General features: G+C 38.8%; 42 protein-coding genes, 2 tRNA genes, 2 rRNA genes and 1 pseudogene. 2 read left to right on the forward strand and 45 right to left on the reverse strand.

The annotated features are described in order from the left end of the window. From FN031_RS08615 to FN031_RS08790, 36 genes and pseudogenes are all read right to left on the reverse strand, one after another. Positions 1-2,854 (reverse strand): 23S ribosomal RNA (locus FN031_RS08615); the annotation flags it as partial. 125 nt (positions 2,855-2,979) lie between these two features. After that, positions 2,980-3,052: transfer RNA gene (locus FN031_RS08620), tRNA-Ala, on the reverse strand. Between the two features lie 50 nt (positions 3,053-3,102). Then, positions 3,103-4,648, reverse strand: a 16S ribosomal RNA gene (locus FN031_RS08625). Between the two features lie 222 nt (positions 4,649-4,870). Further along, a tRNA-Glu gene (locus tag FN031_RS08635) sits at positions 4,871-4,942 on the reverse strand. 198 nt (positions 4,943-5,140) lie between these two features. Then, complete coding sequence (nusG, locus tag FN031_RS08640) at positions 5,141-5,677, reverse strand: transcription termination/antitermination protein NusG (RefSeq protein ID WP_075566067.1); 537 nt, start codon at positions 5,675-5,677, stop codon at positions 5,141-5,143. 29 nt (positions 5,678-5,706) lie between these two features. After that, the gene (secE, locus tag FN031_RS08645; protein WP_075566065.1) at positions 5,707-5,883 is read right to left on the reverse strand and encodes a preprotein translocase subunit SecE; all 177 of its coding nucleotides are present in this window, start codon (positions 5,881-5,883) and stop codon (positions 5,707-5,709) included. Positions 5,884-5,892: 9 nt separating this feature from the next. Further along, positions 5,893-6,045 (reverse strand): 50S ribosomal protein L33, encoded by a 153-nt coding sequence (gene rpmG, locus FN031_RS08650; RefSeq protein WP_075566063.1) that lies wholly within the window; start codon positions 6,043-6,045, stop codon positions 5,893-5,895. Positions 6,046-6,188: 143 nt separating this feature from the next. After that, on the reverse strand, positions 6,189-6,881 hold the full coding sequence (locus tag FN031_RS08655; RefSeq protein ID WP_142559377.1) for a phosphoglycerate mutase: 693 nt from the start codon (positions 6,879-6,881) through the stop codon (positions 6,189-6,191). A 169-nt stretch (positions 6,882-7,050) separates the two neighbouring features. After that, positions 7,051-7,419: a hypothetical protein gene (locus FN031_RS08660; RefSeq protein ID WP_075566053.1), complete on the reverse strand. Its 369-nt coding sequence runs from the start codon at positions 7,417-7,419 to the stop codon at positions 7,051-7,053. Positions 7,420-7,532: 113 nt separating this feature from the next. Further along, a complete protein-coding gene (ileS, locus tag FN031_RS08665) occupies positions 7,533-10,325 on the reverse strand; it encodes an isoleucine--tRNA ligase (RefSeq protein ID WP_142559379.1) in 2,793 nt (930 codons plus the stop codon). Between the two features lie 252 nt (positions 10,326-10,577). Further along, entirely contained in the window at positions 10,578-11,354 is a 777-nt protein-coding gene (locus FN031_RS08670) for a DivIVA domain-containing protein (RefSeq protein WP_075566049.1), read from the reverse strand. 16 nt (positions 11,355-11,370) lie between these two features. After that, positions 11,371-11,625, reverse strand: a complete 255-nt coding sequence (locus tag FN031_RS08675) for a DivIVA domain-containing protein (protein ID WP_142559381.1) — start codon at positions 11,623-11,625, stop codon at positions 11,371-11,373. Positions 11,626-11,633: 8 nt separating this feature from the next. Continuing rightward, positions 11,634-12,419 carry a YlmH family RNA-binding protein gene (locus FN031_RS08680; RefSeq protein WP_142559383.1) on the reverse strand — a complete coding sequence of 262 codons (786 nt, stop codon included), beginning with the start codon at positions 12,417-12,419 and terminating at the stop codon, positions 11,634-11,636. Beyond that, positions 12,416-12,676, reverse strand: coding sequence for a YggT family protein (locus tag FN031_RS08685; RefSeq protein WP_142559385.1), 261 nt, complete (start codon positions 12,674-12,676; stop codon positions 12,416-12,418). Before FN031_RS08685 ends, FN031_RS08680 begins: the two co-directional genes overlap by 4 nt. Further along, positions 12,676-13,218 (reverse strand): cell division protein SepF, encoded by a 543-nt coding sequence (locus FN031_RS08690; protein ID WP_075566040.1) that lies wholly within the window; start codon positions 13,216-13,218, stop codon positions 12,676-12,678. Before FN031_RS08690 ends, FN031_RS08685 begins: the two co-directional genes overlap by 1 nt. A gap of 9 nt (positions 13,219-13,227) precedes the next feature. Further along, on the reverse strand, positions 13,228-13,899 hold the full coding sequence (locus FN031_RS08695; RefSeq protein ID WP_142559387.1) for a YggS family pyridoxal phosphate-dependent enzyme: 672 nt from the start codon (positions 13,897-13,899) through the stop codon (positions 13,228-13,230). A 5-nt stretch (positions 13,900-13,904) separates the two neighbouring features. Beyond that, entirely contained in the window at positions 13,905-15,158 is a 1,254-nt protein-coding gene (gene ftsZ / locus FN031_RS08700; RefSeq protein ID WP_142559389.1) for a cell division protein FtsZ, read from the reverse strand. A 17-nt stretch (positions 15,159-15,175) separates the two neighbouring features. Beyond that, entirely contained in the window at positions 15,176-15,355 is a 180-nt protein-coding gene (locus tag FN031_RS09220) for a hypothetical protein (RefSeq protein WP_398575115.1), read from the reverse strand. Beyond that, positions 15,346-16,537, reverse strand: a pseudogene (gene ftsA / locus FN031_RS08705) (cell division protein FtsA); the annotation flags it as partial. The gene FN031_RS09220 and the pseudogene ftsA, both read right to left, overlap by 10 nt. A 391-nt stretch (positions 16,538-16,928) precedes the next feature. Then, entirely contained in the window at positions 16,929-17,984 is a 1,056-nt protein-coding gene (locus FN031_RS08710; RefSeq protein WP_142559393.1) for a sugar transferase, read from the reverse strand. A 15-nt stretch (positions 17,985-17,999) separates the two neighbouring features. Then, on the reverse strand, positions 18,000-19,097 hold the full coding sequence (glf, locus tag FN031_RS08715; RefSeq protein WP_142559395.1) for a UDP-galactopyranose mutase: 1,098 nt from the start codon (positions 19,095-19,097) through the stop codon (positions 18,000-18,002). A gap of 129 nt (positions 19,098-19,226) precedes the next feature. Further along, positions 19,227-20,375, reverse strand: a complete 1,149-nt coding sequence (locus FN031_RS08720) for a polysaccharide polymerase (protein WP_142559398.1) — start codon at positions 20,373-20,375, stop codon at positions 19,227-19,229. A 218-nt stretch (positions 20,376-20,593) separates the two neighbouring features. Continuing rightward, positions 20,594-22,009 carry a flippase gene (locus tag FN031_RS08725; protein WP_142559399.1) on the reverse strand — a complete coding sequence of 472 codons (1,416 nt, stop codon included), beginning with the start codon at positions 22,007-22,009 and terminating at the stop codon, positions 20,594-20,596. 6 nt (positions 22,010-22,015) lie between these two features. Then, positions 22,016-22,981: a glycosyltransferase family 2 protein gene (locus tag FN031_RS08730; protein WP_142559402.1), complete on the reverse strand. Its 966-nt coding sequence runs from the start codon at positions 22,979-22,981 to the stop codon at positions 22,016-22,018. 5 nt (positions 22,982-22,986) lie between these two features. Continuing rightward, positions 22,987-24,075: a non-hydrolyzing UDP-N-acetylglucosamine 2-epimerase gene (wecB, locus tag FN031_RS08735; RefSeq protein ID WP_142559404.1), complete on the reverse strand. Its 1,089-nt coding sequence runs from the start codon at positions 24,073-24,075 to the stop codon at positions 22,987-22,989. Then, positions 24,072-25,157 (reverse strand): glycosyltransferase family 4 protein, encoded by a 1,086-nt coding sequence (locus tag FN031_RS08740; protein ID WP_142559406.1) that lies wholly within the window; start codon positions 25,155-25,157, stop codon positions 24,072-24,074. Before FN031_RS08740 ends, wecB begins: the two co-directional genes overlap by 4 nt. Further along, positions 25,132-25,854: a WecB/TagA/CpsF family glycosyltransferase gene (locus tag FN031_RS08745; protein WP_142559445.1), complete on the reverse strand. Its 723-nt coding sequence runs from the start codon at positions 25,852-25,854 to the stop codon at positions 25,132-25,134. The genes FN031_RS08740 and FN031_RS08745 overlap by 26 nt, the downstream gene beginning before the upstream one ends. Before the next feature lie 19 nt (positions 25,855-25,873). Beyond that, positions 25,874-26,659, reverse strand: coding sequence for a LicD family protein (locus FN031_RS08750; protein ID WP_142559447.1), 786 nt, complete (start codon positions 26,657-26,659; stop codon positions 25,874-25,876). 4 nt (positions 26,660-26,663) lie between these two features. Further along, positions 26,664-28,034: a sugar transferase gene (locus tag FN031_RS08755; protein WP_142559410.1), complete on the reverse strand. Its 1,371-nt coding sequence runs from the start codon at positions 28,032-28,034 to the stop codon at positions 26,664-26,666. 15 nt (positions 28,035-28,049) lie between these two features. Next, positions 28,050-28,751 (reverse strand): tyrosine-protein kinase, encoded by a 702-nt coding sequence (locus FN031_RS08760; protein ID WP_142559412.1) that lies wholly within the window; start codon positions 28,749-28,751, stop codon positions 28,050-28,052. 10 nt (positions 28,752-28,761) lie between these two features. Continuing rightward, on the reverse strand, positions 28,762-29,454 hold the full coding sequence (locus FN031_RS08765; RefSeq protein ID WP_142559414.1) for a CspC family polysaccharide chain length determinant protein: 693 nt from the start codon (positions 29,452-29,454) through the stop codon (positions 28,762-28,764). Between the two features lie 8 nt (positions 29,455-29,462). Further along, positions 29,463-30,194, reverse strand: coding sequence for a capsular polysaccharide biosynthesis protein Cps4B (gene cps4B / locus FN031_RS08770; RefSeq protein WP_142559415.1), 732 nt, complete (start codon positions 30,192-30,194; stop codon positions 29,463-29,465). Position 30,195: 1 nt separating this feature from the next. Beyond that, positions 30,196-31,641, reverse strand: a complete 1,446-nt coding sequence (gene cpsA, locus FN031_RS08775) for an LCP family glycopolymer transferase CpsA (RefSeq protein ID WP_142559417.1) — start codon at positions 31,639-31,641, stop codon at positions 30,196-30,198. A gap of 152 nt (positions 31,642-31,793) precedes the next feature. Beyond that, positions 31,794-33,752 carry a peptide ABC transporter substrate-binding protein gene (locus FN031_RS08780; RefSeq protein ID WP_142559419.1) on the reverse strand — a complete coding sequence of 653 codons (1,959 nt, stop codon included), beginning with the start codon at positions 33,750-33,752 and terminating at the stop codon, positions 31,794-31,796. Between the two features lie 172 nt (positions 33,753-33,924). Beyond that, a complete protein-coding gene (locus FN031_RS08785) occupies positions 33,925-35,892 on the reverse strand; it encodes a peptide ABC transporter substrate-binding protein (RefSeq protein ID WP_142559421.1) in 1,968 nt (655 codons plus the stop codon). Positions 35,893-36,056: 164 nt separating this feature from the next. Beyond that, positions 36,057-37,667: a glycoside hydrolase family 13 protein gene (locus FN031_RS08790; RefSeq protein ID WP_142559423.1), complete on the reverse strand. Its 1,611-nt coding sequence runs from the start codon at positions 37,665-37,667 to the stop codon at positions 36,057-36,059. Between the two features lie 149 nt (positions 37,668-37,816). Between FN031_RS08790 and FN031_RS08795 the strand changes: the two genes are divergently transcribed. Both FN031_RS08795 and FN031_RS08800 read left to right on the forward strand, forming a co-directional pair. Next, complete coding sequence (locus FN031_RS08795) at positions 37,817-39,301, forward strand: DUF1846 domain-containing protein (RefSeq protein ID WP_142559425.1); 1,485 nt, start codon at positions 37,817-37,819, stop codon at positions 39,299-39,301. 347 nt (positions 39,302-39,648) lie between these two features. Beyond that, a complete protein-coding gene (locus FN031_RS08800) occupies positions 39,649-41,121 on the forward strand; it encodes a M protein trans-acting positive regulator PRD domain-containing protein (protein WP_142559427.1) in 1,473 nt (490 codons plus the stop codon). Between the two features lie 75 nt (positions 41,122-41,196). Here the strand turns inward: FN031_RS08800 and FN031_RS08805 are convergent, their stop codons facing one another. The 9 genes from FN031_RS08805 to FN031_RS08850 form a co-directional block, all read right to left on the reverse strand. Beyond that, positions 41,197-41,724 carry a hypothetical protein gene (locus tag FN031_RS08805; protein ID WP_142559429.1) on the reverse strand — a complete coding sequence of 176 codons (528 nt, stop codon included), beginning with the start codon at positions 41,722-41,724 and terminating at the stop codon, positions 41,197-41,199. 104 nt (positions 41,725-41,828) lie between these two features. Beyond that, a complete protein-coding gene (gene glmS, locus FN031_RS08810) occupies positions 41,829-43,637 on the reverse strand; it encodes a glutamine--fructose-6-phosphate transaminase (isomerizing) (protein ID WP_142559431.1) in 1,809 nt (602 codons plus the stop codon). 248 nt (positions 43,638-43,885) lie between these two features. Continuing rightward, entirely contained in the window at positions 43,886-44,176 is a 291-nt protein-coding gene (locus FN031_RS08815) for a DUF5960 family protein (RefSeq protein WP_142559433.1), read from the reverse strand. Further along, positions 44,169-44,531 carry a hypothetical protein gene (locus FN031_RS08820; protein ID WP_142559435.1) on the reverse strand — a complete coding sequence of 121 codons (363 nt, stop codon included), beginning with the start codon at positions 44,529-44,531 and terminating at the stop codon, positions 44,169-44,171. Before FN031_RS08820 ends, FN031_RS08815 begins: the two co-directional genes overlap by 8 nt. Then, positions 44,528-45,943, reverse strand: a complete 1,416-nt coding sequence (locus FN031_RS08825; protein WP_142559437.1) for a Y-family DNA polymerase — start codon at positions 45,941-45,943, stop codon at positions 44,528-44,530. The genes FN031_RS08820 and FN031_RS08825 overlap by 4 nt, the downstream gene beginning before the upstream one ends. Positions 45,944-45,946: 3 nt before the next feature. Beyond that, a complete protein-coding gene (locus tag FN031_RS08830; protein WP_142559439.1) occupies positions 45,947-46,633 on the reverse strand; it encodes a helix-turn-helix domain-containing protein in 687 nt (228 codons plus the stop codon). Between the two features lie 211 nt (positions 46,634-46,844). Further along, on the reverse strand, positions 46,845-47,351 hold the full coding sequence (locus tag FN031_RS08835; protein ID WP_260604712.1) for a DUF6287 domain-containing protein: 507 nt from the start codon (positions 47,349-47,351) through the stop codon (positions 46,845-46,847). 620 nt (positions 47,352-47,971) lie between these two features. After that, a complete protein-coding gene (locus tag FN031_RS08845) occupies positions 47,972-49,021 on the reverse strand; it encodes a DUF389 domain-containing protein (RefSeq protein ID WP_142559443.1) in 1,050 nt (349 codons plus the stop codon). Continuing rightward, positions 49,018-49,341: a potassium channel family protein gene (locus FN031_RS08850; RefSeq protein WP_001253404.1), complete on the reverse strand. Its 324-nt coding sequence runs from the start codon at positions 49,339-49,341 to the stop codon at positions 49,018-49,020. Before FN031_RS08850 ends, FN031_RS08845 begins: the two co-directional genes overlap by 4 nt. Between the last annotated feature and the right edge of the window lie 171 nt (positions 49,342-49,512).

Below are 49,512 nucleotides of genomic sequence, written 5' to 3' on the forward strand. Positions count from 1 at the left end.
CCACACTTCCACTTCTAACCTATCTACCTGATCATCTCTCAGGGCTCTTACTGATATAAAATCATGGGAAATCTCATCTTGAGGTGGGTTTCACACTTAGATGCTTTCAGCGTTTATCCCTTCCCTACATAGCTACCCAGCGATGCCTTTGGCAAGACAACTGGTACACCAGCGGTAAGTCCACTCTGGTCCTCTCGTACTAGGAGCAGATCCTCTCAAATTTCCTACGCCCGCGACGGATAGGGACCGAACTGTCTCACGACGTTCTGAACCCAGCTCGCGTGCCGCTTTAATGGGCGAACAGCCCAACCCTTGGGACCGACTACAGCCCCAGGATGCGACGAGCCGACATCGAGGTGCCAAACCTCCCCGTCGATGTGAACTCTTGGGGGAGATAAGCCTGTTATCCCCAGGGTAGCTTTTATCCGTTGAGCGATGGCCCTTCCATACGGAACCACCGGATCACTAAGCCCGACTTTCGTCCCTGCTCGAGTTGTAGCTCTCGCAGTCAAGCTCCCTTATACCTTTACACTCTGCGAATGATTTCCAACCATTCTGAGGGAACCTTTGGGCGCCTCCGTTACCTTTTAGGAGGCGACCGCCCCAGTCAAACTGCCCGTCAGACACTGTCTCCGATAGGGATCACCTATCCGGGTTAGAGTGGCCATAACACAAGGGTAGTATCCCAACATCGTCTCCTTCGAAACTGGCGTCCCGATCTCATAGACTCCTACCTATCCTGTACATGTGGTACAGACACTCAATATCAAACTGCAGTAAAGCTCCATGGGGTCTTTCCGTCCTGTCGCGGGTAACCTGCATCTTCACAGGTACTAAAATTTCACCGAGTCTCTCGTTGAGACAGTGCCCAAATCATTACGCCTTTCGTGCGGGTCGGAACTTACCCGACAAGGAATTTCGCTACCTTAGGACCGTTATAGTTACGGCCGCCGTTTACTGGGGCTTCAATTCATACCTTCGCTTGCGCTAAGCACTCCTCTTAACCTTCCAGCACCGGGCAGGCGTCACCCCCTATACATCATCTTACGATTTAGCAGAGAGCTGTGTTTTTGATAAACAGTTGCTTGGGCCTATTCACTGCGGCTGACGTAAAGTCAGCACCCCTTCTCCCGAAGTTACGGGGTCATTTTGCCGAGTTCCTTAACGAGAGTTCTCTCGCTCACCTGAGGCTACTCGCCTCGACTACCTGTGTCGGTTTGCGGTACGGGTAGAGTATGTTTAACGCTAGAAGCTTTTCTTGGCAGTGTGACGTCACTAACTTCGCTACTAAACTTCGCTCCCCATCACAGCTCAATGTTATAGAATAAAGCATTTAACTCAATTCACACCTCACTGCTTAGACAGACTCTTCCAATCGTCTGCTTTAGTTAGCCTACTGCGTCCCTCCATCACTACATACTCTAGTACAGGAATATCAACCTGTTGTCCATCGGATACACCTTTCGGTCTCTCCTTAGGTCCCGACTAACCCAGGGCGGACGAGCCTTCCCCTGGAAACCTTAGTCTTACGGTGGACAGGATTCTCACCTGTCTTTCGCTACTCATACCGGCATTCTCACTTCTATGCGTTCCAGCACTCCTCACGGTATACCTTCTTCACACATAGAACGCTCTCCTACCATACCTATAAAGGTATCCACAGCTTCGGTAAATTGTTTTAGCCCCGGTACATTTTCGGCGCAGGGTCACTCGACTAGTGAGCTATTACGCACTCTTTGAATGAATAGCTGCTTCTAAGCTAACATCCTAGTTGTCTGTGCAACCCCACATCCTTTTCCACTTAACAATTATTTTGGGACCTTAGCTGGTGGTCTGGGCTGTTTCCCTTTCGACTACGGATCTTAGCACTCGCAGTCTGACTGCCGACCATAATTCATTGGCATTCGGAGTTTATCTGAGATTGGTAATCCGGGATGGACCCCTCACCCAAACAGTGCTCTACCTCCAAGAATCTCTATGTCGACGCTAGCCCTAAAGCTATTTCGGAGAGAACCAGCTATCTCCAAGTTCGTTTGGAATTTCTCCGCTACCCACAAGTCATCCAAGCACTTTTCAACGTGCCCTGGTTCGGTCCTCCAGTGCGTCTTACCGCACCTTCAACCTGCTCATGGGTAGGTCACATGGTTTCGGGTCTACGACATAATACTAAAGCGCCCTATTCAGACTCGGTTTCCCTACGGCTCCGTCTCTTCAACTTAACCTCGCATCATATCGTAACTCGCCGGTTCATTCTACAAAAGGCACGCTCTCACCCATTAACGGGCTCGAACTTGTTGTAGGCACACGGTTTCAGGTTCTATTTCACTCCCCTCCCGGGGTGCTTTTCACCTTTCCCTCACGGTACTGGTTCACTATCGGTCACTAGGGAGTATTTAGGGTTGGGAGATGGTCCTCCCAGATTCCGACGAGATTTCACGTGTCTCGCCGTACTCAGGATACTGCTAGGTACAAAGACTATTTTAAATACGAGGCTATCACTCTCTTTGGCTGATCTTCCCAAATCATTCTTCTATAGTCTTTGAGTCCACTTTGCAGTCCTACAACCCCGAAGAGTAAACTCTTCGGTTTGCCCTCCTGCCGTTTCGCTCGCCGCTACTAAGGCAATCGCTTTTGCTTTCTCTTCCTGCAGCTACTTAGATGTTTCAGTTCACTGCGTCTTCCTCCTCATATCCTTAACAGATATGGGTAACAGGNATTACCTGTTGGGTTCCCCCATTCGGAAATCCCTGGATCATCGCTTACTTACAGCTACCCAAGGCATATCGTCGTTTGTCACGTCCTTCTTCGGCTCCTAGTGCCAAGGCATCCACCGTGCGCCCTTATTAACTTAACCTTATTTTTTGACCTTTCAGTCATAAACTCTTTATTAATACTACAGCGTTTTCGGTTTATTTTCTTGTTACTATTTGATATAGATATTCAATTTTCAATGTGCATGACTTGGTGATCTCTCACCAATGGAGCCTAGCGGGATCGAACCGCTGACCTCCTGCGTGCAAAGCAGGCGCTCTCCCAGCTGAGCTAAGGCCCCACAAGACCTCTCAAGACTAAACAAGACCAATGTGCATTCCTTATCCTTAGAAAGGAGGTGATCCAGCCGCACCTTCCGATACGGCTACCTTGTTACGACTTCACCCCAATCATCTATCCCACCTTAGGCGGCTGGCTCCAAATGGTTACCTCACCGACTTCGGGTGTTACAAACTCTCGTGGTGTGACGGGCGGTGTGTACAAGGCCCGGGAACGTATTCACCGCGGCGTGCTGATCCGCGATTACTAGCGATTCCGACTTCATGTAGGCGAGTTGCAGCCTACAATCCGAACTGAGATTGGCTTTAAGAGATTAGCTTGCCGTCACCGGCTTGCGACTCGTTGTACCAACCATTGTAGCACGTGTGTAGCCCAGGTCATAAGGGGCATGATGATTTGACGTCATCCCCACCTTCCTCCGGTTTATTACCGGCAGTCTCGCTAGAGTGCCCAACTGAATGATGGCAACTAACAATAGGGGTTGCGCTCGTTGCGGGACTTAACCCAACATCTCACGACACGAGCTGACGACAACCATGCACCACCTGTCACCTCTGTCCCGAAGGAAAACTCTATCTCTAGAGCGGTCAGAGGGATGTCAAGACCTGGTAAGGTTCTTCGCGTTGCTTCGAATTAAACCACATGCTCCACCGCTTGTGCGGGCCCCCGTCAATTCCTTTGAGTTTCAACCTTGCGGTCGTACTCCCCAGGCGGAGTGCTTAATGCGTTAGCTACGGCACTAAACCCCGGAAAGGGTCTAACACCTAGCACTCATCGTTTACGGCGTGGACTACCAGGGTATCTAATCCTGTTTGCTCCCCACGCTTTCGAGCCTCAGCGTCAGTTACAAGCCAGAGAGCCGCTTTCGCCACCGGTGTTCCTCCATATATCTACGCATTTCACCGCTACACATGGAATTCCACTCTCCCCTCTTGCACTCAAGTTAAACAGTTTCCAAAGCGTACTATGGTTAAGCCACAGCCTTTAACTTCAGACTTATCTAACCGCCTGCGCTCGCTTTACGCCCAATAAATCCGGACAACGCTCGGGACCTACGTATTACCGCGGCTGCTGGCACGTAGTTAGCCGTCCCTTTCTGGTAAGATACCGTCACAGTGTGAACTTTCCACTCTCACACTCGTTCTTCTCTTACAACAGAGCTTTACGATCCGAAAACCTTCTTCACTCACGCGGCGTTGCTCGGTCAGACTTCCGTCCATTGCCGAAGATTCCCTACTGCTGCCTCCCGTAGGAGTCTGGGCCGTGTCTCAGTCCCAGTGTGGCCGATCACCCTCTCAGGTCGGCTATGTATCGTCGCCTTGGTGAGCCGTTACCTCACCAACTAGCTAATACAACGCAGGTCCATCTGGTAGTGGTGCAATTGCACCTTTTAATTGACTATCATGCAATAATCAATATTATGCGGTATTAGCTATCGTTTCCAATAGTTATCCCCCGCTACCAGGCAGGTTACCTACGCGTTACTCACCCGTTCGCAACTCATCCAGAGAAGCAAGCTCCTCCTTCAGCGTTCTACTTGCATGTATTAGGCACGCCGCCAGCGTTCGTCCTGAGCCAGGATCAAACTCTCATTAAAAGTTTGAGTTCTCACTCATTTCTGTCACTGACAGATTTATTGTTTTTTTCATTGTTCAGTACTACAACATCAGTTGTAGTGCCCTGCACATTGGTTCGTCTTGTTCAGTTTTCAAAGGTCTTTGTCTCTCGTTCTTATCGAGCGACAACTATATTAGTATATCACAGCNTCCTTGTCAATAGCTTTTTCAAACTTTTTTCAACTTCTACTGCAACATACTCATAGTCCGTACGGGATTCGAACCCGTGTTACCGCCGTGAAAAGGCGGTGTCTTAACCCCTTGACCAACGGACCTAGAGCTTTTCAACTCTTTCTATTATACCTACTTTTTCTGCCTTGTCAACAGATTTAACTAAATTTTTTAAATTTTTTATGTTAGGGTTAGTTCTTTAGTTAAAACAATCTAGTTCCATTGTATTACATATTTCAGACAGCTTTTATGATGTGGCTGATTGAAATATGAACTAATTATTCTGCATACTAATAATGAAATTACAAGACTGCAATTTGATTTAAATTTACTTCAGCAATTGTATCATTACCAAACATTGAAATAATCATTTTCACTTTGTTGTTATCAATTTCAGTGATTTTACCAGTGTAATCTGTAAATGCACCATCAATAATGCGCACTGTTTGACCAACTTCAACATCGATATCAAATTCTTGGACCGTTTGTCCCATTGAAATTAGAATATCACGAATTTCTTGTTCCAAAAGCGGAGTTGGTTTAGATCTATTTCCGTGTGAGCCTACAAATCCAGTAACATTTGGAGTGTTACGAACAACAAACCATGCTTCATCTGTCATTACCATCTCAACAAGAACATATCCTGGAAAGCGGTTCTCTTCAACTTCTTTTTTCTTTCCATTCTTTTCAATTTGAACTGTTTGAGTTGGGATTTCAACGCGCAAAATATTTTCTAGCATATTATAGGTTTGCGCACGTTGTAAAAGATTTTCTTTTACTTTATTTTCATATCCAGAATAAGTTTGTAGAACAAACCATCCTTTGTCAAAAGAATCCATTATATTTCCTTTCTTAACTATGTTTCAATTTAGAAAATATTGATGAAGCGAATCAAGCCATTAACAATCAATTGGTCAAAAATATAAATTATGATTACAAAAAAGGCTGTATATTCAATAATTGATTTAAAATCTAACCAACTTTCTTTGCGGGTTGGCCAAGTTGTTTCTTTAAGAAGTGTAAAAATATCCTTAATAAAACTCATTCTATTCTCCTATCTCGTTTCTTTATGTATAGTGTACTTGCCACAATGTTTACAAAATTTATTTACTTCTAAGCGTGTTGGTTTTGGAGTTCCACTAATTTTGATTGAATAATTCCTTGAACCACAAACCTCACAGGCTAGACTTGCTTTTTTTAGTGCCATAGTGCCTCCATCCTAACTATTATAACAAGAAAGATGGCCTTTGACAAGTTAAATAGCATCATACATTGTTTTTTAACCTTTTGAGAATATTATATATAAAAAAACCTAGAAAATATCCTAGGCTTGAATCTGCTTAACTTAGCTTATTTACCAAGATAGTATTCAGCAACTACATTTAATTTTTCGTCAAACTCAAATACCAATGGTGGGAAGTTAGGAATTTCCACATCCATGATTTCGTCATCTGACAAACCTTTGATGTGTTTTACAAGAGCACGAATAGAGTTACCGTGTGCTCCTACGAATACATTCTTACCGTCTTTAAGTGCTGGAGCGATTTTATCTTCCCAGAATGGAAGGGCACGTTCCAAAGTCACTTTCAAGTTTTCAGCATCTGGAATCACTGAGTCATCAAGTGAAGCGTAACGACGGTCAGTGTGTGCTGAATGCTCATCATCGCGATCCATTGCTGGAGGCAATACATCGTATGAACGACGCCAGATGTGAACTTGCTCATCACCAAATTGTTCAGCAGCTTCAGCTTTGTTTTTACCAGTCAAACCACCGTAGTGACGTTCGTTCAAGCGCCATGATTTTTCAACTGGAACCCACAATTGGTCAGATGCTTCAAGAGCCAAGTTAGTTGTTTTGATCGCACGTTTCAATACTGAAGTGTAAGCTTGGTCAAATTCAATACCTGCTTCTTTGATCAATTTACCAGCGTCGATCGCTTGTTGTGTACCTTTTTCAGACAAATCAACATCAGCCCAACCAGTGAAAAGGTTAGCTTTGTTCCATTCAGACTCACCGTGGCGAGCAAAAACCAATTTTACCATTAGATGGATCTCCTTTTTATTCTCCGAGGTTTCCCCCGTTTATCTATTTTATTCTACTAGATTTTTTATGAAAAATCCAGTCTGGACAGTGAAAGAGTGTAATTTTTCACAAAATTGTTTTCAAGTATTAAAAAAAGAAGGAACCATTCAGTCCTTCTTTTATGTAAATCTATTCTTGTATTTGAAATTGTTTTAAACTTGATAGGTAAAGTGCAGCACCAATAATAATGACAATACCGCCAATCCATCCTAAAAATGGAATCAATGACACCACTGCTCCTACGATAAACAAAATAGATGGTGCAAGCGTAATACGTTTGTCATCTTTATAATAGATGAGAGTTAGAATACCTAAAATCAGTATTGCAATTTTTACCAAAGCAAAGGCGATAAACATCATTCCGACAATGACAGCAGCTGCATCTTCATCTTCAGATATACCAGCAATCATCACAATCACAAAAGGTAAAATTGCCAAAATAATACCCGTGATCAAGCCAATAATCCCATCGATTTGAGCTAGAGTTTTTGTTTTCATAAAAGTCTCCTTTTCAATTGAATAAATATTATTATACCATAATTTTACTGCACTTTTAGGATTTTTTAAAGAGAATTGAAAAAATACAGGAAGGACCTGTATTTTTTATAGACTTATTTAGATTCAAAACCTTCTGCAACGGCTTGGGCGAAGTTTTCTTCGACGATGATTGCACAGTGATCACAGATGGTTGCATTATAGCTACGTTCTGCTGTACTTGGATCGATACGACGGCAACGATCACAAACTTCACCAGCCGCACGCTCAACTGTAAAGGCTACATCTTCAAAGCTAACTGAACCTTCTGGAGCTGAACCTTCTGCAATGGTCAATTTTGATACGATCAAGAGTTGGGCTACATTGCTATCAACAGCTCCAAGAAGAGTTTTAACCACTTCATTTGGATAAACTGTCAAGTGAGCTTCAAGTGATTTTCCGATTACCTTTGCATTACGAGCTTCTTCCAAGGCTTTTTGAGCTTGTCCACGGAAGTCCATAAAGGCTGCCCATGTATCCAAGATTTCCTCTTGGTTGGCAAATGTTTGTGCTTCAGGTAATTCTGATAATTGAACAAAGTCTTCTGTTTCAAACTCGAGATATGACCAGATTTCTTCAGCAGTGTGTGGAAGAATTGGTGTCAAGAGTTTAGTGATTTTGACAAGGATGTCATAGAAGACTGTTTGCATTTGACGGCGTTCAAGAGATTTCGCACCTTTGATGTAGACAACATCTTTGGCAAAATCAAGGTAGAAGGCTGATAGATCAACATTGATAAAGTTAACCAAAGCCTTATAAATCGTCAAGAATTCGAAGTTTGCATAAGCGTCACGAATAGTCTTAACAAGTTGGTTAAAGCGGATGGTCATGTACTTATCAACAGAACGAAGTTCTTCGTAAGCGACTGCATCCTCAGCTGGGTTAAAGTCAGATGTGTTAGCAATCAAGAAACGAAGGGTGTTACGGATCTTACGGTATGTTTCAGAGACTTGGCTCAAGATATCCATAGAGATACGTACGTCGTTACTTGAGTCTACACTAGTTACCCAGAGACGCAAGATTTCTGCACCAAATTGTTTTTCAACGTCGCTTGGAGCAATCGTATTTCCAAGAGATTTAGACATCTTCTCACCTTTACCATCAAGGGCAAAACCTTGTGACAAGATTTGTTTGTATGGTGCTACACCGTGGTTAGCCACAGAAGTGATAAGAGATGAGTTGAACCAACCACGATACTGATCTGAACCTTCTAGATAGAGGTCAGCTGGATATTTAAGCTCAGGACGATTTACCACAACTCCATTCCATGATGAACCAGAGTCGAACCATACATCCATGATGTCTGTTTCTTTCTTGAACTCACCATTTGGTGAACCTGAATGGGTAAATCCTTCTGGCAAGAGGTCTTTGGCATCACGTTCCCACCAGATGATGGAACCATGTTCTTCAAAGAGTTGGGCTACATGCTCGATGGTTTCAGCTGTCATGATTGGTGTTCCGTCTTCTGCATAGAAGATTGGAAGTGGCACACCCCAAGCACGTTGACGAGAGATGACCCAGTCACCACGGTCACGAATCATGTTGTAAAGACGGACTTTACCCCATTCTGAATGAAACTTGACTTTTTCAATTTCGTCCAAGATTTCTTGGCGGAATTTAGATACAGAGGCAAACCATTGTGGCACGGCACGCCAGATTATTGGTTTTTTCGTACGCCAGTCAAATGGGTAGGAGTGAGAGATTTCTTCTTGAGCAAGAAGAAGGTTTCCAAGTTTTTCAATAACTGTTGGCACAACCTTATCATAGAATTGACCTTCAAACTCAGGACCAGCATTGGCCATCATGATCCCGCGTTCGTTAACAGTTACAGCAACTTCAAGCCCATTGGCAACACCGACATTGTAGTCATCCTCACCAAAACCAGGAGCTGTATGGACGATACCAGTACCAGAATCTGTTGTAACGTGGTCTCCAAGGATAACCAGTTCATCTACTGCTGTATCCCATGGGTGCTCTGTCACAATTTGGTTCAATTCTGAACCACGGTAAGTAGCCAAAACTTGAACATCCGCCCAACCAAATTTTTCTGACAAGCTATTTAACAATTCTGAAGCTACCACAAACTTACGAGTTTCACCCGCAGGTTGAACTACAACATAGTCAATATCAGCTCCAACAGTTAAACCACGAGAAGCCGTGATGGTGAATGGAGTTGTTGTCCAAACGACGATGTAAGTATCTGTATCAAGGACACCTTTACCATCTTTTACCTTGTTGGCATAGTAAAGGGACGTAGAAACCAAGTCATGGTATTCGATTTCCGCTTCAGCAAGAGCTGACTCAGATGACCAAGACCAGTAAACAGGCTTCGCACCACGGTAGATATAACCCTTGTTAGCCATCTCTCCGAAGACACGGATTTCCGCTGCTTCATAGTCAGGAGTCAAGGTTACATATGGATTTTCCCAGTCACCTGAAACACCCAAGCGCTTAAAATCTTCGCGTTGTTTATCTACTTGAGAAAGGGCATAGTCACGACAAAGTTTCAAGTACTCAACCAAGTCCATCTCTTTGCGTTTAACACCTTGTTTTGCCAAAACTTGCTCGATTGGCAAACCATGAGTATCCCAACCTGGAATGTATGGTGCGTAGAATCCTGACATCGATTTTGAACGAACAATGATATCTTTAGAAATCTTGTTCATGGCATGTCCAACGTGAATATTCCCGTTAGCATACGGAGGTCCATCATGCAGAGTGAAATGAGGTTTCCCTTCATTTAATTCCTGACGACGTTGGTAGAGTTTAGCTTCGTCCCACTCTTTTTGCCAAAGAGGTTCTTTGGTTGGAAGGCCAGCACGCATTGGGAATTCTGTTTTCCCAAGATTTAAAGTTTCTTTGAGTTTCATTGTATCTCCTTTATATATAGACAAATTAAAAACCACGATTCGCAAAAAGGACGAAAATCGTGGTACCACCTTTATTCGGAAAAAGACTCAGTCCTTTTCCCTCTTTTCCCGTAACGTGGGCAACGTCAAATCTTACTCATTTCAGATTTGATCCTAAGAGAGGATAAATTTACCAACAGGGATTATAGGACTCACACCATCTCCTACTCGCTTAAAATGTGATCGATAAATTCTTGTTCTCTAATGAGATTCTTATAAAATTTGAACAGACTCTTTTTGAGCTTCATGATCTGAATCAGAATGAGATTCAACAGCAGGATCAAGCTCTCCTTCAACAGATTCTTTTGCTTCTGATTCTAGTAATTCTTTATTTGCAGCTTCAATACGTGCTTGAAGTTCCGCCACCTCTTCTGGGGAGAATTGACGAGTCATGTCAATCGGCTCTTCTTCCTGGTAAGAAGATACATCTTCACCTAAAACCTCTTCGACTACTTCCTTGAAGGCTTCGTCACTAGTTTGCAAATATGTTGCAGTCGGACGCAAAATTTCTTCCCAATCTGATGAATCAACAATAGCTAATTGACTTTCGATTGTTGATTTCAAGCGTTGGTGGAAGACACGACTCTTGTTCTTCAACTCTTCTGTTTCAACAGCAACCTTCTTAGCATTATCTGTAGCCTGACGCAAGATTTCATTTGCTTTGTATTTAGCTTCATCTAACAGACGTTGTGCATCTTGCTCTGCTTGACGAACAATATTGTTTGATCGCTCATTTGCGGCCTGTTTTACACGCTCAGCTGTATCTTGAGCAATCAGAACAGATTGGCTCAATGAATCTTTAATCTCATCAAAATACGACAAACGTTCTTCTAAGTTTTTAATGTGTTGATCTTTTTCATGATTGCTTCGTACAAGTGCTTCATAATCACGAACAACAATATCTAAGAATTCATCAACTTCATCGCGATTAAATCCTCTAAACTGCAATCCGAAGGTTTTATCCTTAATTTCTAATGATGTAATTGGCATAATTTTCCTCACTTATTTAATAAAAAATAGAATCATTAATTGCTTCTGGTTCTTGGTCGTTTGTTACTGTTCTCTTAGGAATATCATTCGTATAAAAGGAAAGACGTTCTTCTAATTTTTTGACATAGATTTCAGTTTCATCCTTGTAGCGGACTAATTCTTCATAGTCAAAATAAATCTTATCTAAAAATTCGTCCACTTCTTCCTTATTATAACCTCTGAATTTAATCGAGAAAGCTTTATCAATAATTTCTTGTGGTCTAATTGACATATTTTTTCTCACTTACTTAATAGTAACTGCACTGTTAATTTTATCTTATCTTTTTTTGTCTGACCATTTTCACGAAGAATAGTGATTCTACCAAAACGTCTGACACTCACTAAATCACCAAGTTTAAGTTGGAAATCCGTTTTTTCAACTTCATGATAATTTACTTGAACAAGTTTCTTATCAATGAGAGCAGTGGCTTGCGAACGAGAAAGTTTCAAAACATTGGATAAAAAAGCATCCAGGCGCATGCTCGGAACCAACACATCCTTTTCCTGGTAGTTTTCTCTTGGAACAACCTTCTCTGAAAAAGAACGCTCTTCTAAGGAAACTGGGATTTTTGAAACTTTTTGTATGCCGTCCTCAAATAGATTTTTAAAATTTTGATTCACAACGATTTGCGCTCTTTGATCAGTTACTAAAATATCACCGAATAATTTACGCTCAATGCCTAAACGATTAAGTACTGTTCCTAAAATTTTAGCATGTGTTAATTGTGAAAATTTATTTGGATAAACAAACTCTAACAAGCTCATTTCAAAATCTGAAAGAGTGGGGATAAAATAATCTGGAGCAAGAATAACCCTTGCATATTCAGAAGGAACAAAATCCTCACTACTATAGACCTGAATACCTGTATTGCCACCTAATGTCTTCAGAATGAAAACTTGATGCGGATTTAAAAAATAAGTTAAAACAGGAGCATAATGCTCTTCTACCTGGTTTATCCATTCCAATCCTTTATCAATGAAGGGAATGTCTTCAACTGCAAAATGTTGGTAAATATCCTTGCTCATATCATCAATAGAAAATTAATTAGGTAACTACTGATGTAACGGAGCAAAATAACTGCAATCCATACAGTAAAATCAAGTCCAGCAAATTGTAGGGGAAGGCGTCTCAATGGTTGAAGAATTGGTTTCGTTAAAGTTTCTAAAAAGCGCCCTAGCTGTGTGTTGTAAGCATTGGGAAACCATGATAATAGAGCAAAAGCTACAAGTATCAGTGAATAGATATCTGTAGCATTTTGTATAAATCGAGCAATTAGAAACATTATCGCACTCTATTTCTTTTCATATCAAAGTCATATTCTTCAGTTTGAGAATCCTCTGGCAAACGAATATCTTCAATATTAACCACGACACCAACTGGAGTTAAAAGATACATTGTATTTGCAACTTTTCTTAGTTCGCCAGCTAGAACATGACGGGCTCCGTCCAAATAATCTAAACAACGACGAGCTTGAACTTCAGTCATATATTGGAAATCAATTAAAATACTTTCATTTCCTGCCAACAAGTCAACAATGTCTGTTGCATCTTCATATCGACGAGGATAACGGACATCAATTGTTACTTTTTCAGTACTACGATGACTTTCAATTGCTAACTCTTGTTGACGTGCATGAAGACGTCTAATATTTTTTTCCTTAGTTTCAGACTCTGAAGAAACTTGAGTTTGTTGTGGCAATTCCTTTCTTGGTGGAACTGTTGACAATGATCGCTCTGATGACGACGTTACTACTTCATCAGAAAAATTTTCTCCATCTTCTGTAAAATAATCTAGAAATCTATCAAATTTTTCTTTTAGTGACATGGTTTTTTCCTACTTAAAAAATGATGTGCCTATACGAACAAAAGTTGAACCAAATTGAATTGCTTCTTTATAATCACGACTCATTCCCATACTTAGTTCTGACATTGGCATATTGGGGATTAGTTTTTGTTGAACTTCTTTTTGTAACTCTTGTGTTTCTCTAAAAATTGAATGTAACTCTTCAGTTTCAGCTTCAAAAGGAGCCATTGTCATAAGACCAACATATTCAATCTTATCTAACTTTGCTAAATCCGGCAACAGATTCATTAACTCCTCTTTTGAAAAACCATGCTTAGTTTCTTCACCAGAGATATTTACTTGTAAAAAACACTTTATCTTGCGATTTGCACGTTTTTGTATTTCTTCTGCTAGTTTTAAAGAGTCTAAAGCATGAAAATAATCAACGTAGGCAATCACATCCTTGACTTTTCGTCGTTGTAAACTTCCTATTAAATGCCAGGTTATATCCCTATCGCTTAAGTACTGATATTTTTCAAGAAATTTATCAACACGATTTTCGCCTATATGCCTCACCCCTTGATCAATCAATTGTGAAGCAGTTGATGCGTCGACATATTTAGTTACAGCAATGACAGAAACCGAGTCGACTTCACGACCGGCTTCTTGAACTGCTTTTGTAACTTGTTGAAAAACAAGGTTTGTATTCTCTTTTAAATTCATTTGAATTATCTGTTTTTAAAGAATGGTGGAGTTTCCAACTCATCTTCATCAGAAGAAGGGGCTTCAAATCGCTCTACTGGCGATACCAAAGAATCTCCTTGACGAACAATAGTGTCACGTCTTAAATCCCAGTCACCAAATGCAGATGCTTTAGGTGCTTCTGGAGTACGAGAAGTACCAACTGGAACTTCTGGAGTTTCAGTTAAATCGAAGTGACGATCGTAGGTATGAGTACGTCCAGTTTTAACTGGTTCACGATAAGCATTTTGTCTAGGCTTAGGAGCTACAACTTTTTCAACAGAATCCTGACGAACACCAGTTGCTACAACAGTTACTCGAATTTCATCTTTCATTGTTTCATCAATAGATGTTCCAAGCCAAATATTAACACCGTGTCCTGCAGCTTGGTTGACAATTTCTGAAGCTTCTTCTGCTTCTGTCAAGGTCAAGTCCAGACCGCCAGTCACGTTTACGATAACATCCTCTGCACCATCGATTGTAGTTTCAAGGAGTGGAGAGTAGATAGCTTTACGAGCTGCTTCGATAACACGCTCTTCACCACTACCAATACCAATTCCCATAAGAGCATTACCTTTGTTTGCCATCACAGTCTTAACGTCTGCAAAGTCCAAGTTAATCAATCCTGGTCGAGTAATTAAGTCTGTAATCCCTTGTACACCTTGACGAAGAACGTTGTCCGCTTCACTCAAAGCTTCAAGAAGCGGTGTCTTCTTATCAACGATTTCCAATAGGTTGTTATTTGAAATAATCAACAGTGTATCAACATGCTCACGAAGTTCGTTAATACCTTCCACTGCAAATTGGCCACGTTTGCTTCCTTCAAAACCAAATGGACGTGTCACAACACCGACAGTCAAGGCACCAAGGCCTTTAGCGATACGAGCAATAACTGGTGCAGCACCTGTACCAGAACCACCACCCATACCAGCAGTGATAAAGACCATATCAGCTCCACTGATTGCTTCGGTTAGAACTTCTTCGCTCTCTTCGGCAGCTTTACGACCTACCTCAGGTTGACCTCCTGCACCAAGTCCACGAGTTAATTTAGGGCCAAGTTGAATTACAGTTTCAGCTTTTGTACTGCTTAAAGCTTGTACATCTGTGTTAGCTGCAATAAATTCAACACCAGAAACACCTTCTTCAACCATACGGTTGATGGCGTTCCCGCCGCCGCCTCCAACACCGATAACTTTAATTACTGCACCTTGTGCTGCTGCTGTATCAAATGAAAATGTCATATTATTTTTCCTCTACTTTATTCGTCAAACATGCTTCCAATCAAGCTACGGAAACGATCAGTTAATTTCTCTTTCGGTTTTTCTTCCGATTGGTTAAGTGATGCATCTGTCGTGTAGACAGGTTCATTACTATTAGTAGTTGATCCGAATACGCCTTGAGAAGCAGTTGCTTTTGGTTGATTTGATCTAAAGTCAATTGGTTGATGACGTAATGTTTCATCACCTCTAATAGCACGTTGAGCTAGTACATTTACTTCAGTAAGGCTACCAGCGAATTCTGACAAGCTGATTACATGTGCAAACGCAGGGTTACGGATGCCAACTTGGTTTGGAACGTAAAGTTTAACACGTACTCCAAAGACTTCTTGCGCTAACTCAACAATTCCAGGAAGAATAGCATTTCCACCGATTAAGGCAATGCCTCCTGGCAAGTCAAGCAAATGTCTTCTTTCCAAATCTTGTTTAATTTGTTCAAAGACATGTTTCAATCTAGCTGAAATAATTTGCGCTAGGTAGACTTCACTCACTTCTACTGGTTCAACTTCACCGATAACTTCAACTTGGAAAGTTTCTTTACTTGCCAATGGTGGGTATGCCTCACCATAGTTTAGTTTCAAACTTTCAGCAATTTTCTTAGAAGTTTTTAGAACTTTTGAGATATCTTTTGTGACGTATTCTCCACCTTCTTGGTAAACATTAGTGTACTGCAATTCTTGATTACGAATAGTTGCAACACTTGTTTGTCCGCCACCCATATCGATAACAGTAGCTCCAAACTCACGCTCCCCTTCGTTAAGAACTGAGTTAACGATTGCAAGTGGTGAAATAATCACGTTCTCAACTTGAACTCCAACACGTTCTACAGTTTTACGGAGATTGTGAAGAATAGTTCTTGGTCCTGTATAGAGAAGTCCACGCATCTCCAAACGAACACCCATCATACCACGAGGGTCACGAATACCTTGGAAACCGTCCACTACAAATTCTTCTGGCACAAACGTAATCACTTCACGATCAGGTGTCATGCTCTTAGTCAAAGCTGATTTGACAACATTCTCAACATCTTGATCTGTAATTTCTTTTGTATCTGATGTTACAGGGATCATCCCTTGCGTTGGCTCAACTTGCAACAAGTTAGCTGGAAGGCCAACGTTTACAGACTTGATAGAAATTCCTGCTTTTTCTTCTGCTTGAGAAATAGCAGATTTAATAGCTGTCGCTGCAGCCTCGATATCAACGATGATTCCATCCTTGACACCCTTACTTTTTGCGTTACTAACGCCGATTACATTTACTTCACCATCAACAAGCTCTGCAACTAACACTTTAATAGAGCTCGTTCCAATATCTAAGCCTGTAAAAAAACCATTTCTAGTCATTACACTGCGTCCTCTCTATCTTCCAAGTTTCACACTTTGTTTTTTAACAGCTACAAGAAGGCATAGCTATTCACAGAATATTATATCATAAAAAATATATTCGTGCTTAATTTTTTATGATTTTATAGCATGTTTTTGAAGAAAAATAGGTAAAAAATTCTTAAAATTAAACTTTATTATAAAACTAAATTTAAAAACATTACTAAAATGTGTCAAATTATTATCAGTTGGATTAAAGTTCGGTTTTTCTAGTTGCTAAGATCCTCTTTTTCGATCTTGTTTTTTACGTAACTTTCAGCTCTTATTTTCGAAATCATTCGTTTTTTAGAAATATATCTTAAGCAACTAATAACTGAACAATAAAAAAAGAAGCTAGGGTTTCTAACTTCTTTTAAAGGCTCAACTGTTTTAATGCAGTACGTAAATAATATCCTTCTCGAATCTCTTTTCCTACACGCTTAGTGTTTTCTAATAGAGTCTGGTAGTCATCTAAAGTTAATTCCTCTATTACTTGCGACAATTCATGTAGTGACTCGACTGCGACACCACACTCTTTCTCTAAAACAAAATGAGAGAGAGCTGACTGCCTCCAGACTACTAAAGGAAAACCAGCAGCTAGGTACAGAGAAGCCTTATGTGAGTTATTGTATCGTAGGTATTCACCAAAAACACCACTACAAGTTTTGGAGCTATCACCATCCCAGACAAGTCCAAATCCACCCTCAAGGGCTACAGGAAGCTCGTCAGGCAGGTAAGAACCAAAGTAAGTTTCATTCTCTAAAGCTTTACTCTCATCAAATCCAACACCATAGAGGTTATAGGCAGGATTTACCGGCAATTTATACAAGTAACCAGCTTTTTCTTGTGCTAGATTACCTGCCACAATGATCGGTTGATCCTTCGATAGTTCTTCTTTTTCCTGAAAATCGGGGATTAGATAGTCAAAAATACCTAGACTGACAATTTTTTGTTCTGAAATGCCCTTATCGACCAGAAATGACTTCATGATCGGATTATGAGCAATTAGGCCATCAGCAATTTTTAAAAGACTTGATTCTTGAAGCTGTACACGAATTTTATGCTTTAAAGGTACTGTATCCAGATTGACATAACGTAAGACTTCTAAATCATGAATAATAAAATAAACCTTGACCCCTCTAGCCTGCAACCTTTTTACTAAATAGGTAGTAAAGAAGCTATGATGGAGCATAGGAAATTGAATTAACAGTTGATCTCCTGATTTTAACCGAGAAAAAGCTTGTGACAAGGCTTGGGCTTTGTGTTGTTGGGCTTTAATCGTACTCATTTTGTACCAGTCTTCAACTGTCAGCAACAAAGGACTAAAACCCTCTTGTTTTACAATTTCCTCAACATCATTTCTGGCCTTATTACCAGCATTCCTTGCTCCAGAGTCTTTTAAAAACTCTTCTTTTAGATAATATTTCATGGATAACTATTTCTCTCAATCAAATTCAGTTGCTACAACTTCCAAAGCACGCTCAATAACCACGTGCATGTCGTAGTATTTATAATCAGCTAGGCGCCCACAGAAGATGACCTTGTCATTTTTGGCTGCTTCTTCTTGATACTTAGCAAACATAGTATTGTTTTTTTCATCATTGATTGGATAGTATGGTTCATCACCGCGCTTCCAATCAGCTGGGTACTCACGAGTGATAACCGTCTTTGGTTGAGTGCCATACTCGAAGTGCTTGTGTTCAATGATACGAGTGTATGGAATCTCACGTTCTGTATAGTTGACCACGGCATTCCCTTGATGGTTTTCCTCATCCAAAACTTCGTGCTCGAATCGAAGGCTACGATATTCCAACTCCCCATGTTTGTAATCAAAGTATTGGTCAATCATTCCTGTGAAGACAATTTTTTCAGCTGATGCTTCTAACTCTTCACGATTAGCAAAAAAATCAACCCCAAGCTCTACTTCTACATCGCCCAACATGTTTTCAATGATGACGTTATAGCCACCGATTGGAATCCCTTGGTAACGGTCATTAAAGTAGTTGTTATCAAAGGTCAAACGCACTGGAAGGCGCTTGATGATAAATGGAGGAAGGTCTGTTGCAGAACGTCCCCATTGCTTTTCTGTATAGCCCTTAATCAATTTTTCATAGATATCCGGACCAATCAACTTGATAGCTTGTTCTTCCAAGTTCTTGGGCTCAATATCTTTCATGTCAGACGTTTGCCGGGCAATCTTATCCTTGACTTCTTGTGGTGTCTTAGTTCCCCACATAGCGTAGAAGGTATTCATATTAAATGGAAGATTGTAAAGACTTCCCTTATAGTTAGCTACTGGTGAATTGATATAGTTATTAAACTCCGCAAACTGATTAACATAATCCCAAACCTTTTTGTTGGAAGTATGGAAAATGTGGGCACCATACTTGTGAACATTGATGTCTTCAACATTTTCACAATAGATATTCCCACCAATGTGATCACGTTTGTCAATCACTTTTACTTTTTTGCCACGTTTTGTAGCTTCGTGTGCAAAGATTGCTCCAGACAAACCTGCACCTACAATTAAATAGTCATACATATTAAATTAAAACTCCGTTAATGAACTTTACATTTTTTATTATTACCGACTCGGGATCAGCAAAAGTTAGTTGTTTTTTAGAAAGGTATCATATCATGTATTAGACCCACCTAAAATCTAGTACTAGAGCTAGGTCTCATTTATTGCAACAATATCATTTGATTCTTTTTTGCTAAAAGTATTTGTTGTAAATAGTAAAAACATGAATATATTATATGTAGGAACAAACCAGAAGGCTTCAATCATACAGTTAAAAGCAATCAATGATAAAATCGCAACTAATAAATATTGACCATCCTTATACTGTTTCCTTGAGGCGACAACATAAATTATTATCAATAGAACTACAGGCACTATTCCATATGTAAATAACATCTGCACATAAGAGGAATCTACATAGTTATACCCTATAACAGATTCTGTTTTTCCACCTGATCCTATAAATTGAACGTTTCTCGTCCCGAATAGATGAACTCCAAATGTATCAAATGCATTCCTACCTAGAGCTAGCCTTCCCGTGATTAATTTGTTTACCGATACCAAAAATGGATTAGACCAAGAAAACTTGTATGACAAATAGGTAACAATTGATGCGAATACAACAGCCGAATAAGGTAGCAAGGCAAATATTTTTAGTTTTTTCCCATTGCTGTAATAAAAATAAATGAAAATAACTGTCGCTAACAAGATTGACAAAGCATTTAAACGTGCATCACAGTATTTTATAATAAAAGCTGATAGCAAGACACCAAATAGAGATCTGGTCCATATAAATTTATCTTTTAAAAGATAAGAAATTGCTAAAAATAGATAGAAGCAATGTGATGCAAAGTCCGTAGGATAAATAAACCCAAACGAATTTCGAATAACACCCGCACGATTATATTGCAGGTTAGGAACCATGCCAACAAGCGATAAAAGAAAGACTCCAACCACGAGAATACCAGCTACAATTACATAGTTCCTCAAAACTACTTTCATATCCACATTAACCAAGAGAACTAGTAGCATCGAATAGACAAGAAAATTAAGCCTATTCGTTTGAAAGTACACTAAAACCCCCGAAAGCAACAATAGAATAGAAAGTATTAGATATTTGTATGAGACTCGCATTTTATACAAAAAACGAAGCCCTAAAAGCAAGACAACTAAAAATAGAAAATTTACTTTGACTTGAAAAAAAGTCCTATCCAGCATCGTAGTTGATATGGTATTAAAAAACACCACTACAGATACAACAATGCTGACTAGTAGGTTTTCAAATTTAATTTTTATCATATTTTTTGAAAAAGAATCATACAGGGTGAATTATAAGAAAAAGAAATATGGAATTGAATGAAAAAAAATAATATTCCTTTAATCTTCTAGTTCACTTATACTCTTCTATCCTCCCTTTCCTAACTATTTAATCAACCAAAGCGAATTTAATCTATACAAGAGTTTATTTTACAATAAGACTATAAGCTACTGAAATTTCTTATTTATTCCATGCAATTTCACTTATTCGATAATTGCTGTTTCAACTCTTTTGGACTAATTACCTTTAAGAATAGTATTTGAGAAATGTAAAGCACCGCTCCTGTTGCAGCAAATACCATAACATTTATAACCGGCGTAATATTCACTGTAGTTTTTACAACGAATAGTACACTGTACATGAGAGCTGATGCTCCTATAATTTTAACTGTCGAAGCAAGAAGAGGCACTTCCTTTAAATAGTTTCTTGTAAAATACAGTTGAATAGCCCATACTAAGGCTTCTGTTAATACAGAAACAATGGCTGCTCCGATATAACCTAATTTAGGTAGTAGTAATAAATTTAAACCGACACTCACAATAGCTGGAATAGTTGTCGAAATCATAAATTCTTTATTTTTATTATGTGGAATCAAAATTTGAATACCCATAATATTTGTCCAGCCGATAAAGAACATTCTAAAAATCATAATTGCTATCGCATACTTAGCATCTTGGAAATCCTGTCCTAAGAAAAACTGCACAAAATCATCATTAACAATTAACATTCCTGCTATTATAGGAAAAATGACTAAATTGTATATTAAGAAAGACATCTGATGCATTTTGTTTACAGCCTTGTGATCTCCAGTTGATAGGAGATTAGCAACACGAGGAAGCATCACACTTCCTAACGAAGTCACCAGTGTAAGCAAAATATTGACCAATTTTAAGGCTTGATCATAAATTCCGACGTCTTTAGCTGAGGCTAACGCCCCTAGCATAGTACGATCCAAAGTAACATATAGCGATATAGCTATTTGTGGCAAAAACAAGAGAATAACTGGTTTTAAGTGTTGTTTAGCATAGGACCAATCAAAATGTGGCTTCCCGATAAATTCTCTAGCTGGCCACCACATACTAAACTGCCCCAATAATTCAAATATTGTTAGCAAAAACACATAAAGATATAAATCATTTGCTGATTTTACAAATAAGAAGATTGAGATGACACCGACCAGTTTAACAGTGATATTTCGAACAGTTATCTTACGAAAGTCTTCCAAACCTTGGAAGAGCCAGGAGATATCCATCCCTTTAGATACCAGACTCAAGCCCAAAATATATGCGACGGGATTTTGCATAAATGATAAGGAAAGACACAAGAGAATGTATAAACATATCGACAGAACGGTCGCACCAAACTGCAAAGTGTAGATTCCCCAAAAGTTTTTTCGGATATCTTTACGGTGGCCTGAAATTTCTTTTGTACCATAATTGGCCACACCCAATGTTGCCAATAAAATAAAGTAAGTAACAATTGAATTGAAATAACCATAAGTACCTAAATCAGTTGAACTAAATACCCTGGTCACATAAGGTGTGGTAATAATAGGAAGAATTATGACTAGTAGTTGGTAAGAGAGATTATATGCATAATTTTTTAAAACCTTCATTCTTACCTAACCCATCTTCTCTCTGATTTTTTCATACAATTTTGGTGAAATCAAGAGCATCAAGTACTTCAATTTATTTTTCCCTGTTATATTTGGATTAGGAATGATATCGTTGAAGTATCTAGTGTATTCTTTTCTAATCTTGTTAATTTCCCCATACATACCTGAACTGAGCATAGCATGTACAACATGTAGACCATTAAAAACGTAGCGGACATTTAAAGCTCTTCTCATTTCCTTATCATTAGGATAATCTCGTTCGATATAACTTCTATTCCATTCCATAGCCTTGTAAAAATTCAAGAGCCGTTCACTGTACTTCGAATTAACAGTACTTCCCATGCGTCGATAGTATTTATAAACACTTCTATACCCAACCGCAATTTCAGTACAGTAATGAATATGCTCATAAGCCATCGCCAAATCTTCGTATATCATTCCCTCTGGATAAGGATACTGAAGTAAAATCTCTTTCTTGTAAAGTTTACCACCTGGATGTGTTCCGACACTATTTCCGTAAAACATACGAACAAGGCCTGTATAACGATCTAATTTCTCACTATTTTCAAGAGAAATGTCGTCAGTATTCAATTCTGTTTGATAATTTCGTGCTTCAACAATTGACGTGACGACTAAATCGACTGCGTATTTATCTCTCAAAGCAACTAAATACTCGACGGCTTTCAAATCGTAATAATCATCAGAATCTAAAAACATAATCCAATCAGAAGATGATGCTTGGACTCCAATATTTCTGGCACGAGATTGTCCTCCATTATCAATATGAAGTACTTTAATACGCTCATCTTCCTGAGCATATTGGTCACAAATTTCTCCTGAAGAATCTGTAGAACCATCGTCTACCAGTATAATTTCTATATTTTTATACGTCTGTTGTCTTAGACTGTCCACACAATAGCTTAAGCAATCTTCGACATTGTATACTGGTACAATAATAGAAACCTTATCCATTATCCCTATCCTTCCAAAATAATATCGACGATTCTTTCACAAGCTTTTCCATCTCCGTATGGGTTGCTCGCCTTGCTCATCTTGTTGTATTCTGCTTCATCTATCAAAAGCAGTTTAAAATTCGTATAAATATTTTCTTCTTCGGTTCCTACCAATTTCAAAGTTCCTGCTACAATCCCTTCAGGACGTTCTGTGGTATCACGCATGACTAAAACAGGCTTCCCTAAGGATGGAGCTTCTTCTTGAACTCCACCAGAATCTGTCAAAATCATGTAGCTTTGGTTCATGAAATTATGGAAATCAATAACTTCTAAAGGTTCAATGATTTTCATGCGTTCATTATCCCCAAAGACTTTACTTGCCAATTCACGAACTTTAGGGTTTTTATGAATCGGGTAAACAACTTTTACATCTTCAAATTCATTTAAAATACGCTTAACAGCATTAAACATATTTTCCATTGGTTGCCCAAGATTTTCACGTCTGTGAGCTGTCAACATAATCAACTTACTATCCTTAGCCCACTCTAAAATCGGGTGATTGTAATCATCCTGAACAGTTGTCTTTAAAGCATCAATAACCGTATTACCTGTTACAAAAATATTCTCTCTTCCCTCTTTTAGAAGATTGTCTTTAGCCACTTCTGTTGGCGCAAAATGATAATCTGCAATGATAGAAGTTGTCTGACGATTGAACTCCTCAGGGAATGGACTTTGAAGATTGTAGGTTCTTAAACCTGCTTCCACGTGTCCAACTTTAATCCCCATATAAAAGGCTGCCAAGGCCGTTGCGAAAGTTGTTGTCGTATCTCCGTGAACAAGCACAATATCTGGTTGTTCTTGTTCAAGCACTGCTTGAATTTTGTCTAGAATACTGGTCGTGATTGAAAATAGGGTTTGATTTGTCTTCATAATCCCCAAATCATAATCAGGATCGACCTTAAAGACATCCAAAACTTGCTCAAGCATCTCCTTATGTTGTCCAGTCACGCAGACTATTGTCTTAATGGAGTCATTTTTCTTCAACTCATTTACTAAAGGACACATTTTGATTGCTTCTGGGCGCGTCCCAAAAACCAACATGACTTTTTTCATTTTGATTCTCCCTTTAGTTCTCTATACAATGCCCTATAGTTCTCCAAAAATAAAGGATAACTAAATTTGTTTTCATAGTCTTTTTTTGCTTGGATAGCAAGTTTCTGCCTTAATGTTGCATCTGTAGCTAATTTATCAATAGCAGATGCCAGAGCAACTGGATCTTTTGCTGGGACTAGAATCCCATTTTCTTTTGTAACAACTTCGTTAATTCCTGGAATATCTGAAGCTACCATGGTTTTAGCATTCATAAAGGCTTCAATTACATTTAAAGCTAGCCCCTCAAATAGAGACGATGATACTAAGAAATCAAAACTATTAATACATTCAGCAATATCCTTGCGATATCCTAAAAAAGTTACCGAATCTTGAAGATGTAGTTCTTTAACCTTATTCTCAAGTTCATTTCTAAGCTCACCATCACCAACGATAAACAATCGAATATCCTTAACAGTCAGTAAAGACATAGCATCCAGGAGATAAGTCAAGCCCTTTTGTTCAGATAACCTAGCAATACAGCCAAGTTTAATTCCACCATAACTGATAATCTCATCGACCTGGTCATCCGTTTCTTTTAAAACAACTCCATTATAAATAACCCTGCTATCAGTAATACCTACGTCTTCTTTTAGGTTTTTATTTACTGCCTCTCCTACTGCTACACTTTTGGCATTTGTTAAAGCAAATCTATATAGAGGTAATTTATCCTTAAAGACATTATGGGCTGTATAAACGTGTATCAATTTTGGATGAACAAGTTTTAATAAACGGATATAAAAAGCAGCCATCCGATGATGAGTGTGCACTATAGTAATATCATTCTTTTTGATTATTTGACGGATGCTAGTTAGAAGCTTTAATACTGTCAGTGGACTTTTGCTATCAATATCTAAAATTTTGTGATGTTGGATTCCTTTAGCAGAAAGTTCGCTCTCCCAAAGTCCGCCAGTGGATGCGACATGAACACTGTCAAACCCATCTTTCAAATCTGAACTCAACTGGAAAACAATTCTCTCCGCCCCACCGATATCCATGGTACGCGAAATATGTAAAATATTATTTTTTCGATTTTCGTTTTTCATCTAAAACTCGCTTAATAAAAGTGGCATTCCCTACAAAATATCGTTTAAAGAGACGTCTAGGTTCATTTGCCACTCGGAACAGCCACTCAAGATGCGCATGTTGCATCCATAAAGGAGCTCGTTTAATATGACCAGATAAAACGTCAAAGCTACCTCCAACTCCCATAAAGACAGAGTTTACTCCATTGTCCATAAACTTCTGGATCAAGTACTCCTTTTTAGGAGAGGTAATGCCAACAAAGACAAAGTCAGGATTCTTCTCACGAATATCTTCTTGAATAGCCTCCTCCTCTTCTGCAGAGAAATAGCCATTGCGATGACCCACTACTCGGAGATTCGGATAATCCTTTTTAAAGATGGTCAGCATATCGTTCAAGACTTTCTCTTTTGCGCCGAAAAAGTAGACAGAGTAGCCTTTTTCATTGGCCAAGTGAAGCAATTCCTGCATCAAATCAATGCCTGCCACGCGCTCTGGCACAGAATAACCCAAATAGCGCGCAGCAAGAACAACTGAAGCCCCATCTGCATTAATGATTTCAGAATCGTTAACAATCTTTTTAATAGATTCATCTGTTTGACATTGATTAATTTTGTCTGCATTCACTCCCATTAAGTGGAGTGGACGTTGATCAAGAACAAATTTTTCAACAGTTTGGACAGTTTCGTCCATTGTTAAGGGGTCAATTCTGACCCCCATTAAATCAAAACTATTCAACTTAATCTCCCCACGTAGACTCAAAATGACCCTTACGCTCAGCTTCTTTTGGTAGTTGCATGTAATCACCATATATTTTTGTCAAATACTCATCTGGATTTGCATGACAACTAATTTGTAAGTTTTCAAACTCTAGTAATTGCGGTTCCCCGAACACTTCTTTTCTTGCGAGTTCTCGTTCGCGGTAGGAACCCAAGACATTTCCGACCATGGTACTAGTTTCGAAATCATATTGTTTAATGATACTTTGTAATTTTTTGTTAATTTTTGAAGTGTTTAAGAGTTTATTTAATTTTAAGGCTTTCGAAACTTTCACAATCGCATTTTCGAAAGAGCCTCTATCTCTCTCGTGCAAACGATCGATAACAGAAATTTTAGACAAGGCACGATAGAACTTTATTTTATTTGTATGCACCCAGTAATGGATTCCGTCTTCTGGGTAACCGTCTAAGGGAAAGATATCAATAAAAGGACTACACCATTCATTGCCAAATTGAATTTTGATTGAAGTATCCATAATCGAAGTATTACCTAGATTATCATCGTGAAGTCTTAAAATAACACTTTCAGGAAGCTCTCTCTCACAGATTGACAAGAATTTTTCATAATCTTTCCTAGGCATTCCTAAATCCATATCGTCATCCCATGGGATAAATCCTTTATGACGAATGGCACCGAGTAATGTCCCACCTAAGGCGTAATAACGCAAATCATGTCTTTTACAAAGATCGATATAACTTTCTAAAAGAGTTAACTCTCCTAATTGAATTTCTCTCACTTTATTCATAGAATCATTTTGCTCCATCTCTCATCAGCACTACTTTTATTGTTTTTAATAAAATTTCGAAGTCTTTCCAAATTGTCCAATCATCGATATAAGCGACATCTAGTCTGACAACATCGTCAAAGTTGGTAATTCCACTTCGACCACTAATTTGCCATAGCCCAGTAATGCCGGGTTTAAAGCTCAATCGACGTTTCTGCTCAGGCGTATACTTTTCATACTCATCCACTGTTGGAGGGCGAGTCCCTACTAGGCTCATGTCCCCAATCAGTACGTTCCAAAACTGTGGCAACTCGTCAATACTAGTTTTACGTATAAAGCGACCAATTTCTGTGACTCGAGGATCATTATCCATTTTAAACATACCACCTTGCATGGTATTTTGATCCATCAATTGCTGCTTGATTTCTTCAGCATCTACCCTCATAGACCGGAATTTATAAAAAGTGAAATAGCGACCATTTTTACCGACTCGGGTTTGAGAAAAGATTGCTGGTCCACCATCTTTTCGAATCATTGGAACAAGGACTATACTTACCAGTCCACAGATGATTAGCCCAACAATTGCCCCTAAAATATCAATAATTCGTTTGGCAACTATGTGGCTGGGCTTATATAAGTTTGTAGAAAAAGTTACTACATTCAATCCAGCCATCTCATGGATCTGTTTATTTCTACCTAAATTCTTATCAAAGGCATTTAAATTTACAGTAACATCAATTCCCATTGTTTCAAATCGTGAAATAATGCTACCGATATCATAATCCTCACTAGGTAGGTTCACAAAGACTTCGTCTACTACCTCATGAGTTGCATAATTAATAAGATTTTTAGGTGGAACAGACTTAACTTTATCATGTTTAAAATCAGGTTTATCTAGTACACTTACAGCTACTAACTTACCCGTAACATCATTAGCTTTTAAAAGACGCTCTATTACCTTCTCAATACGAGTTGTCGCTGTTATCAAAAGAATCTTTCGGCTCCCTTTTAAATTGTGATTAAATTGAACCCAATATTTTTTAATAACAAAACTAAGAATATAATTTAGAATCCCGTACAAAGAAAGGAAATAAATCATTCCCCTTCTAGAAATAACAAATTGGTCTTTAAGAAAAAAACTAGAGAAACTAATTAACAAGGCAAAAAAGATGATGTATTTTACTGTCTCTATCAATTCAACCGACTGACTTCGCTTGAAAAAATCCTTACCATAACCACTAATGTAGAAGGCTGCAAAGTGAAGAAAATAAAGGACAAACACAGTTTTTGCAACAATCTCTGTTTCAGTTACAGAAATCAGTATATAAGCTAATACACTAACGAGTATACTCTGCAAAAACGCTAGAGTTACGTTATAGAAACCCCTTCCTTCCATATTTCCTCCCTAAACTTATTTTTTACCGTAGGCACCGTAATTCCCATATCCACCATATGTACCATAAGTACCATACTTTTCAAGATGGATATTGAATTTATTCAAAATAACTCCCAAGAACGGTACACCTGTTTGCTCCAATTGTGTCTTAGCTTTCTGAACTTCTCTACGCTTTGTAGCAGAAGCCTCCGTTACTAAAATAGAGGCATCGCATTTTTGAACAATAATCGCAGCATCAATAACTACTCCAATTGGAGCTGTATCTACAATGATGTAGTCAAAATACTTACGTAGCGTTTCTATCATAACTTCAAATTTTTCACTTTGAAGAAGGGCTGTTGGATTAGGAGAAATAGCTCCAGACTGGATAACAAACAAATTCTCCACATTTGTCTCACACAAACCATGTGATAAATCTTTTGTACCTGACAAGTAGTCTGTCAAACCAGTGATTTTTTCGGTCGACATGAAGACCCCAGACATAACAGAATTTCGAATATCTGCATCAATAAGGAGTGTTTTGTAGCCAGCACGCGCAAAAGCCCAGGCAATATTGGTTGATGTCGTAGATTTTCCTTCTCCAGGTCTAACTGAGGACACTGCAATAACCTTTAACTTATCTCCACTCAATTGAATATTTGTGCGTAGAGCGTTGTAGTATTCTTCTGCTTTTTTTACAAACGCTTGGCGTTTTTCTGATAATTCTAACTTTGCCATGTTTACTCCCTTACTTTAATTTCTCTAGATTTGGAATAACTCCCAAAAGTGAGAGATGCATTACTTCTTCAATATCTTCTGGACGTTTCACTCTATCATCCAATAGTTCAACTAATAGAGCCAATAGAATCACAACACTTGCTCCTGCGCCTACACCCAAGATTGTGTTGCGACGAATGTTTGGTGAAGATGGTGATACAGCAGGACGAGCTTCTTCCAAAGTCGTTACATCTGATACTTTCGTAACAGAAATAATTTTTTCGGCAGCTACTTCTCGAAGAGCATTTGCAATACGGCTTGCTTCTTCAGGTTTACTGTCACGTACAGAAATTGACACAATACGTGTATCTGCCGGAACTGTTACTTGAATTTTTCTAGCAAGAGCTTTCGCATCAAAATTTAATCCTTGCCCAGCCACTACTTTTTCTAATACATCCTGAGAAAGGATAATCTCACGGTAGTCTTTTACCAAGTAAGAACCTGCTTGCAAATCTTGGTTAGTTAATCCAGGTTTATCAGCTTGATTTCTATTAACAACGTAGATACGTGTAGTACTTGTGTATTCAGGTTTAACCACAAACGAACTATAGGCAAAAGCAATAGCTCCTGTAATAATAGCTGCTAGAGCTATATATAATTTACGCTTCCACAAAACTTTTAACATTTGTACTACATCAATTTCGATTTTATCTTTGTCTTTCATTATAACTCCTATAATATTTGATTTTTAATCACTTTTGCAGGATTGGTTGTAAAAAGCTCATGGGCTTTTTCTTGGCCATACTTTTTACTAACCAATTCGTAGGCTTCCTTCATATGAGGTCGTCGATCAACTAGGTTATGCATGTCACTTGCCACGATATGAACTAGATCTCTATCTAAAAAATAGCGAGCTCGTTTTTTCATAAACTTATATGTATCGCCAAATAGTTTTGGCTTTAGAATACTTGAACTATTAATTTGCGTGTAACATCCCATATTGATAAGCTCTCTCACTCTTTTTTCATCATTTTCCAAGGCGTGGTAGCGTTCGATATGAGCAATCACAGGCGTTATTCCTAACATGAGGACCTTAGACAAGGCGCTGTGAATCTCACGATAAGGTGTATTCATACTAAATTCAATCAAGGCATACCGTGTATCATTGAGTTTAGGGATGATGTGATTTTCTAATTTATCTAGGATGTCGCTAGTAAAATAGATTTCAGCACCGTATAAGATTGTTAAGTCAGGAGCTATCTCCTTAGACAGTTCCTGAACGATTTTAAAATTAGCAGCAATTTTATCTTCTGGCGTCTCAAACATTCCCTTTCGTCGATGAGAAGTTGAAACAATAGTCCGAACCCCTTGTGCATATGCTTCTTCAAGCAATACTCGACTATCTTCTATAGTTTTAGGTCCATCATCGACATCAAAAACTATGTGTGAATGGATGTCAATCATTTTATTTCCCTTCCATGATATCTTTAATAGCTTTCTTACTTGCTTCCAAACTATTCTGATCCACTTCTAACATATACAAGGCACTATCAGGCATTGCATACGAAGGAAGATCCATACGACCAGTTCCTTTTAAATCTTGAGTTGTAACAGTATATTTGCCGCCATTTGCTAGTTGAGAATTGACTAGCCCAACCATAGTTTCTGGTGGCATATTGGTTTGAACCGAAGACTGTAGACCTTGGATAATGGCATCATAATTTTTCAAGGCTTCTGCAGAGGTCAATTTTTGAATAATAGCAGCAATCACTTTTTGATGATTACGACCACGATCGCCATCACCATTTGCTAATGAATAACGTTCTCTAACAAAGCCTAAAGCTTGCTCAGAGTCTAGATGCACATTTCCAACTGGAAAATGATAATTGCCATGACGTGACGTGAATTCTTGGTCGTTGTATACATCTACACCTCCCAGAAGGTCTATCAATTTCAAGAAAGAAGTGAAATTGAGACGAGCATAATAATTCAATTCAATGTCATAAAGGTTTTCCAAGGTATGAATAGAAGCATCCACCCCATAAATCCCCGCATGTGTCAGTTTATCTTTTTGATTATTCCCACCATCAGCAATCGGCACATAGGCATCTCGAGGCGTTGTCGTCAATAGAATTTTCTTAGTATCCTGATTAACGGTCATAATGATATTGACATCTGAACGTGATACGGAACTTATAGGACCATAGGTATCAATCCCGCTAATATAGACATTAAAGGTTTTATTTGTTGCCACTTTAGGAGCTGCAACTGTCTTTGTTAGATCCTTAGTATAAATCTTTTTAATTTTCTTAGCATAATCCGGATCTTCTTGTTCAATCAGATTTTCAAAAACACCATTTAAGACAATTGCTTTTGTTTGGCCAGCAAGCAAGCTCTTATATGCTGCTTGATAAGAACTAACCTCCTCTATAGTCAGTTCTTTACTATGACTTGCTTTGATATCATCTATAAGTTTATGAATATTCTCACCATCAGTCGCCATAGGAGCCGCAAGGCTTGTCAATTGAGAAATGTCATCTATCTCACTATCTGCTAAAACAGCTATACTCATCGAATAACTTGAATAATTAGACGAAGCATTAAATTGATTTGCTAAACTGACAAACTGTTGGACCCCAACTAAAGCAACTAAACTTAAAGCAATTGAAATGATGAGACTTATCATGGTGAAAATCTTAGCTTTTTTCTTAATGATTAAAGTTAAAAACACCAATGCAATCAGCACAATAACAGCTGTCAGAATAATATTCAAGTTACTGACAGCCAGAATATGATAACGATATACTAAAAACAATAAAAAACAAGCAAGAACTACATAGATTACAAAGAAACCAATGTTGAAGCTCTGCTGAACTTTACCAGATTTACTTATTTTTGAACGTTTACTCACGTTTCACCTCTAAATAACTTTTTAATTTCATTATAACATAAACTAGCCCTCAAGGCTATTAACATATAACTTGATAACGTTTAGATTTATAATAAATATTTTATCGCCTTATCATAAATAAAAGAGCTTCTCCAAGAGAAACTCTTTTATATTTATTTGACGTGATTTTCAAGCTCTTTTTGATTCTTTTCGACTGATTTTTTGCGTTCTTGTTCCCATTTGGCTTTAGCTTCGTCAAATTGGGCAATGGTAACCACATCTTTCTGCAGTCTCATGTATTTGTAGTTACTTCCAGTTCCTTTGATTCCAACAAGTGAGTATGCTCGTGTAAATGGAGTCACGCGAGTCACTGAAGCTACGCCACCATCTGAATTCACAGGAACAAGAAGTGAACTGTCAATCAACCAAGCTTGTGCATCTGCATATTTTTCATAACGTTTTGCTACATCTGAGCTTTCTGCATCCGCCGCTTTCAATTTCTGAGTATATTGATCCATTCCTAGACTTGTAATCTTGTCAGCATCCTTACTTGGATCAAGTCCCAAAACCTTAAGATAGAAACCATCTTCTGCGTTGAAAGGATTGAGATAAGTCGATGGATCTTGGTAGTCTGCTGACCATCCATCCAAATTCAAATCATAGTCATGATCAGCTGGCGTCGGTGCTTGGAAAGTCGCATTGGCATAGTCTTCAGTTGAAACTAAAACTACATCAATCACTACATTTTCCTGTCCAAGAGTGGATTCCACAGATTGTTTTAGTGAATAAAGCTTAGGAAGCAAGCTTTTGTTGACCTGATCTACTGGCAAATCTAAATGAATCGGGAAGGTTACACCTTGAGCCTCAAGTTCTTTTTTAGCTTCTGCAAATTGAGCTTGTGCTTTTTCTTTGTTGAAGTAGCCATCTTGGGCATCTTCAAGGTTCATATTAGTCCATTCTGTGCCATAATTCACCAACTTAGAGGAAACTGTCTCACCGAAAGTTTTATCTCCTACTTGTACAAAAGTAGGTGGCACAAGTGTGTTACGAAGAGTATTTTTAGCAGCTTCTTCTCCATTAGACTGAGCAGAGTAGGCTGTACGATCAAGGGCGAAGTTAATAGCTTGACGGAAATTTTTATTTAAAATAGCAGTCTTTGTAGCTTGTTTCTGCTCATCGCTTGTCTTAGCTGTATGGTTATAGGCTTGACGATTTACGTTGAAGTTATAGTACCATGAAGTCGCACCTTGTAAGCTATAGACGATATTGTCCTTGTATTTTTCTTTGATCTTGGCGAAATTTGAACTATTTGGGTATACACCTGCAGACGAGTAGGCTCCACTCTCAAAGTTACGAATCGTCATATCTTGGTCAGAACCATCAACATAAGCCAGCTTAACTCTTTCAATCGTCACTTTTTCTTGATCATAGTAATGAGGGTTTTTCGTATACTCAAGCGATGATTTAGATGTAAATTCTTTTAACAAATAAGGACCACTGTAGAGGATACTGTCTGGTTTTAATTCTCCAAATTCTTTGTCTTTAGAAGTCAAGAATTCTTCATTAACTGGGAACAAGATACTATTAGTTGTCTTAGAATTCCAGAAACTCTCTGGACGTGTCAAGGTGTATTGGACTGTATAGTCGTCTACGGCTTTGACACCAACATTTGAAAAGTCTGAGTTTGCTCCTGTCACATAATCATCCAAACCTTTGATTGAGTTTTGAATCAAATCTAGCGCTTGACTCTTATTATCAGCAGCGTATTTGATACCAGTCACAAAATCCTGAGCTTTGATGGGCGCATATTCCTCCCCATCAGCAGTGAACCACTTAGCATCTTGGCGGAGTTTATAAGTATAGATCAAACCATCCTTTGAGACACTCCAATCCTCTGCAAGAGCAGGAACCAGATTCCCATAGCTGTCATTTTCCAAAAGACCATCTACCAAGTTGGTGATGACATTGGTATTGTCACCAGAATAATCCAAAAGATAGTTAAAAGTAGTTGGATCAGCACCAAATGTCGATGAGTAGGTCTTATCGTCCGATGCAGACTGACCACAAGCTGCCAGCAATACAGTAGTAGCAAGAGTCAAACCCGCTCCCAATAAGCGTTTTTTAAGTCTCATGATTCATCTTCTCCTTTTATGTTAGATTTTATAACATGTAGTTATTTTATCAAATTTTGGCTAAAAAGTAAAGTTATATAATTTTTTGACATTACGAGAACTTATTCTTATATAAAAACAAAGAACTCCTAATTGTATTAGGAGTTCTCTGTCAAGATATATTTTATGAAGGCTATTTAATGTGGTTAGCTAACTCTTTTTGGTATTTAGCATTTGTTTCAATTTTCTCTTTTTGCCATTTCTTGAAGGCTTCTTCGTATTCTTTAGTGGTTACAATATCATTTTGCAATTCCAAACCTTTGAATACAAATGGATCACCCTTAATTCCGACTTGAGAGTAGGCTTTTGTAAATGGCACTGTACGACTCACAGTCGGAGAACCACCTGAAGAAGCAACAGGGATGAGGAGTGAGCTATCAGATACCCAAGCTTGTGCCTTAGCATATTTTTCATAGCGTTTGTTAAGGTCGGTTGTTTCAGATGCTGCATCATCCAAAAGTTTCTTGTATTCATCAAGTCCAACTTGAGCCATGACTTCTGGATCTTTTCCTTTTGTGATACCCAAGTGTTTAAGGGCAGAACCCTTCTTAGCATCCAGGATATTTAGATAGGTAGCTGGATCTTGATAGTCTGGTCCCCAACCAGTTCCATTCAAGTCATAGTCTTTCTGAGAAGGAACCTTGGCTTGAGATGTAATACTCATTTTCTCATTATCTGTCATTTGAAGCACATCGATGACAACATTTTCAGTTCCAAGCGCTGCTTCGACAGATTGTTTGAGGGAGTTGGTTTGTTGAACAGCAATAACATCTGTCTGTTCAACTGGAATATCCAAATGGATTGGGAAGGTTACGCCCTTGGCTTGCAATTCTGATTTTGCTTTTTCAAAGGCAGCTTTTGCTTTTGTTGGATTGTAAAGGGTATCTTTACCATCTACCAAAGCTACATCTTTCCACTGGTCTCCGTATGTTACCAATTGTTCTTGAGCCAATTCACCGAAGGTCTTTTCCCCTACTTGGACATAGTCAAAAGGCACAAGGCTATTACGGATAATCTTGTCTGCTCCTTCTTCACCATTCAATTGAGCTGCATAAGAATGACGATCAAGCGCAAAGTTGATTGCCTGGCGGAAGTTTTTGTTGAGAAGCGCTTCTTTTGTAGAAGTCTTTTGTGCTTCATCTGTCTTTGCTGTTTTATTGTAAGACTGACGATTTACGTTGAAAGTAAAGTAATAGCTGGTCGCTTCTTGCGGACTATAGACAATCTTATCCCCGTATTCTTGCTTAGTTGAATCAAAGTTTGAACTTGTTGGGAAGAGGCGGGCTGTTGTATAGGCCCCTGATGAAAAGCTACGAATCAATGATTCTTGGTCAGATCCGTCATAGAAAGTCAGTTTAATGTGGTCAATCTTAACATTATCTTTGTCCCAATAATTTGGATTCTTTTCGTACTCAATCACTGATTTTGAAGTGAAGTTCTTCAAAATGTATGGTCCATTATAGAGAATACCTGAAGGTGTAGCTGCACCATAATCTTTACCTTGAGAGTTTAAGAACTCTTCATTGACTGGGAGCATAGTCGCTGTTGTTACCTTGGAATTCCAGAAGCTTTCTGGCTGGTTCAAGGTGTATTGAACAGTGTAGTCGTCAATTGCTTTGACTCCAACTGTTGAAAAGTCATTGCTTTCACCACTGACATATTCTGCCAAACCTTTGATAGAATCTTGGATCAGAGTTAGGCCATCTGATTTACCATCAGCAGCATGTTTCAAACCAGTCACAAAGTCTTGAGCCTTGACCTCGGCGTACTCCTCACCTTCAGAAGTATACCATTTGACACCTTTACGTAGTTTGTAAGTATAGGTCAAACCGTCTTGTGAAACCGACCAGTCTTCAGCAAGAGATGGAATCAAGTTTCCGTATTTGTCATTTTCCAAAAGTCCATCGACCAAATTAGCAATGACGTCCGATGTTGAACTTTTACTAGTAACGCTATAGTCCAATGTTGATGGATCGATGGCATATACGTATGAAAATGTTGTAGGAGCATCTGCTTTTTTCTCTGTCTTTCCACAAGCCGCTAAAAGAAGAGCTGCACTCATCGTTATCCCTGCTACTGCGAGCAACTTTTTCGATTTCATTGGTATTCTCCTTTAAATAGTTATTTTCACCATTATACCCTATTTTTTTATAAAAGCAAGGGTTTTCATGCAATTTTTTAGAAAATTCAAACAAATCTTCTTTGCGCTCATTCCCTTTGATACAAAAAAATCTCAAGTATCCATAGATACTTGAGATTATCTATTTAATCAATCAATTCGACACAGAACGCATCCCAAGGAGCTAGTGTTAGTTGCTCGAGTTTTTCTTGAACCTCTGTATTAGTGATTAAGACTGACTTAAGGACTGCATCCAAGTGAAACTCTTGTTCTTGACTTGAGAGGTTAACGACTACTAGGAAACGGCGTTCATCGTCCTTGCGAATATAGGCAAAGACTTTCTCAGCTGTTTCTAATAATTCAAATTCAGCTTGAACCAACCAGCTGTTCTCCTTGCGAAGTTGGACTAGTTTTTGATAGGTATAGAAGATTGAGTTTGGGTCATCTAGAGCAGACTCAACATTAATACAATGATAGTTTGGGTTCACAGATAGCCAAGGTTTCACACTTGAAAATCCAGCGTAGTCTGTAGTATCCCACTGCATTGGGGTACGCGCATTATCGCGTCCAATCACACGAATGCTATCCATAATTTGCTCGAGTGGAACACCTTGTTCAAGCGCTTCTTTGGCGTAGTTGAGCGACTCAATATCTTCTACTTGTTCCAAGCTTTCAAATGGGAAATTGGTCATACCGATTTCTTCACCTTGATAGATATAGGGAGTCCCTCTCATCAAGTGAAGCAAGATTGCATACGCTTTGGCGGATTTTTCGCGGTATTCTCGGTCATTTCCCCAGATAGAGACGATTCGTGGAAGGTCATGGTTATTCCAGAAGAGGGAATTCCAGCCATCCTCAACTCCTAATTCTGTCTGCCATTTGTTAAAAATCTCTTTTAATTTCCCAACATTTAGCTCTTTTTGGTAGTGCCACTTAGGTTGTCCTTCCTGATACTGAAGACAGATATGTTCAAACTGGAAGACCATAGACAGTTCTTGTCCTTTTGGATCTGAATAGAGTTTTGCGATTTCTGGTGTCGCTCCCCATGTCTCCCCAACTGTCAAGAGCTCTTTGTCGCCGAAAGTAGCCTGATTCATTTCCTTGAGATAGGGATGGAGCATAGGACCATTGTTGACAATCTTCTGATCAGGAATTTTCCCAATCATGTCAATAACGTCCATACGGAATCCACCAATCCCTTTATCAATCCAGAAATTCATCATTTCATAGATTTTATGACGGAGCTCTTCGTTTTCCCAATTGAGGTCTGGTTGTTTCTTACTGAAAAAGTGTAGGTAATATTGACCAGCCTTTTCGTCATATTGCCAGGCAGAACCACTGAAAATTGACTCCAATTCGTTAGGTTCATCACGCCAGATATAGTAGTCACGTTCTGGACTTTGAGGATTTTCACGCGCCTCGATAAACCAAGCATGCTCATCGGATGTATGATTGACAACCAAATCCATAATAATCCGGATATCTCTTTTTTTAGCTTCAGCGATCAGCTGGTCCATGTCTTCCATGGTTCCAAAGATAGAAGCGATGTCTTGATAATTGGCAATATCGTAACCATTATCATCCATAGGACTATCATAGACAGGAGAAAGCCAGATAGCTGTGATTCCAAGCTTAGCTAGATAATCTAACTTGCTAGTAATTCCAGGCAAATCACCTATCCCATCTCCATTACTATCCTTGAAGCTTTTAGGGTAGACTTGATAGACAACGGCATTATGCCACCATTTTTCTTGCATATTTTCACCTCTTTTATATTCACTTTACTCCATCATAGACTTTTTCCCCCGTTTGTGCAAGCGTTTGCTTTATCTTTTTTCTGACTTTTATTACTCTGTAGTTTCTTATCTTCTATTTTTTTTATATAATAGAAAACAGAGGTAAAAAAATGAAAAAACAAGCTTTTAGTTCTGAAAAATATCTAAATTTACAACGCGACCATATTTTGGAGCGTATTAACCAGTTTGACGGCAAGCTTTACTTGGAGTTTGGAGGCAAGATGTTAGAGGACTTCCACGCTGCCCGTGTACTTCCTGGATATGAGCCGGATAACAAAATCAAACTCTTACAAGAGTTGAAAGAACAAGTCGAGGTTGTTATTGCCATTAACGCTAGCAATATCGAGCACTCAAAAGCTCGTGGTGACTTGGGTATTTCTTACGACCAAGAAGTGCTTCGTCTAATCGATAAATTCAACGAACTTGGTATTTTTGTTGGTTCTGTTGTGATCACACAATACGCTGGTCAACCTGCAGCAGATGCTTTCCGTAATCAATTAGCTAAAAATGGGATTGACTCTTATCTTCACTACCCAATCAAGGGTTATCCGACAGATATGGACCATATCATCTCACCTGAAGGTATGGGGAAAAACGACTATATCAAAACTAGTCGCAATTTAATTGTCGTGACTGCTCCTGGTCCTGGTTCAGGTAAGTTGGCAACTTGTATGTCTAACATGTACCACGACCAGCTAAACGGTATCAAATCTGGTTACGCTAAGTTTGAAACCTTCCCCGTGTGGAACCTCCCTCTCCACCATCCGGTCAATTTGGCTTATGAGGCTGCTACTGCAGACCTTGATGATGTCAATATGATTGACCCATTCCATCTCCAAACTTACGGAGAAACCACCGTCAACTATAATCGTGATATCGAGATTTTCCCTGTTCTTAAGCGCATGCTTGAACGTATCTTAGGGAAGTCTCCTTATGCATCTCCAACGGACATGGGTGTTAATATGGTTGGTTTTGCTATCATTGATAACGATGCGGCTATCGAAGCATCCAAACAAGAAATTATCCGTCGCTACTACCAGACAGTCCTTGACTTCAAGGCTGAAAAGGTCGGAGAAACTGCAGTTAAGAAGATTCAACTTCTTATGAATGACCTAGGAATTACACCAGCTGATCGTACAGTTGCCGTTGTTGCTCGCCAAAAGGCAGAGGAAACAGGTGGTTCAGCTCTGGCACTTGAACTACCATCAGGAGAGATTGTTACAGGTAAAAACTCCGAACTCTTTGGCCCAACCGCTGCTGTCTTGATTAATGCTATCAAGAAATTAGCCAATATCGATAAGGAAACTAAATTGATTGAACCAGAAGTGGTCAAACCAATTCAAGGATTAAAAATCAACCACTTAGGTAGTCGAAATCCTCGTCTGCATTCAAATGAAATTCTTATCGCTCTTGCCATTACAGCCATGGAAAATCCAGATGCAGATCGCGCCATGAAAGAATTAGGAAATCTCAAAGGAAGCGAAGCTCATTCAACCATTATCTTAACAGATGAAGATAAAAACGTCCTTCGCAAACTTGGAATCAACGTAACCTTTGACCCCTACTATCAATATGATCGCTTGTATCGAAAATAAGCTTTAAATATCATACTTATATGCAATTACCCCCAAGAGGCTTATTCTCTATAACTTCTTGAGGGGTTATTTCTTATTCAAGGGATAGAAAATCATTCTCTATGTTTTTTACAAACATGTATTATCAAAAACTGAAAAAGAAAGCGGATTATTTTATCTATTTTCTTTATTATTTAGAAGTTTTTCTCCTTATAAAGACTTTATTTTTATAAATCGATATTTATTTTGCCAATTTTTACAAAATTTATATTAAATTTCATTGTTTTTTAATATTCTAGTGATATAATTGTAAGAAATTGCAAATTATTTATAAGTAGATTTTAGTTTATCGCAGGAGTTTATTTTTCATGAGAGAATTACTCACTCAAAAAGAACAAAGACAATTAAAGATTTTAGAGTATTTATTTGAAAATTCAGATTGGATCTATCTTGATGATTTATCTAAAATCATTGGCAATAATCCCAGAATTATTAAAAGTGATATCAAGGAATTACGGGATATACTTCCTGATTTTAGTATCAAACACTCTACTGCCGGAATTATGATGGTAAATGTACAAAATATTGGTATTGAACGAATCTACCAATATTTTTTGCAGACATCTGATTTTTTTAAAGTTTTAAAAGCTTTCTTCTTATTAGATGCTCCCTTTACTTATGAACATCTTGCTGAATCTTTAGATGTATCTCTTCCCGCACTACGTAAAAAAGTTGCTGAAATTAATAAAATCCTTAATGGAAATTACAATTTCAAGTTAAAAGTTACACCAATCTCTATCATTGGTGATGAAAAGGATATCCGCTTCTTCTTCTCCCAATATTTTCATGAAGCTTATGGTTTTTTAGACTGGCCTTTTTCCCATGTCCAAGATGAAGATGTGGAAAATTTTGTCTCTTTCTTTCTTAAGTTGGCAAAATTCCCTGCAAAATATCAAAATCTTTACCAAATTAAAACTCAAGCAGCTATTAACATTCATCGAATCAATACAGGAAACTACGTTCAGTTATCCACTGAATGCTCTTGCAAGTTCCCTCTCTATGATCAGTTACCTAAGTTTGAGCACCAGTTACAAGCTTTCTCACAAAAGATAGGAATTGAATTAACACCTGAAAATCTTGACCAGATTTTTAGTCCTTTTGCTGAGCTTTCTCTATTCTTCACAATCGACGATTTTTTGGCAGCTCGTTCCCTCTGCGAACAAGTGGATCATTCCTACCATGCCGCTCGTGACATACTAGATAATCTCACCCGCAAATTTGGAGTTCAATTCTCAAATACAGATGCACTTATCTGGAATTTGCATAACACTGCTCTTTTAGAACGTAAGGAAATCAATTCTGAATCGATTATCAGCCGTAATAAATCTTATACTCTAAGCAAAATTAAAAAGATTTTCCCAAAATTCTACGAAGCAACAGTGATTGAAATGATGAGATATAAGACCAGCATTGGTCAGAAGGAAAAATCTCGGAACGTTGTACATCTAGTATATACTTTCTTCACTCACGCTGAAGGCATTATCGACCAGTTATTTGAGGCAAAAAAGAAGGTTAGGGTTTTAGTTTTAAGTGAATACGACTTCGCTCACCCTCACTTCCTGATTTCTCTATACCAGTTCCATACTTCTAATAACATTCAATATGAAACTTGGGACAAATCTTCCTTAAATCTCAACGAAATAAAAGAGATGAACTATGATGCCATCATCACTAATTTTGATCTCAAGGGCTTAGTCCACCCAAATATTATAAATATCAGCAGAATGTCTATTTTGCAAGTTGTAAACGAACTAAATAAAATCTCAATCCAAGATTTATAGTTATAAAAACCTCCTAGAAAAATCTAGGAGGTTTTTGAAATCTATGTATTTCTATAAAATCACGCAGTAGTCACATTATTCAAAATCAAGTGTTTGGTCCTTAATCACAAGCTTAGTATGAGCTGTTATATATTGACGATCAAGGGTTGTTGTGACTTCCCCTTCACCATTTATAATATGCCAAGCTCCATCTTTATGAACAACCATGGCAACTTCTTGTTTGTTTTTATCTTCATTTCTAACTGCTAGAGCATAGGCATCATCGACCCCTTCTAGCAAGAGTTCTTTGTTGCTACTGAGTGTCAGTAGATAATAGGCTCCGTCTCGAACACCAATATCGTATTGTTGATTCACAAATATAGTTTTGTCGTAGCTAGGTCTTGGTTCAGAAGTTCCTGATCCATTTCCAAGAATACTTTTAAAAGTATTTTTTTGTTTTTCTGACTCTGCCTGTTCTTGAGATTTGATAAATTTTTGAACTGCAGCAATCTTTTCACTATCTTGTTTCTTTGAAGCTCTCATTTGATGAATGATGACAGTTCGAATCAAAAACGAACTTGCAAACAAGAGTCCTATGATAGATGAAATTTTCCCCTTTTTCATTTCCGCTCCAATCTCCTTATACTTCACTATTAACTACTTTTCTATAGTATAACAAGATTTTTATAGATTGACAAGAAAAGTTGGAATTTAGTAACAGGATTTCCTTATTCTACCGTTACAGACTTAGCAAGGTTACGTGGTTTGTCCACATCGAGTCCACGGTGAAGGGTTGCAAAGTAAGCGACTAGTTGCGTTGGTACGACCATTGAGATTGGCGAGAGGTAAGGGTGTACGGTTGTAAGAACGATATCGTCTGTATCTTTAGCAACATTTTCTTCTGCAATGGTAAGGACCTTAGCGCCACGGGCAGCTACTTCTTGGATATTTCCACGAGTGTGGTTGGCAAGGACTGGGTCTGACAAGAGAGCTAAAACTGGTGTTCCATCTTCAATCAAGGCAATGGTTCCGTGTTTGAGTTCTCCTGCCGCAAAGCCTTCACATTGGATGTAAGAAATCTCTTTGAGTTTGAGACTGGCTTCCATGGCTACATAGTAATCTTGACCACGTCCGATGTAAAAGGCATTACGTGTTGTTTCAAGAAGCTCACGAACCTTACTATCAATTAACTCTTTTTCTGAAAGGGTTGATTCGATAGACTGAGCTACGATTGACAATTCGTGAACTAGGTCAAAAGCTTTGGCTTTTTCATTTCCATTTGCTTCACCAACCGCTTTTGCAAGGAAGGCAAGGGCTGCGATTTGTGCTGTATAAGCCTTGGTTGATGCTACGGCAATTTCAGGACCTGCATGAAGCAACATAGTATGGTTGGCTTCACGAGAAAGAGTTGAACCTGGGACGTTTGTTACAGTTAAGCTTGGAATGCCCATTTCATTGGCCTTAACCAAAACTTGACGGCTATCCGCTGTTTCACCTGATTGACTGATAAAGATGAAAAGTGGTTTCTTGCTGAGAAGTGGCATACCATATCCCCACTCAGATGAGATTCCAAGTTCAACTGGTGTATCAGTCAATTCTTCCAACATCTTCTTAGAAGCAAATCCTGCATGATAAGATGTTCCAGCTGCAAGGATGTAGATGCGGTCAGCCTCTTGAACAGCCTTGATGATGGCTGGATCTACCACTACTTGACCAGCCTCATCTGTGTAGGCTTGGATCAACTTACGCATCACCGTTGGTTGCTCGTCGATTTCCTTGAGCATGTAGTAAGGATACGTTCCCTTACCGATATCTGACAAGTCAAGTTCAGCAGTGTAGCTAGCACGTTCACGACGATTTCCATCATAGTCTTGAACTTCCACGCTATCAGCCTTGACAATCACCAACTCTTGGTCATGAATTTCCATGTATTGGTTGGTTTCACGAATCATAGCCATGGCATCAGAGCAGACCATGTTGTAGCCATCTCCAAGACCAATCAAAAGTGGTGATTTATTCTTGGCTACATAGATGACATCTGGATTTTCAGAGTCAATCAAGGCAAAGGCATAAGAACCACGAATGATGTGAAGGGCTTTTTTGAAGGCTTCGAGAACTGATAAGCCGTCTTCTTCGGCAAATTTCCCAATCAAATGTACGGCGATTTCCGTATCTGTTTGTCCCTTGAAGTGGTGTCCCGCAAGGTATTCTTCCTTGATTTCAAGATAGTTTTCAATCACACCATTGTGGACCAAGACAAAACGTCCTGTCTCAGAGCGGTGTGGGTGAGCATTGTCCTCTGTTGGTTTCCCATGAGTAGCCCAACGAGTATGTCCAATACCAGTTGTTCCCTCAACGCCAGCAGTTTTAGCAGACAATTCTGCAATACGACCAACTGCTTTTACCAAATGGCTTTCAGCACCACCTAGAACAAAAATTCCAGCCGAATCATAACCACGGTATTCGAGTTTTTCAAGTCCTTGAATTAAAATATCAGTTGCATTTGTGTTTCCAACAACACCAACAATTCCACACATAGTATATACGACACAGATAGACTGTGTTTTCTCCTTAAAATTGGTATAGTCTAATTCTCGATCTGTAGAATCAGCAAAAACAGTATATAATTGTTTCTTTAACTTGTCAAGAATTAAAATTGGTATAGTTCAATTGCTTTTAAACAGCAAACAAAAAACCATTCAAGAAACAGCTCTTGAACGGCTGGAAATTATAGTTGTTTGCAGTGTTATTATTGCAACAAATATATCTAAGATAAAAATTTTTACTAATGCTTTCGCCCCAGCCCAAGATAGGTATAGGTTCGAGTACGTGGACAATCTTTTTCCATCCTCACTCTAAAATAAAACCGATGTTCCCTTCCGTCCTTGGCATTTTCCTTATTTAAGACAAAGTAGTCCTTTTGGTTGATAGCCATGGTTCGTAGAATGTCGTCAATCAGAAAAGTCAGGGGTACATTCATGGCAGAGTATTTTTGGAAATCTTCCTCAAAACGAATATAGTCATCTGAAAAATAATCCATCTGCAATTTGTTTTCATATAACTCTTTTCTAGTCATCAACTTCCTCCTGACAAAGTTGGATTGTGAGAATATCATCTACCCTTATTAATCGATAGCCTTCATCAGTTCTAAGAGTGATTTCTTGAGGAGATAGTTCTCTTACTTCACCCAATATGGTACTTTTATGATGTTTCTCCTTGACCACAAAAGAGCCTTTTAGTCGTCCGACATAGAGCTGGGAAAGTAACAACAACTTTTCAACTGGATTCAAATCAGTCGACAAATCGACACGATTTTTTTCTTCACTGAGTGAGCTGGTATGCTCCGATAGGAAAAACCCCATCCATTTCTGCATGCCTGGATCTTGATAGTCCCTCGCGGATTGGAAGGGCAAATAAGAGCGATCAATCATTTTAATCCATCTAATCCTCCAGCAGAGTGCCCTCCGATGAGCTTGCTTCTGGCAATACTTCTCGATGCATCCTCTAAAGCAGTCGCCTTCAAGAGAGAAGTAAAGCCGAACTGCTCTCGAATCGAATCAATGGCAGTCTGGAGCCTTTCTTCTTTTTCTAGCTTATCCACATCATCAAAAAGGGAAATCAACCCAAAGGATTCGTCCACAAATCCTGAATAACTAACGGCAACACTCCTGACAGCTCCTGAAGTGTATTTGCTATGGAATAATTTCAATACATAGCTGACCAAAAGACTGGTATTATTGGTCGGCTCCACCTTCATCTGGGTATGGATGGAGCGTTTTTGTTCCTGCTTTGAAAATCCAAGATGAATAGACACCACTGTCGTCTTCTTTCTAGCTCGTCGAAGCCTGATAGCCACCTGCTCAGCCATCTCTCGAAGGATAATTTCGATATCTCGCTGCTTAACGTAGTCTCTCGGTAAAATTTGCGAATTGCCCAAGCCGTGAGATTTTGGCTTATATGACTTGTGAACATTGCTCTCGTCAATCCCATTGGCATGAAACCACAAGCGAAGTCCAGCTTGGCCCAGTTCCTTCTTCAGGTCATCAGGATTACTATTGGCTAAATCCTTAATCGAATAAATCCCTAAGCTGTTTAAGCGCTTCTCCATCCGATGTCCAATCCCCCAAAAGTCGGTCATCTTTGGGATGGACCAGACCTTCTCTTCCACATCCTGGTAAGACCAATTGGCTCGCATAGTCGGTGTGTGTTTGGCTTCATTATCCAAGGCCAACTTAGCAAGCAGAGGATTGGCATTGGACATACCGACTGTCGAGTAAATCCCTGTCTGCCGCCAGATATCCCTCTGGATACGAGCCGAAAGCATATCTAGCTTATCTTTGCGAGAAATCTGCTGGTCCGGGACAAAATAATTGAGCGAACTGGTTAGGTCAATAAAGCCTTCATCAATTGAATAAGGATAAATATCATCAGGACTGCCATAATTCTGGAAAATGCGCTGAATTTCCATGTTGACTGCGATATACTTATCCATCCGAGGAGGGACAATGACGGTCACCCGAGCCCAATCTTCGATAAATTTCACATAGGCTGGGTCTGTTCGTAAACCTTGTTTCTTAGCATTATAGTAGGAAAATTTACGCGTCTTGATATCAAAGGGGAGGTCATAGGCACGGCCAACATTTGCTTTTCCAAAGACCTTTTTAAACATAGGTGAGGAGGCAAGAATAAGCCCAACAGAATTATCCGCCCGACTCATGACACAAAGGGAGGTCTTGAGGGGATGGAGTCCTCTTTCCACGCACTCAACACTGGCATAAAAGGACTTCATATCGACAAAGGCAATATCACTTTTGGGCTCTCTGGAATAATCAAAGTAGCCCATAGACTATCCCTCCATCGGTACAAAGTTACCCACAATAATGCCCACAATCCGCGGATCTTCTTCGTAAGAGATGAGGATATCCTTGTATTTAGGATTGATAGAGACCAGACGCAAGCCATCCTCTTCTCGATAGACCCGTTTGATATAGGTCTGGTTATTGCAAACCACTGCATAGACTGCCCCGTCATAATCAAATCCGGTCTCCCGAATCAGAGCTACGGAACCATTTTGATATTTGGGTTCCATGGAATCCCCTGATACCCAGGAAGCAAAATCATGAGCCAGTTCTTCATTGAAATAAACCGTATCAAAATTTCGATCATCATAAACTGAAGCACCGATACCAGCCGACATGCGTTCATAGACATGATACTCGTAGAGTTTTTCTGAAATAGCAGTCACCTTCTTAGCTTGTTCTTCTTGAGCCAGATTGCGAGCATAGACTACCACCTTTTCTTTCCCTTGGTTAGAGAGGCTATTATAGAGACGGACAATTTCGATTTGGGTGAAATAGCCTTTTGGTACTTTTAAAATTTTCTCTAGTTGACGAACCTTTTCTTCAGAAGGCTCTTTAACCCCACGTTCCCAGGCTGAATAAGCCTGAAAACTAATGCCAAGCTGCTCTGCAATCTCTTTCTGTGTTAGCTTTAGCTCTTTTCTTCGAGCCTTGAGTTTTTCTGGTTGGTACATGTTTTACCTCCTAGCGTGATGTTTTCATCGCAAGTTGACTTTATTTTTAAAATTCAACCATTTTGGTTTAGTTTTATTATATAAAAAAAATAGACGAATGTCTAGTGGGAAAATCCCACTTTAAACCCTACTTGCTTCAGCTTCATAAAATGATCATGACTTACAAATAAAGAAGAAAACCATCTCAAATTTTGATGAGATGGTTAATCATTTAGTCTACTTTATAAAAAACTTGTTCTGAGCTAGTTGGAGCAGCTTGCCCAGCAATAAGCCTGTTTTTACTTAAGTCAGAATCTACCCAAGTAATAGTAGTTCCAGCAGGATAAATACTCATTCCATACCCTGAGAAACCAGCTCTAATACTGAAATTAATACTTCCATCGTTACCTATACTCACTTTTTCAATATTTCCACTGTCTACTAGCCCATTTTTATCGAATGTAAACTCTTTCCCAAGTCCATTTCTCCAAGTTCCAACTAGAGTAGAGAAATCTCCATTGAGAATAGCTTTCTCATCTATTTTTTGTGATTCAGCATTCGTTTTCTCTTCTTGTGTCGAAGGTTTTTCCTCCGTAGTCGTAACACTATCTTGAGTAGTCGTTGAACTAGTGGTTGTTGTACTTGTTATACTAGTTGTTGTTGTACTAGTAGTAGAAACTTGTTCTGTTGTAGTATTGACTGCTTCTGCATCTTGCTTCTTATGATTAAAGAATAACATAAAACTTATCAGTACTATAGCAATTAAGCAACTTAACAGAATCAAAATCCAATTGATGCCTTTTCCTATTTTCATTTATAACTCCTTTAAATTATTCGTATTTAATTATATCATACTAAACTGATACTAGGAAGAAATTGTATAAGACAAAAACTATTGGTGTAAAAAGTGGTGTGAATTTTGCTAAAAATCATCAAAAAAACACCCCATGGTGTGAACCATGAAGTGTTTTGAAACGTTGATATAGTAGTGTTGATTAACGTTTTGAGAATTGTGAAGCTTTACGAGCTTTCTTAAGACCTGGTTTGGAAAGTATGAATTTCAGTTGGACTAAAAACAGCGTAATATCAAGACTTTTCTCCGCTTTTATAAAAGCGTTTTTCCAATCAAATTCAACTAATTTTATCTAAATGGTGTGGATTTTACCCCCAAAATTACAGAGAATGGAGCTGATAAACACTAAACGTTCACACCATTAGTTAAATGATTTTTTTCATCATTTTTCTTAGATGATAGAACTTCTAATTTATTTCTTATTCAAGCAAAAACAACCTGCTATAAGTAAGAAAGAGGAAGATACAAGAAAAACACGGCGTAAAAACCGATTCAGTTCATTGTCCTCAATCCTTGTCTGCTTCATTTTCTTTTACGAGATCGTTTTGTGAATCTTTTTCAGAGAGTTTTTGATCAATATACTTGTCAATGTTTTCATAAAATTCCTTGGTCGCTTCACTATCTAATGTTGGCGAGTTCTGAACTTGATTCACTTTCAATTGAACAGATTGAATACCGTAAGAGGCTTGTTTTTGGTGGAGTGTTTCTAATTCTTCTTCTGAAATCGGATCTCCAACAACCGTCAAGACCAATTCATTGTTACTTGACTTGTAGACTTGATTAATAACCGTATAATTGGCGAACTCTTTTCCTACAAACTGTTTGATCCCTTCTTTGCGCGCTTGTTCTATTGTCAGAGTAACTGCCGAATAGCTAGCTGGAAGAATCAACAATACAATCAAAGAAATCAAGCCAATTCTCATTTTAATGCTCAGCTCTTTAAATGAAGTTAAAGGAGATTTTCTCATCAAAATTCTTGTTCCAACAATGTTGATTAGCATGATAAAGACACAGTTGATCAAGAAAAGATAGAGAGCCCCCAATAAAAATCGTACATTCCCATTAGCTAAACCATAGTCAGCAGTACAGATAGGCGGCATCAAAGCTGTAGCAATGGCTACTCCTGGCACGATATTGTTTGCTTCTTTTTTCCTTGAACCGATCACACCAGCAATCCCACCAGCAATAGCAATGAGAACATCCCAAATGGTTGGAGAGGTTCGTGCGATCAACTCGCTACTTGCATAAGACAAGGGAGAAATCCAGAAATACAGAGTCGAGACAAGCAAACTGACCAACACTTGAGTCAATAAAACCTCTAGAGATTGCTTGATTAAACGCGTATCAAAAATAGCTAAACCGAATCCCAGTCCAACAATCGGTGTCATGAGAGGTGAAATTAACATGGCTCCAATAATAACAGCTGTTGAATTCATATTTAGACCGATAGAGGCAATAAAAATTGCACACATCAAAATCGCTGTATCTCTCAATCGAACATGAAGGTCATCGTATAATTTCTCACGGTATTCCCGTGTTGAATAATTGGCAGTCATTTGTCCTCTCCTCTTTCCTTATTTAAATCGGTATAATAATTAATAATAACAGCTGATAAACAGCCAAAAAATATGAGCCCATAAATCGTCAAGAAGACACTGGTAATCCTTCCAATCAAGGTCACAGCTAGGAGATCCCCGTAGCCGACAGTCGTCGAAGTCACAAAAGCATACCAAAGACCGTCTCCGTAATTTGTGATAGCAGGTTCAACTAGGAAAAGCACGCCTCCTGACCCAAAAACAAAGGTCACAAAACTCAGAGCAAACCGAGTAAAACCCGTAACCTGTATAATATGCCATAACATTTTTAAACGTCTCATTTGTTCTCCTTATTCATACTAGCTCCTGACCGAGCCGTTTTTTCCAATAATCAAAGTGAAGATAGGACATGATCTCCATCAGAGAAAGATAGACAAACTGATAGATCTGATTTAAGCTGATTATCAACTGATATTGTTTGAAAAATGACTGGAAGAAAGACCAGATATGAC

Source organism: Streptococcus mitis, assembly GCF_902159415.1.
Taxonomy (GTDB): domain Bacteria; phylum Bacillota; class Bacilli; order Lactobacillales; family Streptococcaceae; genus Streptococcus; species Streptococcus mitis_BG.

Excerpts from the sequence above, each read along its gene's own strand:
- FN031_RS08720 (WP_142559398.1), bottom strand. The coding sequence starts at position 20,375 with ATGATAAAAATTAAATTTGAAAACCTACTAGTCAGCATTGTTGTATCT.
- FN031_RS08670 (WP_075566049.1), bottom strand. The coding sequence starts at position 11,354 with ATGCCAATTACATCATTAGAAATTAAGGATAAAACCTTCGGATTGCAG.
- ileS (WP_142559379.1), bottom strand. The coding sequence starts at position 10,325 with ATGAAACTCAAAGAAACTTTAAATCTTGGGAAAACAGAATTCCCAATG.
- FN031_RS08745 (WP_142559445.1), bottom strand. The coding sequence starts at position 25,854 with ATGGGGGTCAGAATTGACCCCTTAACAATGGACGAAACTGTCCAAACT.
- FN031_RS08660 (WP_075566053.1), bottom strand. The coding sequence starts at position 7,419 with ATGAAAACAAAAACTCTAGCTCAAATCGATGGGATTATTGGCTTGATC.
- FN031_RS08725 (WP_142559399.1), bottom strand. The coding sequence starts at position 22,009 with ATGAAGGTTTTAAAAAATTATGCATATAATCTCTCTTACCAACTACTA.
- FN031_RS08805 (WP_142559429.1), bottom strand. The coding sequence starts at position 41,724 with ATGAAAAAGGGGAAAATTTCATCTATCATAGGACTCTTGTTTGCAAGT.
- FN031_RS08765 (WP_142559414.1), bottom strand. The coding sequence starts at position 29,454 with ATGAAAGACAAAGATAAAATCGAAATTGATGTAGTACAAATGTTAAAA.
- FN031_RS08685 (WP_142559385.1), bottom strand. The coding sequence starts at position 12,676 with ATGTTTCTAATTGCTCGATTTATACAAAATGCTACAGATATCTATTCA.
- secE (WP_075566065.1), bottom strand. The coding sequence starts at position 5,883 with ATGAGTTTTATTAAGGATATTTTTACACTTCTTAAAGAAACAACTTGG.
- FN031_RS08655 (WP_142559377.1), bottom strand. The coding sequence starts at position 6,881 with ATGGTAAAATTGGTTTTTGCTCGCCACGGTGAGTCTGAATGGAACAAA.
- rpmG (WP_075566063.1), bottom strand. The coding sequence starts at position 6,045 with ATGGCACTAAAAAAAGCAAGTCTAGCCTGTGAGGTTTGTGGTTCAAGG.
- wecB (WP_142559404.1), bottom strand. The coding sequence starts at position 24,075 with ATGAAAAAAGTCATGTTGGTTTTTGGGACGCGCCCAGAAGCAATCAAA.
- FN031_RS08815 (WP_142559433.1), bottom strand. The coding sequence starts at position 44,176 with ATGACTAGAAAAGAGTTATATGAAAACAAATTGCAGATGGATTATTTT.
- glmS (WP_142559431.1), bottom strand. The coding sequence starts at position 43,637 with ATGTGTGGAATTGTTGGTGTTGTTGGAAACACAAATGCAACTGATATT.
- FN031_RS08760 (WP_142559412.1), bottom strand. The coding sequence starts at position 28,751 with ATGGCAAAGTTAGAATTATCAGAAAAACGCCAAGCGTTTGTAAAAAAA.
- FN031_RS08755 (WP_142559410.1), bottom strand. The coding sequence starts at position 28,034 with ATGGAAGGAAGGGGTTTCTATAACGTAACTCTAGCGTTTTTGCAGAGT.
- FN031_RS08710 (WP_142559393.1), bottom strand. The coding sequence starts at position 17,984 with ATGAAATATTATCTAAAAGAAGAGTTTTTAAAAGACTCTGGAGCAAGG.
- FN031_RS08790 (WP_142559423.1), bottom strand. The coding sequence starts at position 37,667 with ATGCAAGAAAAATGGTGGCATAATGCCGTTGTCTATCAAGTCTACCCT.
- FN031_RS08785 (WP_142559421.1), bottom strand. The coding sequence starts at position 35,892 with ATGAAATCGAAAAAGTTGCTCGCAGTAGCAGGGATAACGATGAGTGCA.
- FN031_RS08780 (WP_142559419.1), bottom strand. The coding sequence starts at position 33,752 with ATGAGACTTAAAAAACGCTTATTGGGAGCGGGTTTGACTCTTGCTACT.
- FN031_RS08675 (WP_142559381.1), bottom strand. The coding sequence starts at position 11,625 with ATGTCAATTAGACCACAAGAAATTATTGATAAAGCTTTCTCGATTAAA.
- FN031_RS08850 (WP_001253404.1), bottom strand. The coding sequence starts at position 49,341 with ATGAGACGTTTAAAAATGTTATGGCATATTATACAGGTTACGGGTTTT.
- FN031_RS08845 (WP_142559443.1), bottom strand. The coding sequence starts at position 49,021 with ATGACTGCCAATTATTCAACACGGGAATACCGTGAGAAATTATACGAT.
- glf (WP_142559395.1), bottom strand. The coding sequence starts at position 19,097 with ATGTATGACTATTTAATTGTAGGTGCAGGTTTGTCTGGAGCAATCTTT.
- ftsZ (WP_142559389.1), bottom strand. The coding sequence starts at position 15,158 with ATGACATTTTCATTTGATACAGCAGCAGCACAAGGTGCAGTAATTAAA.
- FN031_RS08820 (WP_142559435.1), bottom strand. The coding sequence starts at position 44,531 with ATGATTGATCGCTCTTATTTGCCCTTCCAATCCGCGAGGGACTATCAA.
- FN031_RS08730 (WP_142559402.1), bottom strand. The coding sequence starts at position 22,981 with ATGGATAAGGTTTCTATTATTGTACCAGTATACAATGTCGAAGATTGC.
- cps4B (WP_142559415.1), bottom strand. The coding sequence starts at position 30,194 with ATGATTGACATCCATTCACACATAGTTTTTGATGTCGATGATGGACCT.
- FN031_RS08795 (WP_142559425.1), top strand. The coding sequence starts at position 37,817 with ATGAAAAAACAAGCTTTTAGTTCTGAAAAATATCTAAATTTACAACGC.
- FN031_RS08835 (WP_260604712.1), bottom strand. The coding sequence starts at position 47,351 with ATGTTATTCTTTAATCATAAGAAGCAAGATGCAGAAGCAGTCAATACT.
- nusG (WP_075566067.1), bottom strand. The coding sequence starts at position 5,677 with ATGGATTCTTTTGACAAAGGATGGTTTGTTCTACAAACTTATTCTGGA.
- FN031_RS08695 (WP_142559387.1), bottom strand. The coding sequence starts at position 13,899 with ATGAATTTAAAAGAGAATACAAACCTTGTTTTTCAACAAGTTACAAAA.
- FN031_RS08800 (WP_142559427.1), top strand. The coding sequence starts at position 39,649 with ATGAGAGAATTACTCACTCAAAAAGAACAAAGACAATTAAAGATTTTA.
- FN031_RS08825 (WP_142559437.1), bottom strand. The coding sequence starts at position 45,943 with ATGGGCTACTTTGATTATTCCAGAGAGCCCAAAAGTGATATTGCCTTT.
- FN031_RS08680 (WP_142559383.1), bottom strand. The coding sequence starts at position 12,419 with ATGAGCAAGGATATTTACCAACATTTTGCAGTTGAAGACATTCCCTTC.
- FN031_RS08830 (WP_142559439.1), bottom strand. The coding sequence starts at position 46,633 with ATGTACCAACCAGAAAAACTCAAGGCTCGAAGAAAAGAGCTAAAGCTA.
- FN031_RS08750 (WP_142559447.1), bottom strand. The coding sequence starts at position 26,659 with ATGAATAAAGTGAGAGAAATTCAATTAGGAGAGTTAACTCTTTTAGAA.
- FN031_RS08740 (WP_142559406.1), bottom strand. The coding sequence starts at position 25,157 with ATGAAAAACGAAAATCGAAAAAATAATATTTTACATATTTCGCGTACC.
- FN031_RS08690 (WP_075566040.1), bottom strand. The coding sequence starts at position 13,218 with ATGTCACTAAAAGAAAAATTTGATAGATTTCTAGATTATTTTACAGAA.